At 70.9% G+C, this 57,671-nt stretch carries 44 protein-coding genes and 2 pseudogenes (2 of these 46 running past the window's edge); 24 read left to right on the forward strand and 22 right to left on the reverse strand.

The genetic code is table 11. The features are described 5' to 3' along the window. On the forward strand, window positions 1-162 hold the 3' end of the coding sequence (gene ligD, locus ACFVKT_RS16460) for a non-homologous end-joining DNA ligase (RefSeq protein WP_385731896.1). 726 nt of this gene lie to the left of the window's left edge; the window shows 162 of its 888 coding nt (coding positions 727-888); its start codon lies beyond the left edge, outside the window; its stop codon occupies window positions 160-162. 123 nt (window positions 163-285) lie between these two features. Here the strand turns inward: ligD and ACFVKT_RS16465 are convergent, their stop codons facing one another. After that, entirely contained in the window at window positions 286-1,089 is an 804-nt protein-coding gene (locus ACFVKT_RS16465) for a nuclease-related domain-containing protein (protein ID WP_385731898.1), read from the reverse strand. A 98-nt stretch (window positions 1,090-1,187) separates the two neighbouring features. On the opposite strand from ACFVKT_RS16465, the gene ACFVKT_RS16470 reads away from it, so the two are divergent. The 12 genes from ACFVKT_RS16470 to ACFVKT_RS16525 all read left to right on the forward strand — a co-directional run bounded on the left by ACFVKT_RS16470 (window position 1,188) and on the right by ACFVKT_RS16525 (window position 12,855). Next, window positions 1,188-1,697, forward strand: a complete 510-nt coding sequence (locus tag ACFVKT_RS16470; protein WP_385732137.1) for a dual specificity protein phosphatase family protein — start codon at window positions 1,188-1,190, stop codon at window positions 1,695-1,697. 154 nt (window positions 1,698-1,851) lie between these two features. Beyond that, a complete protein-coding gene (locus ACFVKT_RS16475) occupies window positions 1,852-2,607 on the forward strand; it encodes a hypothetical protein (RefSeq protein WP_385731900.1) in 756 nt (251 codons plus the stop codon). Then, window positions 2,604-4,163 carry an ATP-binding protein gene (locus tag ACFVKT_RS16480; protein WP_385731903.1) on the forward strand — a complete coding sequence of 520 codons (1,560 nt, stop codon included), beginning with the start codon at window positions 2,604-2,606 and terminating at the stop codon, window positions 4,161-4,163. Before ACFVKT_RS16475 ends, ACFVKT_RS16480 begins: the two co-directional genes overlap by 4 nt. 128 nt (window positions 4,164-4,291) lie before the next feature. After that, the gene (locus ACFVKT_RS16485; RefSeq protein WP_385731905.1) at window positions 4,292-4,786 is read left to right on the forward strand and encodes an SH3 domain-containing protein; all 495 of its coding nucleotides are present in this window, start codon (window positions 4,292-4,294) and stop codon (window positions 4,784-4,786) included. A gap of 125 nt (window positions 4,787-4,911) precedes the next feature. Then, entirely contained in the window at window positions 4,912-6,288 is a 1,377-nt protein-coding gene (locus ACFVKT_RS16490; RefSeq protein WP_385731907.1) for an FtsW/RodA/SpoVE family cell cycle protein, read from the forward strand. A 22-nt stretch (window positions 6,289-6,310) separates the two neighbouring features. Further along, window positions 6,311-7,768 (forward strand): penicillin-binding transpeptidase domain-containing protein, encoded by a 1,458-nt coding sequence (locus ACFVKT_RS16495; RefSeq protein ID WP_385731909.1) that lies wholly within the window; start codon window positions 6,311-6,313, stop codon window positions 7,766-7,768. Between the two features lie 232 nt (window positions 7,769-8,000). Further along, on the forward strand, window positions 8,001-8,459 hold the full coding sequence (locus tag ACFVKT_RS16500) for a DUF3291 domain-containing protein (RefSeq protein ID WP_385731911.1): 459 nt from the start codon (window positions 8,001-8,003) through the stop codon (window positions 8,457-8,459). Between the two features lie 220 nt (window positions 8,460-8,679). Then, window positions 8,680-9,099: a hypothetical protein gene (locus ACFVKT_RS16505; protein WP_385731913.1), complete on the forward strand. Its 420-nt coding sequence runs from the start codon at window positions 8,680-8,682 to the stop codon at window positions 9,097-9,099. A 212-nt stretch (window positions 9,100-9,311) separates the two neighbouring features. Beyond that, window positions 9,312-10,238 carry a diiron oxygenase gene (locus ACFVKT_RS16510; RefSeq protein ID WP_385731915.1) on the forward strand — a complete coding sequence of 309 codons (927 nt, stop codon included), beginning with the start codon at window positions 9,312-9,314 and terminating at the stop codon, window positions 10,236-10,238. Between the two features lie 327 nt (window positions 10,239-10,565). After that, a complete protein-coding gene (locus ACFVKT_RS16515) occupies window positions 10,566-11,291 on the forward strand; it encodes a TetR/AcrR family transcriptional regulator (protein WP_385731917.1) in 726 nt (241 codons plus the stop codon). After that, entirely contained in the window at window positions 11,272-11,613 is a 342-nt protein-coding gene (locus ACFVKT_RS16520; RefSeq protein ID WP_385731919.1) for a hypothetical protein, read from the forward strand. The genes ACFVKT_RS16515 and ACFVKT_RS16520 overlap by 20 nt, the downstream gene beginning before the upstream one ends. Window positions 11,614-11,715: 102 nt before the next feature. Beyond that, window positions 11,716-12,855, forward strand: a complete 1,140-nt coding sequence (locus ACFVKT_RS16525) for an NlpC/P60 family protein (protein WP_385731921.1) — start codon at window positions 11,716-11,718, stop codon at window positions 12,853-12,855. 77 nt (window positions 12,856-12,932) lie between these two features. On the opposite strand, the gene ACFVKT_RS16530 is transcribed toward ACFVKT_RS16525, so the two are convergent. The 5 genes from ACFVKT_RS16530 to ACFVKT_RS16550 all read right to left on the reverse strand — a co-directional run bounded on the left by ACFVKT_RS16530 (window position 12,933) and on the right by ACFVKT_RS16550 (window position 18,633). Beyond that, window positions 12,933-14,186, reverse strand: coding sequence for a styrene monooxygenase/indole monooxygenase family protein (locus ACFVKT_RS16530; RefSeq protein ID WP_385731923.1), 1,254 nt, complete (start codon window positions 14,184-14,186; stop codon window positions 12,933-12,935). 83 nt (window positions 14,187-14,269) lie between these two features. After that, window positions 14,270-14,947 (reverse strand): ATP/GTP-binding protein, encoded by a 678-nt coding sequence (locus tag ACFVKT_RS16535; RefSeq protein WP_385731925.1) that lies wholly within the window; start codon window positions 14,945-14,947, stop codon window positions 14,270-14,272. Next, the gene (locus tag ACFVKT_RS16540) at window positions 14,928-15,344 is read right to left on the reverse strand and encodes a DUF742 domain-containing protein (RefSeq protein WP_385731927.1); all 417 of its coding nucleotides are present in this window, start codon (window positions 15,342-15,344) and stop codon (window positions 14,928-14,930) included. Before ACFVKT_RS16540 ends, ACFVKT_RS16535 begins: the two co-directional genes overlap by 20 nt. Next, the gene (locus ACFVKT_RS16545; RefSeq protein WP_385731929.1) at window positions 15,341-15,880 is read right to left on the reverse strand and encodes a roadblock/LC7 domain-containing protein; all 540 of its coding nucleotides are present in this window, start codon (window positions 15,878-15,880) and stop codon (window positions 15,341-15,343) included. Before ACFVKT_RS16545 ends, ACFVKT_RS16540 begins: the two co-directional genes overlap by 4 nt. After that, window positions 15,877-18,633 (reverse strand): nitrate- and nitrite sensing domain-containing protein, encoded by a 2,757-nt coding sequence (locus tag ACFVKT_RS16550; protein ID WP_385731931.1) that lies wholly within the window; start codon window positions 18,631-18,633, stop codon window positions 15,877-15,879. The genes ACFVKT_RS16545 and ACFVKT_RS16550 overlap by 4 nt, the downstream gene beginning before the upstream one ends. A gap of 406 nt (window positions 18,634-19,039) precedes the next feature. Here ACFVKT_RS16550 and ACFVKT_RS16555 point away from each other — a divergent pair, with 406 nt between their 5' ends. Continuing rightward, on the forward strand, window positions 19,040-19,828 hold the full coding sequence (locus ACFVKT_RS16555) for a protein phosphatase 2C domain-containing protein (protein ID WP_385731933.1): 789 nt from the start codon (window positions 19,040-19,042) through the stop codon (window positions 19,826-19,828). A 39-nt stretch (window positions 19,829-19,867) separates the two neighbouring features. On the opposite strand, the gene ACFVKT_RS16560 is transcribed toward ACFVKT_RS16555, so the two are convergent. Then, on the reverse strand, window positions 19,868-20,359 hold the full coding sequence (locus tag ACFVKT_RS16560) for a MarR family winged helix-turn-helix transcriptional regulator (protein ID WP_385731935.1): 492 nt from the start codon (window positions 20,357-20,359) through the stop codon (window positions 19,868-19,870). 322 nt (window positions 20,360-20,681) lie between these two features. Between ACFVKT_RS16560 and ACFVKT_RS16565 the strand changes: the two genes are divergently transcribed. Then, window positions 20,682-21,518 carry a lysozyme gene (locus tag ACFVKT_RS16565; protein WP_385731937.1) on the forward strand — a complete coding sequence of 279 codons (837 nt, stop codon included), beginning with the start codon at window positions 20,682-20,684 and terminating at the stop codon, window positions 21,516-21,518. Window positions 21,519-21,592: 74 nt separating this feature from the next. On the opposite strand, the gene lon is transcribed toward ACFVKT_RS16565, so the two are convergent. After that, window positions 21,593-24,013, reverse strand: a complete 2,421-nt coding sequence (lon, locus tag ACFVKT_RS16570) for an endopeptidase La (RefSeq protein ID WP_385731940.1) — start codon at window positions 24,011-24,013, stop codon at window positions 21,593-21,595. Between the two features lie 122 nt (window positions 24,014-24,135). Between lon and ACFVKT_RS16575 the strand changes: the two genes are divergently transcribed. The 7 genes and pseudogenes from ACFVKT_RS16575 to ACFVKT_RS16605 all read left to right on the forward strand — a co-directional run bounded on the left by ACFVKT_RS16575 (window position 24,136) and on the right by ACFVKT_RS16605 (window position 33,028). Next, the gene (locus tag ACFVKT_RS16575; protein ID WP_385731942.1) at window positions 24,136-24,411 is read left to right on the forward strand and encodes a hypothetical protein; all 276 of its coding nucleotides are present in this window, start codon (window positions 24,136-24,138) and stop codon (window positions 24,409-24,411) included. An 82-nt stretch (window positions 24,412-24,493) separates the two neighbouring features. Further along, window positions 24,494-25,306 carry a GNAT family N-acetyltransferase gene (locus tag ACFVKT_RS16580; protein WP_385731945.1) on the forward strand — a complete coding sequence of 271 codons (813 nt, stop codon included), beginning with the start codon at window positions 24,494-24,496 and terminating at the stop codon, window positions 25,304-25,306. 47 nt (window positions 25,307-25,353) lie between these two features. Next, window positions 25,354-26,001, forward strand: coding sequence for a GNAT family N-acetyltransferase (locus ACFVKT_RS16585; RefSeq protein WP_385731947.1), 648 nt, complete (start codon window positions 25,354-25,356; stop codon window positions 25,999-26,001). 131 nt (window positions 26,002-26,132) lie between these two features. Further along, window positions 26,133-26,809 (forward strand): annotated as a pseudogene (locus tag ACFVKT_RS16590) (spermidine synthase). A 113-nt stretch (window positions 26,810-26,922) separates the two neighbouring features. Beyond that, the gene (locus ACFVKT_RS16595) at window positions 26,923-27,660 is read left to right on the forward strand and encodes a response regulator transcription factor (RefSeq protein ID WP_266832490.1); all 738 of its coding nucleotides are present in this window, start codon (window positions 26,923-26,925) and stop codon (window positions 27,658-27,660) included. Between the two features lie 40 nt (window positions 27,661-27,700). Beyond that, window positions 27,701-28,909, forward strand: a complete 1,209-nt coding sequence (locus tag ACFVKT_RS16600; protein ID WP_385731950.1) for an ATP-binding protein — start codon at window positions 27,701-27,703, stop codon at window positions 28,907-28,909. A 294-nt stretch (window positions 28,910-29,203) separates the two neighbouring features. After that, window positions 29,204-33,028 (forward strand): multifunctional oxoglutarate decarboxylase/oxoglutarate dehydrogenase thiamine pyrophosphate-binding subunit/dihydrolipoyllysine-residue succinyltransferase subunit, encoded by a 3,825-nt coding sequence (locus tag ACFVKT_RS16605; protein ID WP_385731952.1) that lies wholly within the window; start codon window positions 29,204-29,206, stop codon window positions 33,026-33,028. Window positions 33,029-33,133: 105 nt separating this feature from the next. Here ACFVKT_RS16605 and fxsT (ACFVKT_RS16610) read toward each other — a convergent pair whose 3' ends face one another. The 13 genes and pseudogenes from fxsT (ACFVKT_RS16610) to ACFVKT_RS16670 form a co-directional block, all read right to left on the reverse strand. Then, complete coding sequence (fxsT, locus tag ACFVKT_RS16610) at window positions 33,134-36,043, reverse strand: FxSxx-COOH system tetratricopeptide repeat protein (RefSeq protein ID WP_385732139.1); 2,910 nt, start codon at window positions 36,041-36,043, stop codon at window positions 33,134-33,136. Between the two features lie 545 nt (window positions 36,044-36,588). Next, a complete protein-coding gene (locus ACFVKT_RS16615) occupies window positions 36,589-37,887 on the reverse strand; it encodes a CHAT domain-containing protein (protein ID WP_385731954.1) in 1,299 nt (432 codons plus the stop codon). Next, complete coding sequence (locus ACFVKT_RS16620) at window positions 37,877-39,655, reverse strand: magnesium chelatase (protein WP_385731956.1); 1,779 nt, start codon at window positions 39,653-39,655, stop codon at window positions 37,877-37,879. The genes ACFVKT_RS16615 and ACFVKT_RS16620 overlap by 11 nt, the downstream gene beginning before the upstream one ends. A 9-nt stretch (window positions 39,656-39,664) precedes the next feature. Next, window positions 39,665-40,609 carry an AAA family ATPase gene (locus tag ACFVKT_RS16625; protein ID WP_385731958.1) on the reverse strand — a complete coding sequence of 315 codons (945 nt, stop codon included), beginning with the start codon at window positions 40,607-40,609 and terminating at the stop codon, window positions 39,665-39,667. Continuing rightward, window positions 40,606-41,010, reverse strand: a complete 405-nt coding sequence (locus ACFVKT_RS16630; protein WP_385731960.1) for a CU044_2847 family protein — start codon at window positions 41,008-41,010, stop codon at window positions 40,606-40,608. The genes ACFVKT_RS16625 and ACFVKT_RS16630 overlap by 4 nt, the downstream gene beginning before the upstream one ends. A 107-nt stretch (window positions 41,011-41,117) precedes the next feature. Further along, window positions 41,118-44,129 (reverse strand): FxSxx-COOH system tetratricopeptide repeat protein, encoded by a 3,012-nt coding sequence (gene fxsT / locus ACFVKT_RS16635; protein WP_385731962.1) that lies wholly within the window; start codon window positions 44,127-44,129, stop codon window positions 41,118-41,120. Between the two features lie 213 nt (window positions 44,130-44,342). Further along, entirely contained in the window at window positions 44,343-45,917 is a 1,575-nt protein-coding gene (locus ACFVKT_RS16640) for an aKG-HExxH-type peptide beta-hydroxylase (protein ID WP_385732141.1), read from the reverse strand. Continuing rightward, on the reverse strand, window positions 45,917-47,107 hold the full coding sequence (locus ACFVKT_RS16645; RefSeq protein WP_385732143.1) for an FxsB family cyclophane-forming radical SAM/SPASM peptide maturase: 1,191 nt from the start codon (window positions 47,105-47,107) through the stop codon (window positions 45,917-45,919). The genes ACFVKT_RS16640 and ACFVKT_RS16645 overlap by 1 nt, the downstream gene beginning before the upstream one ends. A 400-nt stretch (window positions 47,108-47,507) precedes the next feature. Then, window positions 47,508-47,684, reverse strand: a complete 177-nt coding sequence (gene fxsA, locus ACFVKT_RS16650; protein ID WP_385731965.1) for an FxSxx-COOH cyclophane-containing RiPP peptide — start codon at window positions 47,682-47,684, stop codon at window positions 47,508-47,510. A gap of 137 nt (window positions 47,685-47,821) precedes the next feature. Beyond that, window positions 47,822-51,163, reverse strand: a complete 3,342-nt coding sequence (locus tag ACFVKT_RS16655) for an SAV_2336 N-terminal domain-related protein (RefSeq protein ID WP_385731967.1) — start codon at window positions 51,161-51,163, stop codon at window positions 47,822-47,824. A gap of 196 nt (window positions 51,164-51,359) precedes the next feature. Continuing rightward, complete coding sequence (locus ACFVKT_RS16660; protein ID WP_385731969.1) at window positions 51,360-52,403, reverse strand: AAA family ATPase; 1,044 nt, start codon at window positions 52,401-52,403, stop codon at window positions 51,360-51,362. Between the two features lie 335 nt (window positions 52,404-52,738). Further along, window positions 52,739-54,862, reverse strand: a complete 2,124-nt coding sequence (locus ACFVKT_RS16665; RefSeq protein WP_385731972.1) for a trypsin-like peptidase domain-containing protein — start codon at window positions 54,860-54,862, stop codon at window positions 52,739-52,741. 449 nt (window positions 54,863-55,311) lie between these two features. Next, window positions 55,312-55,827 (reverse strand): annotated as a pseudogene (locus ACFVKT_RS16670) (CU044_2847 family protein); the annotation flags it as partial. Between the two features lie 184 nt (window positions 55,828-56,011). Here ACFVKT_RS16670 and ACFVKT_RS16675 point away from each other — a divergent pair. Beyond that, on the forward strand, window positions 56,012-56,197 hold the full coding sequence (locus ACFVKT_RS16675) for a DUF6104 family protein (RefSeq protein WP_010061466.1): 186 nt from the start codon (window positions 56,012-56,014) through the stop codon (window positions 56,195-56,197). Between the two features lie 114 nt (window positions 56,198-56,311). Here ACFVKT_RS16675 and ACFVKT_RS16680 read toward each other — a convergent pair whose 3' ends face one another. Continuing rightward, window positions 56,312-57,157: a hypothetical protein gene (locus ACFVKT_RS16680; protein ID WP_385731974.1), complete on the reverse strand. Its 846-nt coding sequence runs from the start codon at window positions 57,155-57,157 to the stop codon at window positions 56,312-56,314. Window positions 57,158-57,369: 212 nt separating this feature from the next. On the opposite strand from ACFVKT_RS16680, the gene ACFVKT_RS16685 reads away from it, so the two are divergent. Continuing rightward, window positions 57,370-57,671, forward strand: partial view of a DUF4097 domain-containing protein gene (locus ACFVKT_RS16685; RefSeq protein WP_385731976.1) — the beginning only. 730 nt of this gene lie beyond the right edge of the window; only the first 302 of its 1,032 coding nucleotides appear in the window; its start codon is at window positions 57,370-57,372; the stop codon falls past the right edge of the window.

Consider the following 57,671-nt stretch of genomic DNA (forward strand, 5'->3'; position numbering starts at 1 on the left):
ACGGTGTCGGCGCCGGTTACGTGGGGGGAGGTCTCGGCGTGCCGATCCGCTTCCCAACTGGCGTTTCTGGCGGCGGATGTCGCTGCGCGGGTGGAGGAGTACGGGGATCTGTTGGGGCCGCTGCTTGATCTCGGTCAGGCCAGTGCGCTGCCGGCGGTGTGAGTGGAGTGCGTTTTTTCGCCCCCTCCGCCCCTACCCGTCCCGTACCTGGGGGCTGCGCCCCCAGACCCCCCTTCGGCCTGGACGGCCTCGTCCTCAAACGCCGGACGGGCTATCAGGGAATGTTCATACCCTTGTCCACGTATGCCGGTCCCTCGCCATCGCGTGCAGCGCCTCCACGTCTGCCGGTTTCAGGACTCCGCCGTGGCGGGACAAGGTCGCGAGGTCTGTGTCCTGGAGGATTCGGAGGTTGCGGAGTGGGGCGGTGATGTTCAGGGTGGCCGGGCCTGCCAGGGCGAGGACGGGGTGGACCTCGGCTGTGAGGGCGTACGAGGCTCGGTCGGCGTCGGCGCGGACGCGGCGGAGCAGGGGGTGCGGCTCGCGGCGGCCGACGGTGACCATCGGGTCGGCCACCAGGACGCGCTGTTTACGGGCGTACAGGGCCCGTACGGAGAAGAGGCCGCCGGGGCCGATGACCAGGTGGTGGAGGCGGTCGCCGCCCGGGAGCGGGAGGGAGTGCAGGGTGTGCCAGCCCGCGCCCTCCAGGTGGTCGAGGGCCTCCCCCACGGCCTGCTCGGCGGCGAGCGCGCGGCGCCGCGGGTCGGGGCGGAGGCGGCGGGCCGGGCCCGGGTCGCGGTCGAGGGCGATCACCAGCGCCTCGCCGGGGCGGTTCGGGGCCAGGTCGTCGTCCGGGTGGAGGGTGAGGCGGGCCAGCTCCGCGGGGGTCGGGACCGGTGGCGGCCCCACCGTCACCGGGCCGGTCAGGAACGGGCCGAGCGCGTCGAGCACGTCCTCTCTGCGGTCCTCGCTGAGCAGGTTGACCCTGGCCGACTCCCTGTCGTACCAGGCGACGTTCCTCCCGTCGGTCAGACAGACGTACAGCCGCTCCTGGCCGTGCCGCCAGGTCGGTATGACGCGCAGTCCGTTCATGCACCATCACCCCATGACCATGGGAACAGGCGGGGTGCTCCAGGGGCAAGAACCCGGTTACCTTTGTGAGCAGTTGGGGGAGTTGGTGGGAGGCGCCGTTGCGGACCCGCAGAAGACCATCGGATGTGCCGGCCCCGGACAGCCCGTGGAACGAGATCGTGCCCGGCCTGTGGATGGGCGGGCACGCGTTCGCTGGGCGGTCCGGGGACCCGGAGTTCGCCGTCGTACACGATGAGTTCGACCTGGTCCTGACCCTGCTGCGGCTTCCCGGGCACGGGCCGGACCCGGGCGTCGAGCACCATGTGTGGCCGGTCCCGGACGGGCCCCTCGACGGTACGCAGCTCGCGGGCGTCATACGTCTCGCGCAGGCCGCCGACGACGCGCTGGAGGACGGGCGCCGGGTCCTGGTCCGCTGTTTTCACGGCTACAACCGCTCCGGGCTGGTGGTCGGGCACGCACTCATGCGCGCCGGACACACCGCGGACGAGGCGATACGGCTGATACGGAGCCGGCGCTCGCCGTGGGCGCTGCACAACGAACTGTTCGTGGAGTACCTGCGGGCCGGGCTCAGCACGGCCCGGCTTCTTGAGGAGCTCGCGGAGCCCTGAGAAGCCCGACGGGGCCCGGCGTCCCAGTGCCGGTGGGCAAGAGGACTGAGCAAAGGGATGAACAAACAGGACTTCCCTGCCAATAAAAGGACTTCCCTACGAATAAGGTGTGCGGGGCGAGCCTCTCGCCTCCCCTCCCCTTCGCAGGAGCGCAGTGACCCACGACCGCCGCGCAGTCACGGCCCGCCGCGTACCCAGGGCTTTCGCCCTGCTCGCCGCGGTCCCGCTGCTCGCGCTGGCAGGCTGCGGGGACCAGGGTGAGCTGCGCGGAGCGGGCGCGACACCCACCGCCGTGGGCCCGTCCCGGCTGTGGCCCACGCTGACGCCCGCCACAACGCCCGCGCTCGACTACGGCGAGGCGGACACCGAGGTCGTCAAGGGCATCGAGGCCGCGCACGACGACATCCGCGAGGTGGACCCGGTCGCGGTGCTCAAGGCTCAGGTCGCCGCCCATGCTGACGAGTACACCGGCAAGACGGCGCTGTACCCGGAGACCGCCGAGCGGCTCGGGGACTGCACAGGCCCGTCCGGCGCGCGGGGCAAGGGCTGCCCGGTACTCCAGGCGTACTACCGCGATCTCACCGGCGACGGGAAGGACGACCTGGTCCTTGCCTTCACGCTGCCCGAGGACCAGTTGACCGTGCGGGTCTACACCTTCGAGAGGCACCAGCTGGTCCAGGTCATGAACACCACGGACTCCGTGATCGGCGTCGAGTTCGCGGGCCGCGACCTGATCGTCCGGGCGGCGTCCACCCTGCCCGGCTACGAGTACCGCACGGTCTGGTCCTGGGACACCCACCAGCACGCGATGCTGGCGACGCGCGACGAGATCCTGCGGGTCGGCGACCCCACCCCCACCTCCGCCCCGTCCCCCACCTCGACGCCGAGCGCCTCCCCGAGTGCCTCATGAGACGCCCCCTTCAGCAGCTGCTCCAGCGCCTTCCCCAGTGGACCGCCACCCTGACCTGGAAGGCCGCCGCCTTCATCACGGTGATGTGCTGCGGTCTCGCCGCCCTCCTCGGCATCCTCGTGCACGTCTCGGTGTCCGACCAGACCGTGGGTGAGGCGCGCGACCGCGCGCTCGACCGGCTCACCGAGGCGACGACGGCGTACGAGGCGGGGGACCGGCTGCCGCCGAGCGCGGGCGTCGATCTCCCCGGGCTGCCCGAGCAGTTGCGCGAGCTGGCGGCGGACGGGCGGCGCGGCACGATGGTCAGCGACGACCAGGACCGGCGCCCCACGATGTGGGCGGCCGGGCCGGCCGACGGCGGGCGGGCGCTCGCCGTCCAGTTCGACTACTCGCAGGGCGCCCACGCCATCGAGGCGCTGGACCGCGCGATCGTCTGGTCCTCGGCGCTGGCGATCGGCGCGACGCTGCTGGTGGGAGCGTTCGCGATGACCCGGGTGACACGGCGGCTGCACGCGACGGCGCAGGTGGCGCGGCGGATCAGCGCGGGTGACCTGGACGCGCGCGTCAACGATCCTCGTACGGTCGTGGATCCTCGTACGGTCGTGGATCCCCGTGCGGTCATGGATCCCCGTGCGGTCGCGGATGCTCGTGCGGTCGTGGATGCTCGTACGGTCGTGGACCCTCGCGGTGTCCTGGAACTGGACCCTCGTGGTGTCGACGGCCCTCGCGCCGTCGACACCGGCCGCCGTACGGACACCCCGCGCGCTCGGCCCCCCGCCCGCCGCCAGGACGAGGTGGCCGCCGTCGCCGCGGCCCTCGACTCCATGGCGGCGTCGTTGCAGGGCAAGCTGTTGAGCGAGCAGCGGTTCACCGCGGATGTGGCGCACGAGCTGCGGACCCCGCTGACCGGGCTGCACGCGGCGGCCGAACTGCTGCCGCCGGGGCGCCCGACCGAGCTGGTCCGCGACCGGGTCGCCGCGCTGCGCACCCTCACCGAGGATCTGCTGGAGATCTCCCGCCTCGACGCGCGCAGCGAGCGCCTCGACCTGGACTGGGAGCCGCTGGTTCCGCTGGCCGAGCGGGTGGTGCGCGCGTCGGGTGCCCCTACCGAGGTACGGGTCGTACGGGATACGCGCGTGGAGACCGACCGGCGCCGGCTCGAGCGGGTGCTCGGGAACCTGGTGGCCAATGCGCACAAGCACGGTCGGGGGCCCGTGGTGCTGACGGTCGACGGCCCGGTCGTCACCGTGCGGGACCACGGTGACGGCTATCCGGAGTACCTCGTGGAGCACGGGCCGCAGCGGTTCCGTACGGAAGGCGGTGCGAGGGGGCATGGACTCGGGCTGACGATCGCGCTCGGCCAGGCGGAGGTGCTGGGTGCGCGGCTGGCGTTCGCCAACGCTCCCGACGGCGGCGCGGTGGCGACCCTGACGCTTCCTCAGACCCCCCAGGCCCATCATGCTCCTCAGACCCATCAGACCCATCAGACCCATCAGGCTCCTCAAGCCCCTCAGTCCCGTCGGCCCCCACGGCCTCCTCACCCTGATGGCCTCTAAGGCGCCCCGAGAGCCGAGAGGCTCCGCGCTCCCCCGAAGCCCCGATGGCGCATCGTGAACTGCGCGCATCCCGACCCCCTCCTAATGTGGCGATTAGTCAGTTTCGCCCCCCTCCTGGAGGAGTCCCCATGTCCCCCAAGCCACTGCGGTCGACGTACACCCGCCTCGCCATAACTCTCGCCGCCGGCAGCCTCATCGCGCTCGCCGGCGCCACCCCCGCCCTCGCCGACGAAGACTGGGACCCCGGGAGCGGCGACAGCCGCGAGTGGGACAACGGGGACTCCGGACGGGATGACGACGACGGCCGGGACTGGGAGGACGGCGGCAGGGACGACGACGGCCGCGACTGGGAGAACGGCCGGGACGACGGCCGCGACAACAACCCCCGCCGCTACAAGGGCCGCATCTCCGCGCGCGGCGGGCTGGCCCTGCGTACCGCGCCGAACCGTGGCAGCCGGGTGCTGCGCGTCGCGAGGTACGGCGAGGTCGTGCACATCTTCTGCAAGACCTCCGGCCAGTCCGTCGACGGCAACCGCCTCTGGTACCAGCTCACCGACGGCACCTGGGCGTGGGGCGCCGCGCGCTACATCGACAACATCGGGCCGGCTCCTCGCTGGTGCTGAGCCCGCACCAGGTGCTCAAGGTACTCAAGGCGTGTACGACGCGTGAGGCGCGCAACGTACACCGGAACAGCCCGTTTATCACTATATGACGGGACATCAGGATCGCCGCTTGCTACGTTCCGGACATGATCCAGCCCGGAATGTCCGGAACGACCGTGGCGGCGGACCCGCCCGCCCCCGCTGTACGCCTGCCCAGGCGCCGTGGCATCGAGTTCACCCTCATCGTCCTCGCCGTCCTGCTCAGCGTGTACGGCTACTGCGCAGTCGGTCTCGCGAAGAACGGCACCGTCCCGCCCGGCGCCGCCGGTTACGGCGCCGGGCTCGGCGTGCTCGCGCTCCTCGCGCATTTCGCGGTGCGCTTCCGGGCGCCGTACGCCGATCCGCTGCTGCTCCCCATCGCCGTACTCCTCAACGGCCTGGGCCTGGTGCTGATCTACCGGCTCGACCTGGAGACCCCGCGCGACCAGGCGGCCCCCGCCCAGCTCATCTGGTCGACGCTCGGCGTCGCGCTCTTCACCGCGGTCGTGCTCTTCCTGCGCGACCACCGAGTCCTGCAGCGCTACACGTACGTCTCCGTCGTCACCGCGCTCGTCCTGCTGACCCTGCCGATCTTCTTCCCCGCCGTGAACGGCGCCCGCATCTGGATCCGGATCGCCGGATTCTCCATCCAGCCGGGCGAGTTCGCGAAGGTACTGCTCGCGCTCTTCTTCGCCGGCTACCTCGCCGCCAACCGCAACGCGCTCGCGTACACCGGCCGCCAGATCTGGCGGTTCAAGCGGCTCCAGCTCCCCACCGGGCGCGTCCTCGGACCGATCGTCGCGATCTGGCTGCTGAGTGTGGGCGTCCTGGTGCTGGAGCGGGACCTGGGTACGTCACTGCTGTTCTTCGGCCTGTTCGTGATCCTGCTGTACGTCGCCACCGGCCGCACCGGCTGGATCGCGGTGGGCCTGCTGCTCGCCTGCGTGGGCGCGGTGGCCGTCGGCTGGCTCGAACCGCACGTCCACAGCCGGGTGGAGGACTGGCTGAACCCCTTCGCCTCGATCGAGGCGGGCGAGGGCCCCAACCAGCTCGCCCAGTCCCTCTTCGCGTTCGCCGCCGGCGGGATGCTCGGCACGGGCCTCGGGCTCGGCCACTCCATCCTCATCGGCTTCGCCGCCAAGTCGGACTTCATCCTGGCGACGGCGGGCGAGGAACTGGGCCTGATCGGCCTGTCCGCGATCTTTCTGCTGTACGCCCTTCTCGTCGAGCGCGGCTACCGGGCCGGCCTCTCCCTGCGCGACCCCTTCGGACGGCTCCTCGCGATCGGGCTCGCCTCGATCGTGGCGCTCCAGGTCTTCGTCATCGCGGGCGGGGTGACCGGGCTGATCCCCCTCACCGGCATGGCGATGCCGTTCCTCGCCCAGGGCGGCTCCTCCGTCGTCACCAACTGGATCATCGTGGCGCTGCTGATCCGGATCAGTGACTCGGCGCGAGGGCAGTACGACGGGACGGGGGCGCCGTGAGCCATCGGGAGGTCGTTGCGTTGTGACGCGCTACATCCGTAGAGCTGCCGCCCTGTGCGCGGTGCTGCTTGTCGCTCTGCTCGTCAACGCCACCCGCGTCCAGGTCTTCCAGGCCCGGTCGTACGACGACAATCCCGCCAACCGCCGCCATCCGATCGCCCGTTACGGGCAGCCGCGCGGTGACGTGCTGGTCGGCGGCAGGCCCGTCACCGGCTCCAAGGACAGCGGCGAGCAGCTCCGCTATGAACGGACGTACAAGAACGGGCCGTTGTACGCGCCCGTCACCGGCTTCGCCTCGCAGGTGTACGGGACCGCGTTCCTGGAGGGCGCCGAGGACGGCATCCTGTCCGGCAGTGACCCGATGCTCGCCCCGTTCCCCCTTTGGAACGACTTCACGCGCTCCCAGAACCCCGGCGGCAAGGTCCTCACCACCCTCGACCCGGCCGCACAGCAGGCGGCGTACGAAGGGCTCGGCTCGCGGCGGGGCGCGGTGGCCGCGATCGAGCCGTCCACCGGGAAGATCCTCGCGCTGGTGTCGACGCCGTCCTACGACCCCGAGGTGCTGTCCGGGACGGGCCCGGCGGTGGAGGAGGCCTGGGCGCGGCTCAACGGGGACGAGAGCAAGCCGATGCTCAACCGGGCGATCCGGCAGACGTATCCGCCGGGGTCGACCTTCAAGGTCGTCACGGCCGCGGCGGCGCTGGACGCGGGTGTGGTGACAGATGTCGACATGCCGACCGACTCACCGAACCCGTACACCCTGCCGGGTACGACTACGACGCTCACGAACGAGATCGAGGGCTGCGAGAACGCTTCGCTGCGGTATGCCTTCGAGTGGTCCTGCAACACCGTCTTCGCGAAACTGGGCGTGGATGTGGGGCTGGAGAACATGACGCGCACGGCGGCGAACTTCGGCTTCAACGACCGGAAGTTGAGGATTCCGTTCGCTGTCGCGCCGTCCAACTTCGATATGCGGTTGGACCGTGCCCAGCTTGCGCTGTCCTCCATCGGGCAGTTCGACACCCGGGCCACGCCTCTTCAGATGGCGATGATCTCGGCGGCCGTCGCGGGTGGCGGCGCCGTCAAGTCGCCCTATCTGGTGGCGAAGACGACCACTCGCGGTGGCGCCACGGTGTCCACCAACGGGCCCAGGACTCTGCATCAGGCGATGAATCCCTCCACCGCGCTGCGGTTGCGTGAGCTGATGACGGATGTGGTGACGGAGGGCACCGGCACGAACGCCGCCATCCCCGGCGCCGCCGTGGGCGGCAAGACCGGCACCGCCCAGCACGGCATCGGCAACGCCGGTACGCCGTATGCCTGGTTCATCTCCTGGGCCGAGGCCGACGACTCCATGGGGGCGTCGGTGGCCGTCGCGGTCGTCGTCGAGGATGCGGCGGCGGAGCGGGGGAACATCAGCGGGGGTGGGGATGCGGCACCTATCGCCAAAGCGGTGATGGAGGCGGTGCTTGGGCTGTGATGGAGGTGGGCTTGGGCGTCATGGAGGCGGTGCTTGGGCTGTCGTGGAGGCGGTGCTTGGGATGTCGTGGAGGCGGTGCTTCGGCTGTCGTGGAGGAGGTGCTTCGGCTGTCGTGGAGGCGGTGCTTGGGATGTCGTGGAGGCGGTGCTTCGGCTGGGAGCGGTTGGGGGTGGCGTTCGGATCGTGAGAATGGGGGTGCGGTGTTCTTTTGGGCCGACCTATCGTTCGGTTCATGACTGACATCGCGTACGAACTCGCCCAGGTCAACATCGCCCGGCTCAAAGCCCCTTTGGATTCCCCGCAGTTGAAGGACTTCGTCGAAGCACTCGACCCCGTGAACGCCGACGCCGACGCGGCGGACGGGTTCGTCTGGCGGTTACAGAGCGACTCCGGCAACGCGACGGACGTGGCCGTCTTCGGCGACGAGTGGCTGATCCTGAACATGTCCACGTGGCGGGACTCGAACGCCCTGACGGCCTTCATGTACCAGGGGCAGCACCGCGAGATGCTGGCCCGGCGGCGTGACTGGTTCGAGCGGGTGGAGGAGGCGATGTCGGTCATGTGGTGGGTTCCGGCCGGCCACCGTCCCACGGCGGCGGAGGCCGAGGAGCGGATACTTCACCTGCGTGAGCACGGGCCGACCGCATACGCGTTCACCTTGCGGAAATCGTTTCCCGCCGAGGGCGCCTAGGTGGTGCTTGCGGGAACGGGTTGCCGGGCGGGGGCTTCGACGGGCCTGGTGCTCTAGCGGTCCCTACAGGGCTGTATTGCCGATTTCTCGGTGGCATAGGGGTGAATCGGGGGCAAACGTGCGAGGCGGCCAGGTCTGCGCACCCGGTGGGGCGCAAAGACTGCGGCGTCCGCCCATCGGGGTGGCAGGCCAGACCACCGTTCAACGCGAGGCAGGACCCATGAAGTTGACCTACCGTTTCGCAGCCGTGTGTGTACTCACGCTCGGATCCCTCGGACTCGGCGGCGAGGCAGGGGCCGCGCCGCACGACGTCGGTCCCGTGTCGACCTTCTGCAACAACCCCGTCAACCTGAGCCTCGTCGCCACGCCCGGCGGGAGTGGGCTCCTCGGAGAGGTCCTCGGGAGTCTGGGACTCGGTGGGGCGGGCGGCGAGACCGGCGCCGGCGGCACCGGGACCAGCACTCCTTCCGAGGACGGCACCGCCACGGGTGGCGAGGGCGGCTCGGCCACGACCTCCAGCGACCAGGAAGCGAACAACAACCGTTGCGGCAAGAGCGTGGACATCGACCAGTCGCGCAGTGTCGACAGCGGCACCGACGGTGGTGGTGAGCAGGTCGTCGACGGCAGTCGGCGCGCTTGATGATCTGAATTACCCGGCCGGCTCGTGGTGCTTCCTTCCACGGGCCGGCCTTGCCGTGTCCGCTCCGGGGCCTCAGAGCACCGGTTCATCCGGGTAGACGTGTCGTCAACAAGTCGCGTGAGAGGTATTGACGGGCTTGCTGACACGCAGTCTCATAAGTTGTGCCCGCCGGTAACTCATGGCGATCCGGTACGACTTGGATGGGGACAGCAATGGCCGAAGGCGGAATCGGTGGTCTGCGCGACGCGCTCGGGCTGCTCAAGGACCGGGAGCAGGTGGCCGAGCGGCTGCTCGACTCCTCCGCCAAGCACTCCTTCGACCCGGACAAGGAGCTCGACTGGGACGCGCCGTTCGAGGACGGCAAGTGGTTCTGGCCGCCGGAGCTGGTTTCGCTGTACGACACCCCGCTGTGGCGGCGGATGGGCGAGGAGCAGCGGATGGCTCTGTCGCAGCATGAGGCCGCGGCGCTGGCGGCGCTGGGGATCTGGTTCGAGATCATTCTGATGCAGCTGCTGGTGCGGCACATCTACGACAAGGCCGCGACCAGTGCACATGTGCGGTACGCGCTGACCGAGATCGAGGACGAGTGCCGGCATTCAAAGATGTTCGCTCGGCTGATCACCCGGGGCGGGACGCCGTACTACCCGGTGAGTCGTCTGCACTCGAATCTTGGACGCCTGTTCAAGACCGTTTCCACTACTCCGGGCTCCTTCACCGCGACGCTGCTCGGTGAGGAGATCCTTGACTGGATGCAGCGGTTGACGTTCCCGGACGAGCGGGTGCAGACGCTCGTACGAGGGGTGACGCGTATCCACGTCGTGGAGGAGGCGCGGCATGTGCGGTATGCCCGGGAGGAACTGCGGCGGCAGATGGTGACGGCGCCTCGGTGGTCGCAGGAGTTCACCCGGGTGACCTCGGGTGAATTCGCCCGCGTCTTCTCCGTCGCGTTCGTCAATCCCTCGGTCTATACGAATGTCGGGCTCGACAGGCGTGAGGCGGTGGCTCAGGTTCGGGCGAGTGGGCATCGGCGGGACGTGATGCAGACCGGGGCGAAGCGGTTGACCGAGTTCCTGGATGACATCGGGGTGCTGCGGGGGGCGGGGCGGCGGTTGTGGAAGGCGTCGGGGCTGCTGGCCTGAGTCCGAGTCCAGTCCGGTCCGGTCCGGGCGGTGGTGCCTGCCGCCGGGGGGTGGGTCGGGGGCGCGCCGGTACATCCGCCCGCATCCGGACGGATCGACTGTCGGGATGCAAGGTGCCGTTGGGATGGGATCCGTCCGGATGCGGGCATTTGATGTACCGACACGGCCCCTTCCGTGCTTCGGCGGCTGCGGGTGCGTGGGGGACGGCGCCCCCATCGTCGGCGCTCCGTCCCGCCGCCGCGCCGCCTTTGGCTTCGGCTTCGGCTTTCGGTAGTGGGTGGGGGCAGTGTGGGCTCGTTCTTGGGTGGGGCGGTTACGCTGCCCGGCATGACCTCCGCGGCTCCCACCCCCGCTTACCGTCGGCTCAGTGTCGAGGAGCGGCGTAGTCAGTTGCTTGAGGCGGCGTTGTCGCTCTTTGCTCAGCGGGCGCCCGAGGAGGTGTCGCTCGATGATGTGGCGGAGGCGGCGGGGGTGTCGCGGCCGCTCGTGTACCGGTACTTTCCGGGCGGGAAGCAGCAGTTGTACGAGGCTGCGCTGAGGTCTGCGGCGGAGGAGCTGGAGCACTGTTTCGCGGAGCCTCCGGAGGGGGCGCTGACGGAGCGGCTGTCGCGGGCGCTCGACCGGTATCTGGCGTTCGTCGATCAGCATGACGCCGGGTTCAGTGCCCTGTTGCAGGGCGGCAGTGTCGTGGAGACGTCTCGGACCACGGCCATCGTGGACGGGGTTCGGCGGGCCGCCGCCCAGCACATTCTTGATCATCTGGCTGTGCGGGACCCGGGGCTGAGGCTGCGGATGACCGTACGGATGTGGATCACCGCCGTGGAGGCCGCTTCCCTCATCTGGCTCGACGAGGGGAAGGAACCGCCGCTGGACGAGTTGCGGGACTGGCTGGTCGAGCAGTTCGTGGTCGCGGTTGTGGCCACTGCCGGGCGGGATCCGCAGACCGCTGCCGTGGTGAAGAGCGCGCTCGCCGGGGAGACGGGGGGCGGGGTCGTGGGTTCGTTGGCGCGGCGGGTGCTCCCCGTGATCGGCGATGCCGCGCGGCTGTTGTGACGATTGTTTTTGTGACACTGGTGCGGTGAAGAGCGAAGACACTCCCTTTGTCGGTGGGCCGCTGGACGGGCGGGTGCTGCCTGTGCTGCTCGGGGTCACCGGGCATCCGCCCAAGGTTTATCGGGTTCCGGTTCCGGATGCGGGTGGCGGGCCGCCCAACGTGCTCGTGTACCGGCGCGTACCGGCGAGGACGAATGGGCGGCTCGGGCTGCTGCATCAGGGGTGGCGGTATGAGTACGACCCTGAAGGGAACGTGCGGCGCGGGGGCAGGTGGCCGTGGTCCAAGTCCGGCGGCACGCCGGGTGTCAACGCTGACGAGTGACCTTCTTCGGCCGAACCGACCACCCGGCGCGCGCCCGGGATGCGCGCGCTCGATCCTTCCGGTGAGAGGTGGACGGACCACCCCCGCACCGGAGGTGATGACGTGTCAGGAAGGCTTCTGCGTCTGGTCTGTACGGCGGCCGTTACGGGCGTGACCGCCGGCGCGCTGGTGGCGTTCTCGCCGGCTGCTTCCGCTGTTCCCGCTCCCCCGGAGCCTGGCTCGCGGTCTGTCGCCTCGTTGCTGACGGATCTTCAGCGGCTTTATCGGGACGCCGAACGCGCCACCGAGACGTACAACGCGACCGAGGAGAAACTGAAGAAGCAGCGGGCCGAGGTCGTCCGGCTGGACGGGAACCTGGCCAAGGCCCGCCTCTCGCTGCACGACAGCCGCGACGCCGCGGGACGGCTCGCGCGGCAGCAGTACCAGGGCAGGACCGAGATCTCCTCGTACGTACAACTCCTGCTCGCCCGTGATCCGCAGCACGCGCTCGACCAGGGTCATGTGATCCGGCAGCTCTCTCTTGAGCGGGCCGAGACCGTGGAGCGGGTGGTGGGGAACGAGAAGCGCTTCGACGGTCTTGCGCGCGAGGCTCGCAAGGCTCTGGACGGTCAGCTCACCCTTGCCGAGCGGCAGAAGAAGGCCCGGGATGATGTGCGCGGTCGGCTGGAGGATGTCGAGGAGCTGCTTGCTTCGCTGACCGTCGATCAGCTTGCGGAGCTGGCCGAGTTCGAGAAGTCGGGGGAGGCCGCGGCGCAGAAGAAGTTCATGGCCTCTGGTGCGCTCAGCAGCGGTGTGCGGCGGCCCTCACGGGAGGGTGAGGAGGCCCTGCGGTACGCCGTCGGGCAGATCGGGAAGCCGTATGAATGGGGTGCGGAGGGGCCTACGTCCTACGACTGCTCGGGGCTGACCTCGCAGGCCTGGGAGAATGCCGGGCGGCCCATCCCCCGGACCAGCCAGGAGCAGTGGGCCAAGCTGCCGCACATTCCGCTGAGCGACCTGCGGCCGGGCGACCTGGTGATCTACTTCCCTGAGGCCACCCACGTCGCCCTCTACCTGGGCGACGGGGTGGTGGTGCAGGCTCCGCGGCCCGGGACGAAGATCAAGGTCTCGCCCATTGCCGCCAACCCGGTGCTGGGTGCCGTACGCCCCGATCCGGGAACCAACTCCCAGGAGCAGTACACGCCGCCCAGGCTTCCGGAGGGTGCCATGGAGGGGTCGGACACCGGGTACAGCGCCTCATAGGACCTCATGGCACCTCATAAGGGGCGCGGGGAACTGCGCGCCCAGCCACAGGCCGCCCGCACCCGGGGGGAAATCGCTCAGGCCCCTGCGACCGAGGCGAGGTACGCCTCCGTCTTCTCCGGCTCGTAGAAGAAGTTCTCGAAGTCGGCCGGGTCGTTGAACCCGTTCGCGAAGCGGTCGGCCACCGGCGGGAGTTGGCCTGCGGCTCCGATGAGGTTCAGGACGTGCTCCGGCGGGGCGCCCAGCATGGCGTTCGTCCACTTCGTCACGTGCTGGGCCGTGTCCCAGTAGCGGTCGAACGTCGCCCGCATCCAGGTCTCGTCGAACTCCTTCTCCCCGTGCTCGACGATCGAGGCGAGGTACGCCGCGGCGCACTTGGAGGCGGAGTTGGAACCCTGGCCGGTGATCGGGTCGTTGGCGACGACGACGTCCGCGACGCCCAGGACCAGACCGCCGCCGGGGAGGCGGCCGATCGGGTTGCGGACGGTGGGGGCGTAGCGGCCGGACAACGTGGCCTGGGCGTCGGTCAGTTCGGTCTTGGTGGCCCGCGCGTACTCCCACGGCGTGAACCGCTCCATGAGTTCCAGGGTCAGGGAGAGGTGTTCGTCCGGGTCCTTGACGCCGCGGAAGACGTCCAGCGGGCCGCCGGGTATGCCCTCCCAGAAGAGGATGTCGGCGTGGCCGGAGGTGGTGAGGGTCGGCATGATGAAGAGTTCACCGACACCGGGGACCAGGTTGCAGCGGACCGCCTCGTACTCCGGGTGCTCCGGGCGCGGGCCCAGACCGTGGACGTACGACACCGCGAGCGCGCGCTGCGGCTCCTGGTACGGGGAACGGGAGGCGTCCCGGCCGAACATGGACACCAGCTCGCCCTTGCCCGCGGACACCATCACCAGGTCGTACGTACGGGCGAAGTAGTCGAGGTCGGAGACCGCCGCGCCATGGATGACGAGCTGGCCGCCGCGCTGGGCGAACGTCTCCATCCAGCCGGCCATCTTCACGCGCTGGTCCACCGACTGCGCGTACCCGTCGAGCTGGCCCACCCAGTCGATCGCACGCTGCGAGGGGCCCGGGTCGAAGGAGCCGGGGGCCGCCACCGAGACGCCGAGTCCTTCGATCTTCGGGGCCTGGGACTCCCAGAAGTTCAGCTGGAGATCGCGCTCGTGCTGGAGTGCCGTGTCGAACATGCACTGCGTCGACATGACGCGGCCGGTGCGGATCTCGTCCGCCGTCCGGTTCGACATCAGGGTGACCTCGTACCCGTGCGACTGGAGGCCGAGGGCGAGCTGGAGTCCGGACTGGCCGGCTCCGACGACGAGTATCTTCCGCATACGGGTGGTGTCTCCTACGGCTTGGGCGTCCCTGAGCCGCCCCGAATCGGGGCTGAGCTTCGCTGATTCGGGGCTGGGCTTCTCTATTCGGGCGTGACTGCGAGCGCGTGGCCCACCAGGGCCAGCAGGGTCTCGACGGCCGAGATCCGGCGGCGCGCGTCCATGATCATGACAGGTATGTGCGGGGGGATCGTGAGGGCCTCGCGCACGTCCTCGGGCTCGTACCGCTGGCTGCCGTCGAAGTGGTTGACCGCGACGACGTACGGCAGTCCGCAGCTCTCGAAGTAGTCGAGCGCCGGGAAGCAGTCCGTGAGGCGGCGGGTGTCGGCGAGGACGACCGCGCCGATCGCGCCGCGCACCAGGTCGTCCCACATGAACCAGAAGCGCTGCTGGCCCGGCGTGCCGAAGAGGTACAGGACCAGGTCGTCGTCGAGCGTGATGCGGCCGAAGTCCATGGCCACGGTGGTGGTCAGCTTCTCGGGCGTCGCGCTGAGGTCGTCGGTGTCCTCGCTGGCCTGGGTCATCAGCGCCTCCGTCTGGAGAGGCGTGATCTCGGAGACCGCGGTGACGAGCGTGGTCTTGCCCACGCCGAAACCGCCCGCCACCACGATCTTCGTCGCGATCGGGGCGCGGGTGCGGTCGGTCTGCCAGGCCTGGAGGTTCTCATCGGCATCGGGGAGCCGCGGAGTTACCGGGTCAGGCTCGTCAACTGCCTTGGGGAAGGCGGTTCTTGGCGCGCCCTCAGAGACGACGGAGTCCATTCAGCACCCTTTCCAGCAGAGCGCGGTCCGGCTGTCCCGTGCCGTGACCGGTTCCGTACACACGGATCTTTCCCTGGTCCGCCAGGTCGCTCAGAAGCACCCGGACCACGCCGAGCGGCATCTTGAGGAGAGCTGCGACCTCGGCCACCGTTCGCATCCGGCGGCAGAGTTCGACGATGGCCCGCATCTCGGGCATCACCCGGGTCTCCAGCGAGCCATTGGGCAACTCCCGGCGTTCTTCCGGGGCTTCGAGCGCCGCGACGAACGTCTCCACGAGCAGGACGTGACCGAAGCGGGTGCGTCCCCCGGTGAGCGAGTACGGGCGTACGCGGGCCGGTTTGCGGTCGCTGCCTCGGACGGGGAGCTTGGGTGAACGACTGCCGCTGCCACTACTCATCGGGCGCTCCCCGTCGACTCGATCTCCGGTTCAGGCTGGGTCTCGGTCTCGCTCTCGGTCTCCAGGGACTTTCTGAGTTCGATGCGGAGTTCGGGGGTCAGCACATGGCCGGCGCGTCCCACGAAAAGCGCCATGTGGTACGCCACCACGCTCATGTCGCAGTCCGGGGAGCCGTGCACACCCAGCAGCGAGCCGTCGCTGATCGACATGACGAAGAGGCTGCCCTCGTCCATCGCGACCATCGTCTGCTTGACGGCGCCGCCGTCCATCAGCTTGGCGGCACCGATGGTGAGGCTGCCGATGCCGGAGACGATGGTGGCCAGGTCGGCTGCGGATCCCTTGGGGCCCGTACGGTGCGCCTCTCTCGACTCCCGTGCCTCCTCGTTTCTTCCGGGGTCGGAGGAAATCAGCAGCAAGCCGTCGGAGGAGACGACCGCGACCGAGAGAAGGCCGGGCACCTCCTCGACGAGGTTCGTCAACAGCCAGTGCAGGTTACGGGCTTCACTGCTCAGGCCGAAGGTACTGGGCGCGGTCAACTGCTTGCCTCCTCGACTGTGCCCCCCGATGGTTCTACGTCCTGTGCGTGCAACCCCGCGCCATGTGCGGGCGCGTTCTGGTCGGCGATCTCCGCCTCCACCTCGCGGCGGCCCTCCTCCGCACCCCGGTGGAAGCCACCGAGCCTGCGGCGCAGGGCCTCGGCGTCCACCCCGCCCGTGCGTGGCCGCGGGGCCGCCACGGGTTCGGTGATCTTCGGCGTCCGCTTGGGCAGGCCCTTGTCGGTGACCCGGCCGGGCTCGTCCAGGTCCGCGGTCCGCTCATGGGCGTCGGGGCCGATGGCGTAGGGGTCTTCGGTGGGGGTGGCGGGGGTGGATGTGGACTGGGTGGGGAGGGTTGCCCTCGGTGCTTCGGCCGGGTCGGGCCCGGGCACCGGGACCAGGAGCTCCATCGTGGTCTCGGGGGTCGGCTCGGGTTCGTCGGCCGCCGGGGGCTCCTCCGGTGCCGGAGTCGCCTCTGCGGCGGCCGCCTCCCTCGCCGTCCGTTCCGCCGCCGCGATCAGCGGGTCCACGTCCGCGGCCGGGGGCCGCGCCGTGAGCGTCGAACGGCCGCGCAGGACGTTGGAGTTGGCCTCGGCGTCCGCGCCGGGAAGGGTGAGGGAGGGGGCACCGGCCGTGGCCGGCGCGGCGGAGGGTACGGCCGTGGAGGGGGAGGCGGCCAGGAGGCTCTTCGGGAGGACCGCGACGGCCGCGATACCGCCCTGCTTCTGCTCGCGCAGCTGCACGCGTACCCCGTGCCGGTGGGCGAGCCGGGCCACCACGTACAGGCCGAGCCCGAGTCCCTCGCCGCCCTCCTGGTCGTAGGCGTCGTCGGGATCGAACTCCGCGAGCCGGGTGTTGAGCAGGCTCATCCGCTCGGCGGTCATGCCGATGCCCTCGTCCTGCACGGAGAGCATCACCTCGCCGTTTTCCAGGAGCCAGCCGGAGACCTCCACGGCCATGTCGGGCGGCGAGAACGACGCGGCGTTCTCCAGGAGTTCGGACACCAGGTGCGAGATGTCGTCCGCGGCGAAGCCGGCCAGGTGTGCGTGCGGCGGCAGCGCGGTGATGCGGACCCGCTCGTACCGCTCTATCTCGCTGACCGCGGCGCGTACGACATCGACGAGCGGGACGGGACCGGCGTGCTGCTGGCCGTGGTCGGCGCCCGCGAGGACGAGCAGGTTCTCGCTGTGGCGCCGCATGACCGTCGCGAAGTGGTCCAGCTTGAAGAGGGTGGAGAGGCGGTCGGGGTCCTGCTCGCGCTCCTCCAGGCCCTCGATGATGCCGAGTTGGCGTTCGACGAGGCCGAGGGTGCGCAGTGCCAGGTTGACGAAGGTGCCGTGGATGGTGCCGCGCACCTGCTCCAAGTGGGCGGCGGCCGCGGCGAGTTCGGTGCGCAGCTTGTCGCGTTCGTCGGCCATCAGCTGGCGCTGGCCGATGAGGTGCTTGCGGTCGCCTTCGAGGGTGGTGATCCGCTCGTGGAGCTCGGCGGCGTGCGCGTGCAGTGCGTTCACCGAGCGGACGACCTGGGCGAACTCGTCGTTGCGGCCGGTGAACTTGACCGGCTCCTCCGTGCCCGGGTCGGCGGCGAGACGGGCGGAGCCGCGCCGCAGGACGGACAGCGGGCGGGTGAGACTGCGGGCCATGGCCATCGAGACGCCGACGGCGACGAGCAGCAGCGTGCCGATGGCCGCGACGCGGATCTCCAGCGCGGTGACGTCGTCGTCCCGCAGCGCTTCGAGGTCCTTGATACGGCGGCTGTTGAGGGACGCCTCGGCGCCGCGCATCAGCTCGACGCGGGCGGAGAGCGCCGTGTCCAGCTTGTCGGTGCTGGTGTCGAGTTCGTCGTCGGAGAGCGTCGGCTGGTCGGTGAGGTCCGTGAGGTACTCGTCGGCGTCGGTGACGTCGGGACCGGTGACCGTGGAGTCGTACGAGGTCTTGTCGGCCTTGGGCGCCGTCTCGCGGAACTCGGCGAGGGCCGCGTCCGAGCGGAGGCGGGCCTGCTGGGCGGCGGCGCTGAGCGCGTCGCGCTGCTTGGTGTCCGCCTCCGACGAGGTGCTGGTGGTGCTCGTCAGGCCCGTGTAGGGGTCGGTGGTGGTCTCGGTGGTGATCGGGACGCTGAGGGCCGCGAGGAGCAGTCCACGGGCGGCGGCGGACTGCTGGACGGCGGAGTCCAGCTCGGCGAGGGAGTGCGCGCCGGAGCCCGCGCGGGGCGGCACCTGCTCGGCCAGTTCCTCGGCGAGGGCGTGGAGTTCGGTGATGGCACCCGAGTACGACTGGTGCGCTTCGAGTGCTGTGCTCGCGCCGGTGAGTGCCGCTCGGCGCAGCGAGGCGATGGCGTCGAGGTCCGTGAGGAGGGACGCCGGGGCGTCCTCGTCCGCCCGCAGCTCCTCGACCTGCCGGTCGACCCGGGCGCCGCGCTGCTCCGAGGGCACCTTGTCCTTCGGGCGGCCCGCGGCGATGTACGAGGTGACCTCGTCGCGCTCGTCGGCCAGCGAGTGCGCGAGGGTCAGCGCCTGCTGGGTGCGCTGCGCGAGCGTCACCAGGTTCTGGGAGTCGTTCAACTGACCCGAGGCGGTCAGGATCGTGGGTGCCCCTGCGCCGGCGATGGCGGCCGCGACGACCGCAACGGCGACAATCAGCCGATTGCGTACGTGGGCGGTTCGGCCCCTGCCCGCCGAGTCGGCGGCGGCGCCAGCGGCGCCCTCCGTGGAGGCCGTCTGCTTGCCTGTGCGCCTCGGCCGCGTCTTCTGCACCGGTGCTCGCATTCCTGACTCGTGTACCCATGTGCCCGGGTGACGTTCCGTCAACTGGGGTGTTCGCTCTCCCCCGAGCTTTCGACTCGCTCAAGCAGGGGGCGCCCCCACCGGTTCCCGACCCTCCCAGTGCCGGTGGACAGTGGTCCCGCATCATCCGGCCCGCCACCCGAAGGAGTGAACATCGGACGGGAGTTGGCGGGCAAGTCCCTCTGAGGCCTGCGGTTCGCCTGCGCGGCGGGCTGGTTGGACGTGAGCGACGGGCTTTGGCAGTATTCGCCGCCACGCTTCGCCGGAGTCGATCATTCCATGCCAAACCCGGCTCCTGATCTGCTGATCCGCGCCCATTCGGCAACCGATGCCGACCTCTCGTGGATCTTGTGAAGGGCTCGTGCAGACTGGCCGGATGCGTACTGAACTCGTCTCGGAGCCCGGCGACCCGGCCCGCCCCAATGAGGACTTCGCATCGGTCGGACTTCCCGCCTCGGGACAAGGGGGCGCGCTGGTCGTCCTGGACGGTGTGACACCCCCCGCGGGTGACGACGGCTGCCTGCACTCCGTCGCCTGGTTCTCCTCCCGCCTGGGCGGCGCGCTGACCGAACTGTCCCTTACCTGCCGGGATCTGACGCTGGCTGAGATCCTTTCCCGCTCGATCGCGCGTACGGCCGAGGCCCACGCCGAGACCTGTGACCTTTCTCACCCCCGCACACCTCAGGCAACCGTCGTCCTCGCCCGCTGGTCCGCCGCGGAGGTCGAGTACCTCGTCCTGTCGGACTCCGCGCTGCTGCTGGAGTCCCCCGAAGGCGCCGTCACCGCGCTCCTCGACGACCGCCTCTCCCGCGTCCCCCGGGAGACCCTCACCTCCGCCGCCCGCACCGACGCGACCCTGCGCAACCAGGAGGGCGGCTTCTTCACGGCCGCCGCGGATCCCTCGGTGGCCTCGCGCGCGGTGACGGGGACGGTGCCCCGGTCCTCCGTCCGGGCGCTGGCCGCCCTGACGGACGGTGCCACGCGGTGGGTGGAGAAGTTCCGGGAGGGGGACTGGACGGGCCTGTTCACCTTCGTACGGAAGGAGGGGGCGCAGGCCCTCGTCACCCGCGTACGGGCGCTGGAGTCCGCGGACGCGGAGACGCGGGCGCGGCTGGGGCGGAGCAAGACCCACGACGACGCGACGGTGGTGTTCGTGGAGTGGTGAGTCACCGAGGCGTGCCGCGCCGCTTCCGCGCGTGGCCGGCTACTTCTCGATCCCGGTGTTCAGCTGGTGCAGCAGCCGGGCCAGTTCGGCCACCTCCCGCGGGTCCCAGCCGCTGAGCTGCCGGACGTACCGCGCCCGCCGCGCCTCGCGCACCGCGCGGAAGCGCACCCGGCCCTCCTCCGTGAGGTGGACGAGCCAGGCGCGGCCGTCGGCGGGGTCCGGCTCGCGGGCGACGAGGCCGAGGTCTTCCAGGGCGCGGAGCTGGCGGGACATGGTGGCCTTGCCGACGCCGATGTAGGCGGCGAGCTCCGTGGCGCGCTGGCGGCCGCACTCGTCCAGCCGGATGAGGAGCCCGTACGCGGAGGACTCCAGGTCGGGATGGACCGCCCGGGCCATCTCGCCCGAGGAGGCCCGGGCCCGCCGCAGGAACACCGTCAACTCGCGTTCCAGCGAGGGGAATTCCTGGTCCACACCACTTCCTGACGCCGTGGGTTCGCCGCGATGCCCGTCGCCGTTCGCGTCCTCGTGCACGTCAGCACCCCTGACTCGGTTTCCCGATCCTGAAAGTTTCTGCCAAAAATCGCCGTCGCCGCAGCTCCGCCAGTATTTCGCAGGCGTAGACCATCGGCAGCGTCCGGGCCCTCTTCCCACGCCGTCTTCCAAGTGCGTAGCGTCAAGGGCAGGCAAACTGTGGCATGCCCACAGCAGGAATTTGCCCGGCATGGCATGTGACCCCTGCGCCACGCAAACAACAAGTCGACGATGACTTGACCCCCCACCGCGGCAGGCGCATGCCGCCGGCGCTCCCCCACCGAGCACCACCGTGCACCACCGATCTCCTCGGAGGCACGACATGCCCGCGCACCGATACAGATCCCGCACGCTCCTCCGCTCGCACACCCCGAAGCGCCTTCCCGCGTTCGGGATCCTGCTCGCCGCCTTCTCCCTCCTTCTCGCCGTACCGGCCCAGGCAGCCGACGTCCCCGCCCGCGGCTCGGCCCACCTGGGTATGGGCGTAGTCGCCCACGACGGCCAGGGCGGCACCCCGGCCGACAGCAGGGCCACGCAGACGGAAGGCGTGGACGTCAGCAGCCACCAGGGCAACGTCGCCTGGTCCACCCTGTGGAGCAGCGGGGTCAAATGGGCGTACGCCAAGGCGACGGAAGGGACGTACTACACGAACCCCTACTTCGCCCAGCAGTACAACGGCTCCTACAACGTCGGCATGATCCGCGGCGCGTACCACTTCGCGACCCCCGACACGACGACCGGCGCCACCCAGGCCAACTACTTCGTCGACCACGGAGGCGGCTGGTCGAAGGACGGCAGGACGCTGCCCGGCGTACTCGACATCGAGTGGAACCCGTACGGCGCCTCCTGCTACGGCAAGACGCAGAGCGCCATGGTCAGCTGGATCAGCAGCTTCCTCACCCAGTACAAGGCGCGCACCGGGCGGGACGCCGTGATCTACACGGCGACCACCTGGTGGACGGAGTGCACCGGCAACTACGCCGGTTTCGCCACCGCCAACCCGCTGTGGGTCGCCCGCTACGCCACCGCCGTGGGCACGCTGCCCGCCGGCTGGGGCTACTACACGATGTGGCAGTACACGTCGTCGGGTCCGACGGTCGGGGACCACAACAAGTTCAACGGCGCGCTGGACCGGGTGGTGGCACTCGCCAACGGGTGACACCGGCCGGCATCGAGCATGGGAAGGCCCGGGTCCCTCGCGGGGCCCGGGCCTTCCTCAACCGATGGCGTCCGTCACGCCGCCACCGGAACCTCCGCGGTGGCGCCGTTCGTCGCCGGAGCGAGTGCCAGCTCCAGCACCTGGCGGACATCCGTCACCGCGTGGACGTCGAGCTTGTCCAGGACCTCGGCCGGGACGTCGTCCAGGTCGGCTTCGTTGCGCTTCGGGATGATCACCGTCGTGACCCCGGCCCGGTGTGCGGCGAGCAGCTTCTGCTTGACGCCGCCGATGGGCAGGACACGGCCGGTGAGCGAGACCTCGCCGGTCATGGCGACGTCGGTGCGGACCAGCCGGCCGCTGAGCAGCGACGCGAGGGCGGTCGTCATGGTGACGCCCGCGCTCGGACCGTCCTTGGGGACGGCCCCGGCCGGGAAGTGGATGTGCACGCCCCGGTCCTTCAGGTCGCCGACCGGCAGTTCCAGTTCGGCTCCGTGCGAGCGCAGGAAGCTCAGCGCGATCTGCGCCGACTCCTTCATCACGTCACCGAGCTGACCGGTGAGGGTCAGACCGGCCGCGCCCGTCTCGGGGTCGGCGAGCGACGCCTCCACGAAGAGGACGTCACCTCCCGCACCCGTGACGGCGAGTCCCGTCGCGACACCAGGGACCGCCGTACGGCGCTCGGCCGGGTCCTGGGCGGACTCGGGCACGTGGTGCGGACGCCCGATGAGCCCGCGCAGATCGTCCTCGGTCACCGTGAACGGCAGCTTCCGCTCACCGAGTTCGTGCTGAGCGGCGACCTTGCGGAGCAGCCGGGCAATGCCGCGCTCCAGGTTCCGTACGCCCGCCTCCCGGGTGTACTCCCCCGCGAGCCTGCGCAGCGCGCTCTCGTCGAGCGTGACCTCGTCCTTCTCCAGACCGGCCCGCTCCAGCTGGCGCGGCAGCAGGTGGTCGCGTGCGATGACGACCTTCTCGTCCTCGGTGTAGCCGTCGAGGCGGACCAGCTCCATACGGTCGAGCAGGGCCTCCGGGATGGCTTCCAGGACGTTGGCGGTCGCCAGGAAGACGACGTCGCTGAGGTCGAGTTCAACCTCCAGGTAGTGGTCGCGGAAGGTGTGGTTCTGGGCGGGGTCGAGCACTTCGAGGAGGGCTGCGGCGGGGTCGCCTCGGTAGTCGGAGCCGACCTTGTCGATCTCGTCCAGGAGCACGACCGGGTTCATCGACCCGGCCTCCTTGATGGCGCGGACGACCCGGCCGGGCAGCGCGCCGACGTACGTACGCCGGTGTCCGCGGATCTCGGCCTCGTCGCGTACGCCGCCCAGGGCGACCCGGACGAACTTGCGGCCCATGGCGTGCGCGACGGACTCGCCGAGCGAGGTCTTGCCGACGCCGGGAGGTCCGACGAGCGCGAGCACGGCGCCGCCGCGACGGCCGCCGACCACGCCGAGCCCACGCTCGGCACGCCGCTTGCGCACGGCGAGGTATTCGGTGATCCGCTCCTTCACGTCCTCCAGGCCCGCGTGCTCGGCGTCGAGGATCGCCTTGGCGCCCTGGATGTCGTACTCGTCCTCGGTGCGTTCGTTCCACGGCAGTTCCAGGACGGTGTCGAGCCAGGTCCGGATCCAGGAGCCCTCGGGCGACTGGTCGCTCGCGCGCTCCAGCTTCTCGACCTCCTTGAGAGCGGCCTCGCGGACGTTCTCCGGAAGGTCGGCGGCCTCGACGCGGGAGCGGTAGTCGTCGCTCTCGTCCTCCCCGCCCTCCCCCTTGAGGTCACGGAGCTCCTTGCGCACGGCATCGAGCTGGCGCCGCAGCAGGAACTCGCGCTGCTGCTTGTCGACACCTTCCTGTACGTCCTTGGCGATGGACTCGGCGACATCCTGCTCGGCGAGGTGCTCGCGGAGCTGCTCGGTGGCGAGCTTCAGGCGAGCGATCGGATCCGCGGTCTCCAGCAGTTCCACCTTCTGTTCGGTGGAGAGGAAAGGTGAGTAGCCGGAATTGTCGGCAAGGGCGGACACGTCGTCGATCGCCGTGACGCGGTCCACGACCTGCCAGGCGCCGCGCTTGCGCAGCCAGCTGGTGGCCAGGGCCTTGTATTCCTTGATCAGTTCGGTGACGTGGCCGGGCAGCGGCTCGGGCACGGTCTCACCGACGCGCGTCCCCTCCACCCACAGCGCGGCACCGGGACCGGTGGTCCCCGCGCCGATCTTCACGCGCCCGCGGCCGCGGATCAGCGCGCCCGGGTCGCCGTCGGCAAGGCGGCCGACCTGTTCAATCGTCCCGAGCACACCCGTGCCCGCGTACGTCCCGTCGATCCGCGGCACCAGCAGCACCTGCGGCTTCCCCGGTGTCGAGCGGGCGGCGGCCTGAGCGGCCTCCACCGCGGCCCGCACATCGGTGTCGTTCAGGTCCAGCGGAACCACCATTCCGGGCAGCACGACCTCGTCGTCGAGCGGCAGCACGGGCAGGTTGAGCGGTGCGGACGTCGTATCGGCAGCCATGATCTTCCTCTCGACAAGCAAGTTGAGCTATGTGGACTCAATGCTTGTGAGCGCTCTGGTGTTCCCCGGGGGTGTTCGCTGTCAGCGATCGGGCGCCTTGATAGCTTCCGCAGGTGCAATTCATGGTGATCACCCAGCGCTACAGCGACCGGTTCAGCGACGAGGACTTCGCGGCCGTCCTGCCTCAGGAGACCGAGACGGTCCGAGGGCTCTACGCCGACGGAGCACTTCGCCAGATCTGGTTGCGCGACGACACGCGAGGCGCGTGCTTCCTCCTCGAAGCCGAGTCACTCGCCGCCGCCGAAGCAGCGGTGGCAGCCCTTCCCCTGGCGCAGAAGCAGATGTCGGACTTCCAGATCATCCCTCTGCGACCGTACGGCGGTTTCGGCCCCCGCTGACCGCCTGACCCAGCCCCGCCCGGGACGCCGCTCGCATATTAATTCGGTTGCCCCGGCCGGCACGGTCCGTACCGTCTTCCGGGTGACAGACACCCACCCCCTCCTCTCCGCCTACGACGACCAGATGCGCGGCGCCCCTCCCACCCCTCCGACAGGGGTCACGTACGAACAGGACGGGCCGCTGCTGCGGATCGTCGGGCAGTTCCGCGGGCTGGTCAGCGGTCCGCGTGATCTCGGGGTGGGCGGGGCGGAACTCGACCGTCTGATCGCCCGGCAGCGGGAGTACTTTGCCGGGCGCGGTGAGGCGGTGGAGTGGAAGACGCGGGGGCACGACCGCCCCGCCGGCCTCACCGAGCGGCTGCGCGCCGCGGGCTTCGTGCCCGAGGAGCAGGAGACGGTGGTCGTCGGACTCGCGGAAGAAATGGCGGCCGTACGGCGGCCGGTCGTGCCGCCGGGTGTCGTCCTGCGGCGGGTCACGGCGGACGTGGACATGCACCGGATCGCCGCGATGGAGTCGGCGGTGTGGGAGGCCGACTGGAGCTGGCTCGCCGACGACCTGATCGGCCGGGTCGAGGCCGCCCCCGACGAGATCGCCGTCTTCGTCGCCGAGGCGGACGGTGAAGTGGTCTCCGCGGCCTGGCTTGTCTTCCGCGAGGACACCGAGTTCGCGAGCCTGTGGGGCGGCTCGACGCTCCCCGGATGGCGGAGCCGGGGCATCTACCGCGCCCTCGTCGCCACCCGCGCCGCCCTCGCCGCGGCCCGCGGCGTCCGATTCCTGCACGTGGACGCCTCCGACGACAGCGCCCCGATCCTGCGCCGCCTGGGATTCCACGCCATCACCACGACCACCCCCTATGTGTGGTCGCCGCCACAGGCCAGCCCGCCGACTCCGTAGCTAAAGTAAGACTCCTTCAGCGCATGCAGTCATTACAAGGGGTTCTGGTGGACGAGATCGTACGGGCCTGGGTCGACGGCTGGGTCCTCTCGCGTGGGGCGGCTCCGCCGGTGGTCGAGGCTTGGGGTTGCTCGGTCGATGTGGGGCAGGCGGAGCACGTCACCCGGCATGTTCTCGGGGCGACGAACGGGGCTGTCGAGGAGGCCGTGGTCCGGAAGGTCGCCGACTCGGTGACCGGAGCGGGGGTGTGGCTCAAGGTGTTCGCCGAGGCGTCGACCGTCGGACCCTGGCTCGGTCAGGGCTGGTGGATCGACCCCCAGCCCGGGTACCTGATGTCGGCCCCTCTCACCGCCGTCCCGTCCGTGGCCACTCCCGACGGCTACCGTCTGCGCACCTGGGCGCACGGCGGCGTCACCCGCGCCCTGGTCACCGCTCCGGACGGCTCCTGGGCCGCGCGCGCCCAGATCGCGGCCACCGGCGCGACGGCGGTCGTCGACCAGGTCGAGACGGCGCCGGAGCACCGCAGGCGCGGTCTCGGCCGACTGGTCATGGGCACGGTGACGCGCGCGGCGGTCGCACAGGGCGCCAGGACCGGCGTACTGGGCGGAACACCGGACGGGCGGGCGCTGTACGAGTCCCTCGGCTGGCGCGTGGAGGCACCGCTGACGAGCGCGAAGTTCACCGGGGTCGGCTGAACCTCCGCGGGCAGCCGCCTTCCGTGGCCGAGGCCACGTCGCCTTCCTCACGTCGGCGAAGGTGTCGGCTCCGCCCCCTGGAACGGGGGTAATTCGACCGCCTGGCATCCCGGAGCTGCCAGGATGGGCCGATGGTCACCTCGTACGACACCCCCGCAGTGATCGATCGTCGCGAGGGCCCGTACGGCGAGGTCGTGCTGCGGCGTCATGGCGCGCTGCTGCAGATCATCGCCAACGGGTGCTTCCTGATGGACACCTCCGACGGCCGTTCGGAGCGGCTGCTCGTCGACGCCGCCTACGGCGCGCTGGACGGGCGGGCGGAGCCGAGGCTGCTGATCGGCGGCCTCGGCGTCGGGTTCTCACTCGCGCACGCGGCCTCGGATCCGCGCTGGGGGGTATCACCGTCGTGGAGCGCGAGCCGGCGGTGATCGACTGGCACCTCGGCGGGCCGCTGGCCCCGTTGTCGGCCGAGGCGCTCGCCGACCCGCGCACGGAGATCGTCGAAGCGGATCTGCTCGCCTACGTCAATGAGATCTGCGACACATACGACGCGCTGTGCCTGGACATCGACAACGGACCCGGCTGGACGGTCACGGAGGGCAACGAAAGCCTCTACTCGGAGGCCGGACTCACAGGCTGCGCAAGGGTGTTGAGGCCCGGCGGGGTACTCGCGGTGTGGTCGGCGCGACCCTCTCCGGAATTTGAAGGAACCCTCCGGAATGCCGGGTTCAAGGGGGTGCGTACCGAAGAGATCCCCGTTGCCCGGGGCGTTCCGGACGTCGTCCATCTCGCGGTAAGACCTGGATAGCCGAGCCGCGGCGACTGCCCGTACTCTGCTTGCCTGACGCGGATCATTCAAGCGTCAAGCGCAGTCATGGGATCACCCCACGGATTCCGGAAAGCACACTTCAGGGGCGGGCGATGGAGCAGACACACACCTCCCACAACGGCGCGGCGGCGACGCCCGGCGCTCAACGACGGGTCCTGGTCGTCGAGGACGACCCGACGATCGTCGACGCCATCGCGGCACGTCTGCGCGCCGAGGGATTCCTGGTGCAAACCGCGGGCGACGGCCCGGCCGCCGTCGACACCGCCGAGGCATGGCAGCCCGATCTGCTGATCCTCGACATCATGCTGCCCGGCTTCGACGGTCTTGAGGTCTGCCGCCGTGTGCAGGCCCAGCGCCCGGTGCCGGTGCTGATGCTCACAGCGCGCGACGACGAGACCGACATGCTGGTCGGTCTGGGCGTCGGCGCCGACGACTACATGACGAAACCGTTCTCCATGCGCGAGCTGGCCGCCCGCGTGCACGTCCTGCTGCGCCGGGTGGAGCGTGCCGTCGTGGCCGCCTCGACGCCGCGCAGCGGGATCCTCAGACTCGGCGAGCTGGAGATCGACCACGCGCAGCGCCGGGTTCGGGTGCGCTCGGAGGACGTGCACCTCACGCCCACCGAGTTCGACCTGCTCGTATGCCTCGCGAACACCCCGCGGGCCGTACTCTCGCGTGAGCAGCTGCTCGCCGAGGTCTGGGACTGGGCGGACGCCTCCGGTACGCGGACCGTGGACAGCCACATCAAGGCGCTGCGCCGGAAGATCGGCGCCGAGCGGATCCGTACGGTCCACGGCGTGGGCTACGCCCTGGAGACCCCGACTCCCTGAGCCGGACCTCGGCCGGGGCATTCTTGAGGGGGCTGATGTGATGAGCGGGTTCGGGGACCGCAAGGGCGCGAGACCCGGGTTCGGGGAGCGCGGGAGCACCGGCTCAGGACGCCGTGAGCGCGAACACGCGGGCTCCGGTTTCGCCGGTTCCAAGAGTCTCGACGGGTCCAAGGGCGAGAGCCCCTGGGGTGGCGTACGGCCCTTCTCGATCAAGACCAAGCTCGGCACCCTGGTCGTCGTCTCGGTCTTCATCACCACGGGTCTGTCCATCATCGCGGCGCGCACGCAGACCGAGCTGCGCTTCATCACGGTCTTCTCGATGATCGCCACACTGCTGATAACGCAGTTCGTGGCGCATTCGCTCACGGCCCCGCTCGACGAGATGAACGCCGTCGCGCGGTCCATCTCGCACGGCGACTACACCCGCCGCGTGCGCGACGACCGCCGGGACGAGCTGGGCGACCTCGCCCAGACGATCAACCTGATGGCCGACGAACTGGAGGCCCAGGACCGCCAGCGCAAGGAGCTCGTGGCGAACGTCTCCCACGAGCTGCGGACCCCCATCGCGGGGCTGCGCGCGGTCCTGGAGAACGTCGTGGACGGCGTCTCCGCCGCCGACCCCGAGACCATGCGTACGGCGCTGAAGCAGACGGAGCGTCTCGGCCGTCTCGTGGAGACGCTGCTCGACCTGTCCAGGCTGGACAACGGCGTCGTACCGCTGCGTCAGCGCCGCTTCGAGGTGTGGCCGTACCTGTCGGGCGTCCTGAAGGAGGCCAACATGGTCTCCTCGGCGCGTGCGGGCATCGCCTCGGGCTCCGGCAGCCACACGCGCACCGACGTCCATCTGCACCTCGACGTGTCACCGCCCGAGCTGACCGCGCACGCGGACCCGGAGCGGATCCACCAGGTCGTCGCCAACCTCATCGACAACGCCGTCAAGCACAGTCCCCCACACGGCCGGGTGACCGTCAGGGCCAGACGCGGCGACTACCCGGAGTCCCTCGCGCTGGAGATCCTGGACGAGGGTCCCGGCATTCCGAGGTCGGAGTGGCACCGCGTCTTCGAGCGGTTCAACCGCGGCGGGGTCCCCGCGCCGCACGGTCCCGGCAGCGACGGCGGTACGGGTCTGGGGCTTGCCATCGCCCGTTGGGCGGTCGATCTGCACGGCGGGCGCATCGGCGTGGCCGAATCCGAGCGGGGTTGCCGGATCCAGGTCATCCTTCCAGGGCTTCCCTCTTTGCCAAGTTGACGTAAAGTTCGAACCGGAGCCAGAAGATCCATCGACGTTCGTCGCTGACGGGCACGTGTGATCAGGCAGAGGGCCACGTGAGTCGTGCCGCGGCCTCGGATCGGCGCACTTCGCCATGCCCACTCCAGGCCGGAACCCCGCTTGTTTCCCGCCATTTCCACCCCCGAAACACACTTTCCGATGTGACTTACACGACGATGGGCAGGCCCGGCCTGACCTTCCCGGCCAGGGAGGCGTAGCCTTAATTCCCGCTGTCCATCACCTTGTGAGAAGCGGAAGAGGGCGGTTGCCGCCGTGTCGCCACAGTCCCCCAGTAACTCGAGCATCTCGACCGAAGAGCAGGCCTCCGGGAAGAACCCGGCTGCCGCGTTCGGACCCAATGAGTGGCTCGTCGATGAGATCTATCAGCAGTACCTCCAGGACCCGAATTCGGTAGACCGAGCCTGGTGGGACTTCTTCGCCGATTACAAGCCGGGCGCAGCTGCCGCCTCGGCTCCGGCGGGTACTGCGGCCGCGGGGGCCGCAGCGACCACCACAGCAGCTCCGGCCGCTCCCGCAGCGCCGGCGGCTCCCGCCCAGGCGGCTCCGCAGGCTCAGGCCGCACCGGCGGCTGCTCCGGCTCCCGCTCCGGCGCCGGCTCAGGCTCCGGCACCGGTGAAGCCCGCCGCCGCTGCTCCGGCTCCTGCGAAGGCCGCTCCGGCCGCCGCCAAGCCTGCCGAGGCCAAGGCCGCACCCGCGACCGAGGCTCCGGCCGGTCCCGAGTACGTGACGCTGCGCGGCCCCGCCGCCGCGGTCGCGAAGAACATGAACGCCTCGGTGGAGGTGCCCACGGCCACGTCCGTGCGCGCGGTCCCGGTGAAGCTGCTCTTCGACAACCGCATCGTCATCAACAACCACCTGAAGCGCGCCCGGGGCGGGAAGATCTCCTTCACCCACCTCATCGGCTACGCGATGGTGCAGGCCATCAAGGCCATGCCGTCGATGAACTACTCCTTCACGGAGAAGGACGGCAAGCCGACCCTGGTCAAGCCGGAGCACGTCAACTTCGGCCTCGCCATCGACCTGGTGAAGCCCAACGGCGACCGCCAGCTGGTCGTCGCGGGCATCAAGAAGGCCGAGACGCTGAACTTCTTCGAGTTCTGGCAGGCCTACGAGGACATCGTCCGCCGCGCCCGTGACGGCAAGCTGACGATGGACGACTTCACCGGTGTCACGGTCTCGCTGACCAACCCCGGCGGCCTCGGCACCGTCCACTCGGTCCCGCGTCTGATGCCCGGTCAGTCGGTCATCATGGGCGTCGGTTCGATGGACTACCCGGCGGAGTTCCAGGGCACCTCCCAGGACACCCTGAACAAGCTCGGCATCTCGAAGGTCATGACGCTCACGTCGACCTACGACCACCGGGTCATCCAGGGCGCCGCCTCCGGCGAGTTCCTGCGGATCGTCGCGAACCTCCTCCTCGGCGAGAACGGCTTCTTCGACGAGGTCTTCGAGGCCCTGCGCATCCCCTACGAGCCGGTCCGCTGGCTCAAGGACATCGACGCCTCGCACGACGACGACGTCACCAAGGCCGCCCGCGTCTTCGAGCTGATCCACTCCTACCGGGTCCGCGGCCACGTCATGGCCGACACCGACCCGCTGGAGTACCGCCAGCGCAAGCACCCCGACCTGGACATCACCGAGCACGGGCTCACCCTGTGGGACCTGGAGCGCGAGTTCGCGGTCGGCGGCTTCGCCGGCAAGTCCCTCATGAAGCTGCGCGACATCCTCGGCGTGCTGCGTGACTCGTACTGCCGCACCACCGGCGTCGAGTTCATGCACATCCAGGACCCGAAGCAGCGCAAGTGGATCCAGGACCGCATCGAGCGCTCGCACTCCAAGCCGGAGCGCGAGGAGCAGCTGCGCATCCTGCGCCGGCTGAACGCTGCGGAGGCCTTCGAGACCTTCCTGCAGACGAAGTACGTCGGCCAGAAGCGCTTCTCCCTGGAGGGCGGCGAGTCGGTCATCCCGCTGCTCGACGCCGTCCTGGACAGCGCCGCCGAGTCGCGCCTGGACGAGGTCGTCATCGGTATGGCCCACCGCGGCCGGCTGAACGTGCTTGCGAACATCGTCGGCAAGTCGTACGCGCAGATCTTCCGTGAGTTCGAGGGCAACCTCGACCCGAAGTCGATGCACGGCTCCGGCGACGTGAAGTACCACCTGGGCGCCAACGGCACCTTCACGGGCCTGGACGGCGAGCAGATCAAGGTCTCGCTTGCCGCGAACCCGTCCCACCTGGAGACGGTCGACCCGATCATCGAGGGCATCGCCCGCGCCAAGCAGGACATCATCAACAAGGGCGGCACGGACTTCACGGTCCTGCCCGTCGCCCTGCACGGTGACGCGGCCTTCGCCGGCCAGGGTGTGGTCGCCGAGACGCTCAACATGTCGCAGCTGCGCGGCTACCGCACGGGCGGTACGGTCCACATCGTCATCAACAACCAGGTCGGCTTCACCGCCGCCCCGGAGTCCTCGCGCTCCTCCATGTACGCCACCGACGTGGCCCGCATGATCGAGGCGCCGATCTTCCACGTGAACGGCGACGACCCCGAGGCCGTCGTCCGCGTCGCGCGGCTGGCCTTCGAGTTCCGCCAGGCGTTCAACAAGGACGTCGTCATCGACCTGATCTGCTACCGCCGTCGGGGCCACAACGAGTCCGACAACCCGGCGTTCACGCAGCCGCTGATGTACGACCTGATCGACAAGAAGCGCTCGGTGCGCAAGCTGTACACCGAGTCCCTGATCGGCCGCGGCGACATCACCCTTGAGGAAGCCGAACAAGCCCTCCAGGACTTCCAGGGCCAGCTGGAGAAGGTCTTCACCGAGGTCCGCGAGGCCATCTCGCAGGCTCCCGAGGCTCATGTCCCGGAGGTGCAGGCCGAGTTCCCGGTGGCCGTGGCGACCGCGATCTCCCAGGAGGTCGTCAAGCGCATCGCCGAGTCCCAGGTCAACATCCCCGACCACGTCACCGTCCACCCGCGGCTGCTTCCGCAGCTGCAGCGCCGGGCGGCGATGATCGAGGACGACACGATCGACTGGGGCATGGGCGAGACCCTCGCCATCGGCTCGCTGCTCCTCGAGGGCACCCCGGTCCGCCTCTCCGGCCAGGACTCCCGCCGCGGCACCTTCGGCCAGCGCCACGCGGTGCTGATCGACCGCCGCACGGGCGAGGACTTCACCCCGCTCCAGTACCTCTCGGACGACCAGGCGCGCTACAACGTCTACGACTCCCTGCTCTCCGAGTACGCGGTCATGGGCTTCGAGTACGGCTACTCGCTGGCCCGTCCCGAGTCCCTGGTGATGTGGGAGGCGCAGTTCGGCGACTTCGTCAACGGCGCGCAGACGGTCGTCGACGAGTACATCTCGGCGGCCGAGCAGAAGTGGGGCCAGACGTCCGGCGTCACCCTCCTGCTGCCCCACGGCTACGAGGGCCAGGGTCCGGACCACTCCTCGGCCCGTATCGAGCGCTTCCTCCAGCTGTGCGCCCAGAACAACATGACGGTCGCCCAGCCGACGCTCCCGTCGAACTACTTCCACCTCCTGCGGTGGCAGGTGCACAACCCGCACCACAAGCCGCTGGTGGTCTTCACCCCGAAGTCGATGCTGCGCCTCAAGGCCGCCGCGTCGAAGACGGAGGAGTTCACGTCGGGCGGCTTCCGCCCGGTCATCGGCGACGACAGCGTCGACGCCGCCGCGGTCCGCAAGGTCGTCTTCTGCGCGGGCAAGCTGTACTACGACCTCGAGGCCGAGCGTACGAAGCGCGGCAGCACGGACACGGCCATCATCCGCATCGAGCGTCTGTACCCCCTCGCGGGTGCCGAGCTCCAGGCGGAGATCGCCAAGTACCCGAACGCCGAGAAGTACCTGTGGGCCCAGGAGGAGCCGGCGAACCAGGGTGCGTGGCCCTTCATCGCCCTCAACCTGATCGACCACCTCGACCTGGCGGTCGGCGCGGACATCCCGCACGGCGAGCGCCTGCGGCGCATCTCCCGCCCGGCCGGCTCCTCGCCCGCCGTGGGCTCCGCCAAGCGCCACCAGGCGGAGCAGGAGCAGCTGGTGCGTGAGGTGTTCGAGGCGTAGGTCTCGCGACACGGTTTCGTACTCGGTTGTGTACGACGGTGGAGGCCCGGTTCCCTTTCGGGGGGCCGGGCCTTCGGCGTTTGCCGATCGGGCCGATCGGGCCGGTCAGGTGGTCAGGGGTTCGAAGTCCCAGTGGGGGCGGTGACGGTTGCGGGCGGCGCGGGTGCCGGGATGGTTGACGCCCCGGGTCGCCACCAGATCGCGTAGGGCGGCGTCCTCCGTCTTGTCGGCCCCTGGCCGGTCGCCCGAGGCCCGTAGATCGGCGGCGAGGGCGATGAGGGCGGACAGGCTCAGGGGGTGTCTGGGGCCGAGGACTTCGCGGGTCTTGGGAGCTGTGTCCCGGCTGATCGCGAGCGCCGCTTCATGGTCTCCGGTGAACGCGGCTGCGGACGAGGCGTTGAGGGCGCAGCCGAGTGTCCAGGGGTGTCTGGGCCCCACGGCCCGCGCCATGTCGTCGAAGGCCTGGTCCGCAAGAGCGCGGAACTCGTCCTGTTCGCCGACGGCACGCAGGATCAGGGCCTGGTTGGCGTGGGCTCCGGCGGTGTAGGGATGTGCGGGGCCCAGCATCCGCTCATAGTGGGCGGCCACGAACCCGCCGAGCCGCCGCGCCTCTTCGAGGTCGCCACGCTCCCGTGCGAAACAGCTTTGCGCGGCGGCGAACATCAGGCTCAGCGGATCGTCCTCGCCGACTGCCCTCTCGGCGCGCATCAGGATCGAGGTGAGCAGGGACTCGGCCTGCGTGAGGTCCCCGGCCTGGTAGTGACACAACGCCAGGTTGTGCTCCGCACGCAGGGTCTGCGGGTGGTCCGGACCCAGCTCAGCCTGATGGAGGGCCGCGCTGTGCAACTGGACCGAGACGGCCTCCCCCGTGCGGCCGAGCAGGCGCAGATCCGTCGCGTAGTGGATTTCGGAGAACAGAGTCCATGGGTGGCGAGGGCTCAGGACCCTGCGGCGGGCTGCCAAGGTGCTTCGGTCGGTGTCCCCTGCGCGCCGATAGTCACCGAGCAGGCGCAGCGACACCGCCAGGTTGTTCCGTGCCGTGAGGACGTCCGGGTGGTTCTCGTCACCCGCGAGTTCCTCGTACGCGTCACAGACCTCCTGCGACAGGCCGTACGCCTCCTCGTAGCGGCCCAGTGCCCGCAGGTCCGCGGCGAGGCTGCCGGCGGCGCGCAGGTACTCGCCGTCGCGATGGCCGCCGACCGCCCCGTGCCGCTCGGCGGCGGCACGGCTGACGGCCTCGCTGTGCCGGTAGTCGCCGACCGCGCGCAGCAGGTTGGCGTAGTGGTGGCCGAGGTCCCACAGCAGCGGGTGGTCGGGGTCCAGGAGTGACTGCCAGGCGGAGACGGCCAGTTCGGCGAGGTGGAGGCCGGTGCCGTACTCACCGGAGAGGTAGAGATAGCGCAAACAGTCGACGACCAGTTTCTGCACGGCCTGGTCGGTGTCGTGCATCGCGTCCGCGTACTCGAGGTGCGGGACGATCTCTGCGTACGCGGGCCACGCCTCCGGGTCGCCGGGCCTGCCGGGCACCGCGTCGACGAGCGCGCGGCGTACCGCGGCCGCGAACTCCTGGGCGTCGTCCCAGGGAATGTCCTGGCGGACGACCTGGTGAACCATGCGGTGCATGTAGAGGGCCGCCCCTTGTGACTCCAGACGGATCACCGAGTACTGGGACAAACGCTCCAGTGTCCTGTCCCACAACACCGGGTCGTGCATCAACCCGACCAGGGATTCGGGGCGTTCGACCGCCGGTATGCCCTTGAGGAGGCGTACGGGGATGGAGCCCGGGGAGAAGAACGCGCAGAGGCGCAGCAGGTCGAGGGATTCGGGGGCGGTGTCCCGCAACCTGGTCAGCAGGATCGCCCAGGCCGTCTCAAAGGCGAGCGGAAAGTCCGCGGAGACCGAGATGACGTCCTGGTCGGCGCCGTCCGCCAGCAGGGCGATGTATTCCTGGACGGACATGTCCGAGTCGCGCAGCCAGCCGGCGGTCTGATCCAGCAGAAGCGGCAAGTCCTCCAGAGCTTCAGCGAGTTGGTCGGCCTCGGCCTCGGTGAGGCGGGGGGCCCGGCGGCGGATGAAGGCGACGGATTCGCGGCGGTCGTAGAACGGGACTTCCAGCAGGGCGGCGCCGCGTTGTGCCCACTCGGAGTTGCGGGTCGTCAGCAGTACGTCGCCCGGGCCGGTGGGCAGCATGTCCCAGAGCAGGTCCGGCTCGTCCGCGCCGTCCGCGACGAGCAGCCAGCGGCCGAACGGTTCGCCTCGGTCGAGCGCCTGACGCACGGCACGGATGCGTTCGCCGTACTCGACGCCGGTGGAAAGCCTCAACCTCGGTGCCAGACCGGCTAGTTGTTGCCGGTAGGTGACCCGCTGCTCGGCGTTGATCCACCAAACCACGTCGTACTCGGAGCTGAACCGGTACACGTACTCCATGGCCAGTTGTGTCTTGCCGATACCCGACATGCCGTGCAGGGCGACCGCGGCGAAGTCCGTGTCCTGGAACAGGCGGCGCACCTCGGCGAGTTGTGTTTCCCGGCCGGTGAAGCGGACGTTGCGGCGTGGCACCCCGCCCCACACCTCGGGCTGTTCAAGGGGGAACCGTGGGCGGAAACGGCCGGAGTCGTCCGGCAGTGGCTCAGTCGGGAGGCCGACCCGGGCCAGCAGCCGCCGCCGGGCCTCGCCCGCGTCCACGTCACGCAGGTCGGCCGGTGCGAGGACCACGGCCGCGGACGGAACGGGCGTCGAGGTGATGCTGACGGCCGCGAAGCGGTCGGCGTTCGGGGCGACGACCTCGCGCAGGGCGGTGTTCCATTCGGCGTGGCTGCGCGGGCCCAGTTGGAAGTACCACTCGCTGAGGACCAGCAGTACCTGACCCGGAGCCAGCAGAAGCTCGTGCAGCGCGTTCGCCACAGGCTGGCCCTCGGGCAGGTCCCAGCGCTGCTGTGTGACGCTCAGGCCGCGCCGCTCCAGCAGGTCCGCGATCCATCCGGACCAGGCCCGGTTGAAGCCGGCGTAGCTGATGGTGACGGTCCGGCCGTCGTGCCGCTCGGGGACGGGCTCCGGCCGGGTGGTGACGACGGGGCGCGGTGCGCGCGGCGTCGGCCTGGGTGCGGTGGGCCGGGACGCCCGCGCCCGTACGACCTCCGCCAGTTGTGACGCCGGAGCCCGGCCCGGCCCCCGTTCCCGTATCACCGACCGGAGTTCGGCCTTGCGGACCGGCACCCCCCACTGGTTGCTGACCGTCAGCCACAGTGAGGCGGGCCCGGGGATGGAGCCTGTCGAGACCTGGAAGTCGGCCGGTCCGTAGGTGCCGCCGAACCGGTGCAGGACGACGCTGGGTTCGTCGAGTGCCGTGCAGACGAAGTGCGGGGAGCCGTCGAGGGCGATGGTGAAGGTGAACTCCTCGTCGGGGAAGGGCCATTCGGCATCGACAACGGCATCGGCGCCTGTCGCCTGGAGCGGCCCGTGCAGGTCGACGGTGACGAGGTAGTCGCAGTCCGTCTCGGCCTCGTGCGGCCAGGCGACGACGGGTTCGATGAGGAGGGGCTGCTGGTCTTCCGGAGTGGTCACCGCGCTTTCCCTTCCCGGGCCGTGAGTCGCAGCGTGGTCTGGGGGTGGCCGTAGTAGTGGAACATGAAGGCGTAGAGCAGCCGCAGGATCCGTTTCTGGCCCGTCTCGTCCACCTTGCCGTCGTCGTCGCGGATCGGCGGGATGGCGGACGGGGAGCCGAACCCCTCGGCGGCGCGGGCCCGGTAGGCCAGCAGGGTCCGGGTGACGGGGAGATGCGGGTGGCGGGCGACCTCTTCGACGAGGCCGCGTACCAGGGCTCGGGCTTCCTTGTCACCGACCTGGCCGGCCGTGACGATGCAGCCTCCGGCCCCTTTGCGCAGGAAGAGTTCGGCGAAGCCGCGCAGCGCGTGTTCTCCCTGGGCGCTGTTGAGCACCGCTCGCCCGGAGTGGCAGGCGTTCAGGCACACCAGGGAGCGGTCGACGCCCAGGGCCCCCATGGCCTGGCCCTCCAGTTCCGCCCAGGTGCGGTTGCCGAGGGTGAGGCGCGGGACGCTGTCGCCGTAGGTGCCGTGGCAGCCCATGTAGACGAGTCCGGTGGGTTCGCCGGGTGTGTCGAGGGTCTGGAGGAAGGGGGTCATCCTGACGTGCAGTTGGTGCGCGTAGGGCCTGAACACCCGTCCGTCGTCGGCCATTTCGTGGTGGAGGTAGCCGAGGACGCGGCCACGGCAGTCGGTGCGTTCGCGCGGCAGGTCGTGGCGGGTGTCGTGCACGGTCGTCCAGCGGGACAGCACGACCTGCGCCCCCAGCCAGGCTTCCGGCACACCGCGACCGGGGTCGGCGGGCAACAGGAAGAGTTCCCAGGGGAGTTCGTATCCCGTGTCGTCCCAGATGAGGAGGCGAAGCGCGGCGCCGTGCCGGGCGCGGATCCGGTTGAACCACTGGCCCAGTTCCGGCTGGTTCTGCGACCAGAGGTGGATGCCGCGCAGGATGTCCGCGGGGAACTCGCCGTCACCTCGTACGTTGCCGAGGCCGACTCCGGGGGCGCTCAGGCGCGGGGATTCGGCCGCGCTGCGGACGCTGAGTTCGCCGCACCAGCCGCTCACCCGGTAGGCGTCGCGCCCGTCGCTGTCGTGGGCGCGGACGACGTACAGCACGGCGTCGCCGTCCTGGAGGCGCTGGTACGGGTGGGAGACGCCCCCTCCGACGCCGGCCGCGGCCCGGTGCGGCTGCCGGAGACCGCGTACGGAGGCGGGGGCGCGGCGGGCCGCCTCCTTCAGGCCCGGGAGCGACGCCCGCCGCCCCATGGAACCGGTCCCGGACAGCCACCGCGGGCCGCGCTGCTCGTCAGTTCCCATCGCGGACCCGCCCCTCCACGACCGTGGCGCCGAGCTTCTCCGCCAGCGCGAACGGCAGGTCCCCGTAAGGACTTCGGGCAGCGTCGACGACCGCCACCCGCAGTCTGCTGCGGTCCATGGCGGAGATGGGGGCGGCGGCCGTGAGGCCGTCCTCGACGCCCGCGGCGGCGACGGGCCCGTGCAGCCGGCCGGTGTGGCTGGCCCGCAGCGGAACATTGCCGCGGCCGTCGGTCACCACCACCAGCCAGGCTTCCGCGAGGGCACTGCCCTGTCGGCGGAACGCCGCGCGCAGTACCTGCGCGGCCTGTTCGATCCCGTGGGCGAGGGGCGTGGCCCGCCCCTTCGCCCGGTACAGGGCGGCGAGGACACGCGGGTCGAGTACACCGCGCGCCGCGAACGACTCGGCGCGCAGTTCGTCGGCCGCGTCGGCGCCGCCGACCTCGATGACATGGGCGGCGGCCCGCGCGGTGTAGGCCCACTGGAGGAACGGGGTGAGCGCGTCCTGCCAGTCCCAGTCACCGCGGCAGGTGTGGTCGAGGAGAAGGGTCAGCAGCCGCTCGGGGGCGGGCGCGCGCAGGCGGCTGTGCAGGTCGACGGGCGCGACCGTGAACCGCGTGTTGCCCCGGATCCGCTGGTGCACGGCTGCTTCCCGCACGGTGCGTACGAGCGCCAGGTCCCGGAGATCGCGGGCACGCCGGGTGCCCACGACGGGGCCGCGCGTCGAAGCCGGACCCGAGCGGCGCTGCCAGGGATTGCGCAGCGGCATGAACTCACGCAGGGGCGCCGCCTCGTCCTCCGGGTAGGGCATGCCCAGCGTGGCAGCCGGCGTGGGGCCGACGCCTTCGGGCGCCCCGGGAGCCAGCAGCGGCTGCTCCTCGCCCGGGGTGCGCCGCTGCTCGCGCCGCCCACCGCGATGGCCGCCAACGGCACGAGGTGGCAGCGGAGGGAGCAGCGGCGCCGGGGCTTCGCCGTCCGCGCCGTCCTCGACCGGCGCCGAGTCCGTGAAGGGGAGCCCGATGAGCCGCGCCGCCTCCTCGCAGTGCCGGGCGGTGACCTCCGGCTGCCCGCCGAGGGTCGCGAGCGCCCGTGCGAGCCGGGCGAGCGCCAGGCTTCTGCGCGGTCCCGCTCCCGGCCCGAGGATCTCCGGTACGCGGTCGACGGCCTCGTCCGTGGCGGCAGCGAGGACGGTGGGGCGCGCCGGCTCGGGGGTCCACTCATCGGGTACGGCGCGCAGTCCTGGCACGGAGAGCCGTACCGCGAACCGGTCCAGCAGGTGCGGTGTGACCCGCCCCGCGTCCTCCGAACGGCACACCGCGAGCCACCGCGCCTGCGGCCTGATCGCCAGGCGCAGCCCCGGCTGTTCGACGCTGACGACCTCGGAGCCGATGAGCTGCACCGCCGCCCGCATACCGGCGACGCTGAGAGTCGTCAGGTCCGGCACCACGGCCAGCGGCGGCGGCCCCGAGTCGTCGAGCAGCGGGCCTGGGTCGATGGTGAACGCGACGCCGTCCAGGTGCCGTTCGAGCCGCGAACGGCTCCAGAGATCCTCCTCGCGGGTGGCCGCACCGAGCGGGATCCGAGGGACGGGCATGCCGTCCGGACCGCTGAGGATCGCGGCGAAAAGGCAGGAGACCGGTTCGACCAGACGGGGTTCCAGGTCGAAGAGGAGCACGCCGCCGAGGCCCGGATCGAGAGCGGCACAGCGGAACGCAAGTTCCAGCCGCCGCGCGTCGTCGGACGGTTCGGGTGACGGGGTCTCGGGAGTCATTGGGCGGGCTCAGCCGGCCTCGAAGAGGTCCTTGATCAGGGCATGGTCGTCGGGCCGCCAGTCGAAGGTCCCGCCGTGCGTCGCCTCGGGCCTTCGATGGCGCAGGGCGAGCGGGACGGCCCTCAGCAGGTGCCGCGGCTCGACCTCGGCGACACCGTCCAGAGCGGCGAGGGCACGAGCCGCCTGAATGGCGACGATCTCGCCGCGCTGCCCGACGGCGTCGAGCCGCCCGGCCGCCTCGGCGCACAGCCCCAGCACACCGTCCGGCACCTCCACGTGCGGGAGCCGCTGCCGCGCGGCTTCGAGACGGTCCAGGACGGTGGTGTTGTCCCGTATGGCCTCTGCCAGCCATTCGGACGGTCCCTGGGTCCGCTCCGCCTCGAAGTCGAGGACGGTACGGAGCATTTGGCGCCGGGCTCCGGTGTCCAGGTCCGCGGCGCTGACCATGAGCCCGAACCGGTCGAGCAACTGGGGCCGCAGCCCGCCCTCTTCGGGGTTCATGGTGCCGACGAGCCCGAAGGCCAGCTGCTTGGCACTGGCCAGCCCTTCGCGCTGCACGGACAGCACTCCGGTCGAGACGACATCGAGGATGATGTTGACGACGTGGTCCTCCAGGAGGTTCACCTCGTCGACGTAGAGCAGTCCCTTCTCGTGCGCCTCCTCCAGCAGCCCGGGCTGCTCGCGGGTCTCGCCGCGCATCAGGGCATCGAGCCACCAGCCACCGACGACCCGGTCCTCGGTCGCGTTGATGGGCAGGGTGACGGGCAGCTCGCCCCGCGTCATCAGGGCGAAGGACCGGACGATCGTGGACTTGGCGGTGCCGCGCTGCCCGGCGATGAGAACACCGCCGATGCGCGGCTGCACATGGTTGAGCTCCAGTGCCAGCTTCAGGTCGTCCTGGCCGACGACTCGGCTGTACGGGAGGATCCACACCCCTGGTGGTGTGCCGCTCACGAGGCGGCTCCGGGCGCGCTCCCCGCCGCGTCCGGACCACCGGAGGTCTGCCATCGGAAGGTGATCTGGAGCTGCGCCTCCGCGCCGCTCTTGACCAGCGCCGCGACACCCGCGTCGACCTTGATGGAGAGCTGCAGCTCGATCTCGTCGGGGCGCAGCTCCTCGCCGAGTTCCCCGAACCTCCGTACGGCCTGCGCGGCGCACCGGCGTGCCAGGTCGAGACCGTCGGTGTAGGCATCGCGGGCGACCTCGACGACGCGCTGGGCGGGGTTGCCCCTGGTCTCCTCGTCGCCGTAGACGAGATCGAGACCGTCGAGGGCGGTCGGGCCGAGGCCCGGGTCGACTTCGACGGGGATCGGTCCGTCCGCGCCCTCGGGGACAGGCCCCACTAAGATCACCACGCGTTCCCCCCGGTTCAACTCTCTTGTGCTGTGCGGCTCTTGAGAGAGAACTGGGTCATTCCCCGGTGCGCGGAGGGTTATGCGCACCGGGGACGCACCGTCCCGCGTCAGGTCGTCTGGGGCTCGAAGTCCCAGAAGGGCCGGTTGCGGGACCGGGCCGAGATGGTGTGGACGTGCTGGGGACCCAAGGTCTGCTCCAGGTCCGTAAGTGCCTCTCCCTCGATCTTCTCGGCCTGGCGGCGTTCCCTCAGTCCGCGCAGATCCGCGGCGTGGGCGATACGGGCCGACAGGGTCAGCGGGTGAGTGCGGCCCAGCGCCTCGATGGCCCGGGTGGCCGTGTCCCTGCTGAGCGTCGCCGCCGACTCGGTGTCGCCGACGAGGTTGCGCAGCGCAGCGGCGTTCACGGCGCAGCCGAGGGTCCAGGGATGGCTCTCGCCGACGGCCTCGGTCATTTCGGCCAGCGCCTGCTCGGTCAGTACGTGCGCGTGGTCCCGCTCGCCCACGTTTCGCAAAATGAGTGCCTGGTTGGCGCGGGCTCCGGCGATGAAGGGGTGTCCCTCGGTGAGCATCACCTCGTACCGGGCGACGACCGACTCACTGAGCTCCCGCGCCTGGTCGATGTCACCGTGCTCCCGCGCGAAACAGCTCTGGCCGGCGGCGAAGATCAGGGCAAACGGGTGCGTCTCGCCCAGTACGCGCTCACCACGCTCCAGCACCCGGGCGAAGAGCTCTCCTGCCCTCGCCCGCTCACCGCTGCGGTAGTGGCACAAAGCGAGATTGTGCTCGGCGACCAAGGTCTGCGGACTGTCGGGACCCATCACGAGCCGGTGCTCGCGCACGTTCTTCCCCTGGACCGACTCGGCCTCGGTGTAGCGCCCCAGGAGGCGCAGGTCGGTCGCGTAGGAGAGCTCGGAGTACAGCGTCCACGTATGCCGAGCCCGCAACAGCAGCCGACGCGCTTCCAGCGTCCGCCGGTCCATGTCCAGGGCCGCTTCGTAGCGCCCCAGATGCCGCAACGAGACGGCCAGGTTGTTCTGTGCATTGAGGGTGCGAGAGTCCTGCTCACCGAGGAGGTCACGGTAGGCCGCGAAGATCCACTCGGAGACCTCCAAGGCCTCGTCGTAACGCGCGAGCCCCCTCAGGTCGGCGGCCAGCCCGCCGACTGCGCGCAGGTGCTCCAGGTCCTCCGCACCGCGCTCCTCCCGGAGATGCTCCACAGCGGCGCGGCTGATGGCCTCCGTCTTGACGTAGTCGCCCACCGCTCGCAGCAGGTTGGTGTAGTGGTACGTGAGCTCCCACACCCGGGGATGCGTCTCCCCGAGAAGGTCGCGCCAGGCGTCCATGGCCCGCTCGCCGAACTTGATGCCCGCCGCGTACTCGCCGGAGAAGTACATGTAGCGCAGGCAGTTGAAGACCAGACGCTGAACTGCCGGATCGGTGCTCTCCAGTACGTCCGCGTATTTCAGGTGCGGGACGATCTCGGCGTATCCGCTCCACAGGTCGGGGTCCGTCGGCCGCTTGGGATCGGCCGCCGCCAGGGCGCGCCGTACGACGTCGGTGAATTCCTTGCGGTCCTGGTCCGGCATGTCCTTGTGCACGATCTGGTGAACCATCCGGTGCAGATAGAGGGACTCGCCGGAAGACACGGCCTCGTCGAGGGTCACCTCGTGTGACTCCAGGCGGACCACCGAGTACTGGCGCAGTTGGTTGACCGCCCTGTTCCACAGGAGCGGGTCGTTCAGGAGGCCGGCGATCTGTTCGGGCAGGTCGTCGTGCGGCATGTCCTTCAGGAGGCGTACGGGGATGAAGCCGGGCGCGAAGAAGGTGCACAGGCGGAGCAGGTCGACGGACTCCGGGACGGTGTCCTTGAGCTTGTTCAGCAGTATCGACCAGGCGGTCTGGAAGGCAACGGGGAAGTCCGCGGAGACCTTCACGACGTCCTGGTCGATGCCACCATCCAGCAGAGCGATGTACTCCCGTACGGACAGGTCCGAGTCATTGAGCCAGCCGGCCGTCTGGTCGAGGAGGAGGGGCAGGTCTTCCAGGGCGTCGGCCAGCAGGTCGGCCTCGGGCTCGGTGAGGCGGGGCGCGCGGCGGCGGATGAAGGCCACCGACTCGTACCGCTCGTAGACCGGCACCTCCAGCAGCTTGCTGTTGTGCTCGGTCCACTCCGGGTTCCGGGAGGTGATGAGGACGTGGCCGGGACCGGTCGGCAGCAGGTCCCAGATCTGGTCGGGCTCGTCCGCGCCGTCCAGGATCAGCAGCCACCGTCCGTAGGGGTCGCCGCGGCGCAGCGAGTCCCTTACGGCACGCAGCCGTTCGCCGTACTCGGCGCCCGTGGTGAGCCCCAACTGCGGTGCCAGTTCCGCGAGTCGGCGGCGGTAGGTGACCCGCTTCTCGGCGTTGACCCACCACACCACGTCGTACTCGGAGCCGAAGCGGTACACGTACTCGGCCGCCAGCTGGGTCTTGCCCACGCCCGACATGCCGTGCAGGGTGACCACGCCTGCGCCCGGCTCGGCGTTCTGAAGGAGGTGGTAGGCGTCGTTGAGGAGCGGCTCACGGCCTGTGAAACGGGTGTTGCGGCGCGGGACGCCACCCCACACCTCGGGCATGGCCGCCGGGAACCGCGGGCCCTGGCGGGCGCTCTCCGCGGAGCCGGGGAGGGGATCGGCCGGTAGGTCCAGGCGGTCCAGGACACGGCGCTCGGCTTCTTCGGCGCCCATATTGTTCAGCTCGACCGCGCCGAGCACGGTGGCGGCGGACGGCAGCTGGCTCGTGGTGACCGAGACGGCCGCGAACCGCGTCGGGTCAGGCACGACGATCTCCCGCAGTGCCGTGTTCCACTCGTCATGGGTACGCGGGCCGAGCTGGAAATACCACTCACTGACGACGATCAGGATCCGGCCCTTGGCGAGCGTGAGGTCGCGCAGCAGATCCACGAGGGGTACCTCGGCCGGGGAGTCCCAGCGCTGGTACACGACGCGCTGGCCACGCCGCTCCAGACGGTCCCCGATCCAGGCAGCCCAGGCCCGGTTGAAACCGGCGAAGCTGATCGTGACGGTCTGCTTCTCGGCCTCCCTTTCGGTCGGCCCGACCGGCGTACGAGCTCCAGACATGCAGCGGCCTCCCCGCACGGCTACCCGCGCGTGATTGTAGAACGTCGGCGCGGCCCGGCGATAGGCACTGACGGACTTTCACTCGCACCGCGATCCCTCTCCAAGGGACGATCTTGGCGTAAAGATCGCCCGCCGTCCGGGACCTTGGACAAGAGATGGGTTCACAGGTGCGTGGATTGGTTCACTGAGACAATTGGGTGGGTTCATCGACCTTCATTCGGCGGGTGCATGACGTTGTGTCCACAGGGCACGCGCCGCCTTAACGTAAGCCTCCGCCCTGGCGGCCTGGCCACGGGGCGCGGGATGCTCGGCGAGCCGTTCGTACACCGCGACCATCTGATCGACGAACTGGCGTCCCTGTGCGGTGAGATCGTCCGATCCGACGAGTGTCGGCAGTACGGCCCCGACTTGTTCCTGGTAGCGAGCGTGCTGGGCCCACGCGGCGTCCCGGTGAGCCGGGTGCGCGATGGCGAGGGCGCGGCGCTGGAAGAAGTCCGCCAGCGCCAGGTGGGAGTAGGCTCCCTGGAGCAGACCGTCGTACGGGCGCGGGTCGGCGCGCCAAGGAGCGAAGTAGCGTGTCTGCGGGCCGGCACGATGAAGCGTCAGCATGTCGCAGAGCGCAGAAAGTTTCGCGTGAGCCAGTTCGTGCACCAGCGTGGCCGCGAAGGTCGTCGCCGTGGGCGGGGTGGTGCTGAGCACCGCGCCGAAGGCCTCACGCCGGGTGCCGCTGCAACTGCCGCCCGGGCGACCGCCGGGCTCCGATCCGGGCGGTGCGGACAGCGGGACCAGACACCGCAGCAGGGCCACCGCCTCCTCAAGGCGGTACTCGCCCCCGAGCGCGAGGGCCGACGCGGTGCCCGACCAAGTGTGCAGCCAGCGCTTGCGTTCGGCGTCGTCGAGGGTGACCGGGCCGCTCAGCGCGTGGTGACGGGGGCCGTCGCGCACCGTGCGGTACGGGTCGAGATCGTCCAGCGGTATGGGCGCGGTATCGGGGAGCAGGCTCGGCAGCGCGTACGCCGGGGCCCACGCGGCGGCGCCGGACCATGCGCCGATGCCGCTCTGGAGTTGTACGACGACGTCCGCCTCGCCGCCTTGGCGGAACGTCAGCCTGTGGTTGCGGTGAACGACCTCGACCGGTGCGTCCCCGGGGGCGTTCGTCCGCAGCGCCCCGAGTGACGGCAGGGTCAGTACCCCGTCGCGCGAGGTCAGCCGCACGGTGAAGGAGACCCCGGCCCGGGCGGCTGACACGGCGGCCAGCGCGCCGAAGTAGCCGAGATCCCGGCTCAGTTCACGTGCGTCCCGCTCGGTGCGCCGCCCGGCCACCGGGCCGAGCCCGCGCAGGCAGTGGCGTGCCCAGGGGCCGAGGAAGGGGTGCAGGAGGCGGGCGCGGAAGGGGGAGAGGGCGGGTTCAGGCGGTTCTTCCGGGGCCGCCGATCGTACGGGGGGCCTTGGCTGACTCCGGGTGTGCGGCCCTGATTGACCAACCTGGGGCCCCGCCTGACTCCCCGCCTGCGAGCCAATACTCGTACCGTTGAAAGCGGTTGACGGCCCGGCACCCCCGTACGACCTCCCCTCCGCCTCCTCCAGCAACGCCCAGTCCTCGCGCAGTCGCCCTCGCGCGCCCGGCGAGCACACCTCCGCGTCCGCCGCCTCCGCCGCGTCGAGTACCGCGCGGAGCAGCAGCAGGCGGCGCGTGTACTGATCGCGTACAAGGAACCGCAGAGTCTCGGGGCCGCCTTCGGTGCGGCCCAGTTCCAGCAGGGCCCGTTCGGGGACCGCAGGCAGGATCACGGAGCGCCTCCTTCGGAAGCGGCGGGGACGAAGACCGGTGCGGGGACGGGTGCGGGCACCGGTGCGGGGACAGACAGGGCCCCCGTGAGCCGCCCCGCCACATGACGGATGAAGCGTTGCAGGTCCGCGCAGTAGACCGAGGGGTTGGCGAAGCCATGTCCGGCGCGGTAGCGATGCGCGTAGTTGCCGCCGCCGCAGACGGAGAGCAGCGGACAGGCACGGCAGCCCGCGGCCAGCGAGGCGGCACCCGCCTGCCGGGCCACCACGCCCGGGTGGCGCAGCGCGGCGTCGAAGGTGTGCCGGAAAACGTCGAGGCCGGTCCGCGCGGCACCCTCGTACGCGGACTTGAGCGAGTCGACCTGCTCGATCGACCCGTCGGTCTCCACGACGACGGCGTCGAAGGGCGCGAGGCCCAGCGACTCGGTGGCGGCCGGCATGCCGAGCAGCAGCGCGACGCACTCCTCGAAGAGGCGCACGCGGGTCTCCCGGCGGCCGGCATCCCACCAGCGGTCGAAGACGGCGCACAGCCAGTCCCCGTAGACAGAACCCGAGGAATCCCAACTCGGCGGCGGCGCCGACCAGTTCCCGTGCGGCAGCAGCAGATCGAGGGCGGGTGGCCGCAGGCCGAGCAGTGATTCGTACAGCTCGACCGGGTCGGTACGGGGGTCCACGACCGTCAGGATTCCGGCGTACGTCCCCGGATGGCGGTCGGCGATCAGGCGCGTGCCGCGCGCGGCGGCGGGCCAGGAGGGGCGTCCGGCGTGGTCGGGGCGTCGTGTGTTGTGCTCGGGCAGGCCGCCGTCGAGGCTGATGCCGACACGGATGCCGTGCCGGGCGAGGACGTCGAGCCGCTCGTCGGTGAGGAGGGTGGCGTTGGTCTGGACGGTGGCGTGGACCGTGCAGGAGACGGGGACCTCGGCACGGACGAGATCGGCGAAGCGGCCGAGCGTGTCCGCACCCGCGAGCAGGGGCTCGCCGCCGTGCAGCACGAGCGACACCGCCGTCAGCCCATGAGCCCGCGCGTGCTCGCCGATCCGGGAGGCGGTGCGGGACAGGACGCCGGGCGGGGCCGCGGCGGGGCGGGTTCGCCAGGTGTGGTCGGGGCCCTCGTAGAGGTAGCAGTAGGTGCAGGCGAGGTTGCAGCGGCCGTGCACCTTGACGATGAACTGCCGGAAGGGGAACGACAGTTCCGGTTCCCGGGCAGAGGAAGTGACAGAGGCAGCGGAAGGGACAGGCGTCACGGAATCTTCCGAGGCCGTCGGCAACGGCGTCACCACCGACCCCGCCGGACCCACCCGCCCCACCGATCCCGCCGAAGGGGCGCACGCCGAACCCGAGGCCCCAGGAGTCACCTCTTCAGACACTCCGGCCACCCCCATGATGTACGGCCCGTGCTCCACGTACGGTCCGCGCTACGGCCCCCTGCCCGCACAGAGCCGCATTCCCTCGTGGAGACCGGACGCAAACTCCGCGCGATGGAACTTGTCCTGTTCGGCCACCGGCCGGACCGGAACTACCGCCCCGCGAAAGCGAATTGCCCGATTCACCATTCCGGTGACACCGCGCCTCCACGCACCCGGCGGCGCTTCAGAAGGCGTTGTTGAAGCCCCAGAGCATCTCACTCGGCTGTCCGGCCCGTTCCCTCAGCTCGGCCAGCACCTCGGCCAGCACCGGATGTTGCACGGTCCGCAGCGCCGCCAGATCCAGCTCCAGCAGATCCGGCAGGTCCTCCCCCGAACCCGGCGACTCACCCTGCACTCCCATGTCCTCCCCCTCTTCTGCCACTCCGCCACTCGTCACGGATTACTTGTCACGCGTCACTGATTACTTGCCACTCGTCACTGATCACTCGTCATTCGTCACCTGTCATTCGTCTTGCGTCTTTCGTCACTCGTCACTCGTCACTCCAGCTCAGCGAGTCGCTGTGCCGTCTGCTGGGCGGTCGGCTCACCCGTGGCCACCGCGCCGTCGGGCAGCCTGGACCACTCGGCCCGGGCCGACCGGTACGCCTCGCGTGCGGCACGCGGACGCGCCGCCGCCTCGTAGGACATACCCCGCCAGTGGTGCGCCTGCGCACCGGACTCCACGGCCTCCTGACGCCGACGGTCGGTCTCGGCCTCCTCCTCGGCGGCACGCGCCGACTCCGCCGCGCTGCGGAAGGCGTCGACGGCCTCGTCGAGGCGGGCGGCCCGGCCCAGGCTCCGGTACGCCTCGAAGTGGGCCTGCCCGAGCTCCAGCCAGCAGCGCGCGGCCATCAGCGGTTCGCCCGCCTCCACCGCCGCGAGGCCGAAGAGGTGCTCGGCCTCGCGAAGATCGACGCGATCGCCCCGGTCGCGGTGCCGCAACATCAGCGCCCTGCCGAGCAGCAGCAGGCGGTACGCCAACTCCCCACTGCCCGAAGGGGTTTCCGTACGGCAGTCCCGCAGTACACGGATGGCCCGAGACAGTGACTCCCGCGCTCCGGGGCCGTGGTCCAGAGCCGCGTGGCGCAGCAGTACGTCGCCCCACTCGGCGAGGACGTCCGCGTGGGCCGGCGCGTCCCGGGGTACGCCTCGGGCGGCCTCCTCGAACCGTTCGGCGGCCGCCCGCAGTTCGGCCGGGTCGCCCGACTCGGCGTACCGCGCCGCCCTGATCCGTCCGGCGCGCACCAACAGCAAGGCACGCAGGCCCTGTTCACGGGTCAGCCCGAGTGCCTCGTCGACGCGTGCCTGCGCGTCGTCCAGGGCGTCGCCGGATCTGAGGAGCGCGTCGATGAGGTCGAGGAGGGCGCGGACACGGGCGCGGGAGGGTTCGCCCTCGACGGGGGGCACGCGGTCGGGGCCGGGTTCGAGGGCGTCGTGCAGGGAGCGCGCGCCCTGTTCCGCGTACAGCCGGGCCTGCTCGTCGTCGGCGGTGTCGCTGGACAGGCGCAGCAGGAGGCGGCCGTGGGCCAGCAGGAGTACGGGCGGGCGTTCGCCCGGGTCGGGAAAGGCGTCCGCGAACGCCTCCAGCATGCCGACCGCGCCCTGCAGCAGCGCGCTGTCGCCGCCGAGCCGCCACTGCTCCTCCAGCGCGCGCACCCGCTCCAGGGTGAGCCCCAGCGCTTCCTCCGTCAGCAGTTCGGGCGCCGCGCAGGCCACCGCGTACTCACGGTCGGCGCGTTGCAGGAGGTCGAGCGCGCCGCGCCTGTCGCCGCGCCGCCTGCGGTCGATGGCGGCGGCGTGCAACACCCTTGCCAGTGCCGCCCGTTCGCGCAGTGCCCGGGGGTGTGCGACGGCCCGCTCGGCCGCCGTCTCCGCCTCCCGGAGCAACTCCGGGCCGCCCTGTACCTCCCACAACCGCAGCACGCAGGTGGCGTACTCGGCCCACAGCTCCGGGTCGGCCCCCGCGGGCCGTTCGTGTTCCGTGGCGCCGCGCAGGAGCTGTACGGCGTCGATGAGGTCCTGCACCATGCCGTCCGTGTCGAACTGTCCGACGAGGGAGCGGGCACGGATCACCGCGGTATGGGTCGGCCGGTCGTCGACGACGCCCGTCCGCCCCCGGCCGCTGTAGAGCGCGAAGTGTTCCGGCAGCGGCATGAAGCGCTCCAATACCCGTGCGGCGACCTCGGCGAAGGGCTGCGGTACGAGGGTGGCGCCGCCGTTGTCGCCGTTCTCGCCGGGGTATCCGCCACCGGGCGCGTACGGCCGGCCGGAACCGCCATCGCCGAGCTGCGCGAGCGCCAGGGCGGGGAAGTTCGGGCCGCCCTTGCCGAAGCGGTTCTCGATGTACTCGGAACAGTGCTTGAGCACGAGCATGGCCTCGTCCCGGCCCAGCGGGGACAGCAGGGCCTCCTGCACGCCGGGCGCGAACTCGTACCACTGGGCGCCGTCCGCGCCGTACTCCTCCTCCTTGGCACGCGAGAGCAGACCGCTGAGCAGCACCTCGGCCAGTTCGGAGGGCCCGGAGTCGGGCAGCATGGTCCGCTGGACGAGTTGCATCACGGGCAGGCTGAGCGGCGCCGCCGCCAGATAGCCGGCCAGCCGGCCCGCCGTCTGGGAGGCGGTCGAGCGGAATCGGCTGACCAGTTCGAGGCCCGACAGCGTGCGTCCGGGCCTGGCTGCCCGGGCGGGTGCGTGGTCCGCGCGCACCCAGCCGACCGCTCCGGCCACCGGGCCGGCCCCGGCTCCGGACAGCAGCCGCGCCCAGGCCCCGAGCGCGGCGGGTTCCGGCGGCAGCACGGGCACCGGAAGCGCACCGGCACGCGCCTCGGGCGGGGCACCCGCCGGCAGCCGTACCTTCAGGGTGGCCGCGCCGGCGAGCGCCTCGCCGCGCGTCAACTCACCGTAGGAGACGGACAGTCGGGTGCGGCTCCACATGCGCTGCGGCAGGGGCTGGAGTACGGCGGCGGGGCCCTGCCGGGACAGGTGATGGAGCAGCCGGTGGGCGTGGCCGCTGTGCCACAGCGGGCCCGCGCAGTCGCTTACCAGGAGGGTGATCCGGCGGCCCGTGGGGTCGCTCAGCCGGTCCGCGGAGTGCAGCGGAGCCGCGTGCGCCTCCGGACTGCGGCTGACGGCGGGCGCGCCGCCGGGGCCGGCGTGCAGATGACTCACCTGGATGTCCCAGAAAGCTCCCAACTGGCTGAAGACCTGCTCCAGTTCGGCGAACATCCGGTCCCAGACCCGCATGGACGACGAGGCGTCCATCACCAGTTGGAGAGCGGCGTCGGCCCGGGTCACCCCGCGGAACACCGGCAGGACGAGACCGCCGGCCCGCGCGCTCAGCTCCGCGGTCGCCGTCTCGTCGAGGGTCCTGCGCAGCGGCGGTGCGGCGGTCCGGTAGCCCTGCAACGGCCTTAACGCGCGCTGGAGTTCGAGTGGGGAAGGGAACGCGTGCGCGGCTGGGACCCCGACCGGCAGCGCCGTGGCCCGGCCGTGCCCCCGGGTCGGCGACACCCCTTCCCGCGGTACGGCGTACAGCGCGACGCGGCGGTCCGCTCTCCCGCTCTGCTCCGGTTCCTGCCCGGTCGCCGGTTCCGGCTCCGGCAGGTCGCCGGGCGGGACGGCGGAGGTGTCGCGGAGGCCCGCGCGGCCGCCGCCCCCTTCGCGACCTGTGGGCAGGTCGCCGGAAGGCACGACCGTCCCCTCCTCCCTGTCGCCGGCTTGCGCCGGACGGGCCCAGCGGGCCAGCCAGAGGGTGTCGCACAGCTGCTCGGCATCCGGGTCGAGCCCGATCTGCCGCAGGCGGGCGACGAGTTCGGCGATCGGATCACCGTCGGAGGGCACGCCTGCGCCACCACTCGGAGGCGTAGGAGGTGTGGGTGGCGCAGGAGGTGCGGGTGGTGTCGGAGCCGTGGGTGGTTTCGGACGCATGGGTGGCGCAGGAGGTGTGGGTGGTGTCGGAGCCGTGAGTGGCCTCGGACGCGTGGGTGGCGTCGGTGGTACGGGTCCGTGGCGTGCCGCTGCGTCTGGCATCAGCGCGTCACCTCGGGCGGTCGAGCCGCTGGATGAGCAGGTCCGCGAGACGGTCGCGGCTGGGCGGGGCGGCCGCGTCGGTGAGATAGATGGCGTTCAACAGCTGGTCGGCGGCGACGAGTTCACTGCGCGAGCGTTCCAGGAAATGGGTGATGAGGTCGTCTCCGGCGCGCGCGGCCTCGTCGCCGAGGTGGGCGCGTACGAAGGTGGCGAGACGCTGGTGGTCGGGCCGGCCGAGCTCCAGGTGGATGCAGCGGCGCATCAGCGGCGCCGGGAAGTCACGCTCGCCGTTGCTGGTGAGCACCACGAACGGGAAGGCACGGCAGCGCACCCGGCCGTCCCGCACCGACGCCTTGGTGCCGTCCGCGGTGAGCACCTGCGCCTCGCCGCCGGGCAGCCGGTCGGCGACCCGCTCCAGCTCGGGGATCGCGAACTCGCCTTCCTCCAGCACGTTGAGAAGATCATTGGGCAGGTCGATGTCGCTCTTGTCCAGCTCGTCGATGAGCAGCACGCGCGGGGTGTCGGACGGCAGCAGCGCGGTGCCGAGGGGACCGAGGCGGATGTAGCTGCCGATGCCCTCGACGGAGCCGGGGGCCCCGGGAGCCGCGGGATCGGCGCCCTGGGGCGCGGCGATCTGCACGTCCTGGAGCCGGGCGATCGCGTCGTAGTGGTAGAGGCCGTCCTGGAGAGTGGAGCGGCTGACGATCGGCCACCGGAGCACATTGCCCAGGCCCAGTTCGTACGCCACGGAATGCGCGAGTGTGCTCTTGCCCGCGCCGGGGCTGCCGGTGACGAGGAGGGGTCGGCGCAGATAGAGCGCCGCGTTGATCATCTCGAGTTCCTCGGCTCCCGGACGGTGCAGTTCGGCCAGGTGCCGGTGCGCGCCCAGCCTGCGGTCCTGGGAACCGTCGCCGTTCGTCAGCCGCTCGGCCGCGGCGGCGGCGTCACGGCTCGCGAAGTCGCGCCACGGAGGCGGGGCCGGGAGGCGGTCTATGCCCTCGTGAGGTTCACCGGCGCCCCGGTAGATGAGCCACTCGCTGGATTCGGTCATTGCCCAGTCCTCGTCGTCACTCGTCCACCACGGCAGCCGTCGAACGTGCATCACGGTATCGACCCTCGGGAGGCCTCGATAGTGCCAAGTGCCGAGTCATGGCGGGCCGGTTGGGCGCGTACGGGCCCAGCTCAGCCACCTGGTGGGGGCGGTCGGAGTCACCCTGTTCGGCCACCCGATCGGGACAGTCGCAGTCACCCTCTTCGACCACCCGATCGGGACAGTCGCAGTCACCCTCTTCGACCACCCGATCGGGGCTGTCGGAGTCACCCCGTTCAGCCCGGTCGTGACGGTCACCCTCCCGGCTCGGTGCGACCCGGTGCCGGATGCTCCGGTCATGGCGCCTCCAACAGGTCCCCGGTACCGGGCAGCGGCCGGCGCGGATCGTCGTAGAACAGGGCGATTCCGTCGGCCCAGTAGGTCTCCAGTCTTCCCTCGCGCAGCCCCGCCCGCAGTTCGTGGACGAGTCCGGGGAGCCGCTCCGCGCTGCCCGCGCGCGCGACGGTGTCGTCCGCGCCACGGTGGAACTCACCGCAAACAGCGTCGGTTTGACCGCGCCAACGCCGCCACAGCGCGACCCCGAAGCCGCCGTGCACGATCCGTACGAGCGCCACCTGATCGTCCTCGAAGCGTCGGTCTCCATAGCGGCAGAGCACCGGCACCGTCCTGGGCGGCAGGTCGCGCAGCGACCGCGCGAGTGGCACGGGTACCCGCAATCCGTCCTCGCAGTCCAGGACTTCGGCCTTCGCGCCCTGCGCGTGGATGGTGTGCCAGCGGGCGTCGCGTCCGTCGTACTCCTCACGGGCGGGGAGCTTCTCACTCCCGGATTCGACGGGATCGTCCAGGTCGGGCAACTGCTCCCGGTCGGCGCAGCGCACGACCACCGGCCGGTGGGCACCGAGCGGCGGCTCGCCCGGTCCGAACTGCCAGGTGTCGACGTCCAGTCCGAGCAGCGGGTGGGGCAGCGCGACCTGGAGGACGGCGGGCCGTCCCGGTTCGTCGCACTGCCTGAAGGCCTCGGCGAGCGGTGCCCCGAGGGGGCCGGGCAGGCCGGACAGCAGGGCGCGCTCACCGTCGCGGACGCGCACCACTTCACCGGTCGGCCGGGCGACGGAGACCCGCCAGTCGCAGCGGTCCGGCTCCCAGCCCCGCTGGACCAGTTCGAGGAGGGCGAAGGTGTGCGGCGCGAGGTCGGGGGCGTGCGCCGCGTCGTGCGCCGGCTGTGCGTCCGGCAATGACGCCTCGCGCCGCGGTGCCTGGAGCCACTCGATCCGCTGCCGGCCGAGCCGGCGGCGGTAGTCGGGTCCCGCCCGGCCTTCCGAGGTCTGCCGCACCCAGGCCCACAGTGCGCGCTCCGCGCTCTGGGTGCCGGGCGTGACGAAGGGACGCTCGGCGGACAGGACCCGCATCGCGTAGTCCAGGACGAGTTCCAGGGCGCCGTCCTGGCGGGGGCTCTCGTACAGCGCCCCGAGTCCGTCGCGCCAGGCGCGCGGGGCCGGGTGCGGGATCGCGGCCCGGCCGCCGAGGAGGGATTCGAGGATGTCCAGCAGGGCCGGGGTGCTGACCGGCGGCGGCAGGTCGGCGAGCCGGCCGAGCAACTGGGTCCGCTCGTCCGGGTCGAGGGCACGGCCCGGCCGTGCGCCGAGCTGGTTCTGTACGTCCGCCCAGGTGCCGCGGTCGTTGTCGGGATGGCGCTGCCGGTCCCGGTGATAGCGGTCATGGGCGTGGAAGACGGCCTGGTAGGGATCGTCGTGCTCGGCCCGCGCCCTCTCCGGTGGCACGGGAAGGGAACGCAACTGCTCCACGCCCGTGGACGTGCCGCCCAGCCCCCGGTCCGCCTGCGACTTCAGTACGCCGACGACCGCACCGCTCACGGGGTCGACGACCGGCCCGCCGGAGACGCCGGGCGGCAGCACATCGCCGCCCAGCCGTGTCTGCTCGTCCGAGGACCAGCCGCCGAGGGTGCCCTGCACGGTGCAGGTTCCGTTCAGCCGGCGCAGTTCCCCGCCCACCACGGACCATCCGGAGTAGAAGACGATCGCCTCCCCGTAGTAGGCGGCCGGGCGCTCGGTGACATAGACGCAGTCGTGGTCGACGGGCTCGCGCAGCCGCACGAGTGCGAGGTCGGGAGCCGGCCAACTGCCGCGCACGGCACGCCGGACGTGTTCCGGGAGGGCTGACGCCGTCTCACCGGCGACGGCGGAGGTACCGCGTCCCGGTCCGGTCTCGTACACCACGGTCACCTCGCCCCCCTCTCCGCTCAGCGCCACATGCGCGCAGGTGAGAACCCAGTTGGGAGCTATGAAGAACCCGCTCCCGAGGAACGTGCCTGGTTCGTCCAGTTCATACCCGGCCCCCGCCCGATGGATGCGGACCGTCGCCGCCATCACGAGATCACGCAGCGCACGGTGAGCGTTCCCGAGCCCTCCTGACGCGCCCGGGGCGTGCCCGTCCGTCATGCTCCGCCCCCGGCGGAACCGTCCGCGCCGCCACCGTGCGCCGGGGCGCCGGGAGACGCGCCCCCCGGACCAGGAACCGGGGGGCCTCCGGTGCCGCTTACCGAGGCGGGGCCGACCGGTCCGCGGGTACCGCCCACCGGGGTCGGGTCGGTGAGTCCACCGGGCCCGCCCGCCGGGACCGGGGCCGCCGACCCGCTCGTCCCGCCCACCGGGGCGGGGTCGGCCGACCCGCCGGTGCCGCCCACCGGGGTCGAGCCAGTCAGCCCACCAGCGCCACCCACCCGGGCGGAGCCCGCCAACCCACTCGCCCCGCCCACCGGCGCGGGGTCAGCCAACCCGCCGGTCCTGCCCACCGGCGTGGGATCGGCCCGCCCACCGGTCCCACCCACCAGGGTCGAGCCAGTCAGCCCACCAGCGCCACCCACCCGGGCGGAGCCCGCCAACCCACTCGCCCCGCCCACCGAGGCGGGGTCAGCCGATCCACCGGTCCCGCCCGCCGAGGTCGGGCCGGTCAGCCCACTGGGGCCACGCGCAGGGGCAGGGTCAGCCGGTCCACCGGCGCCACCAACGGGGGCAGGGTCAGCCGACCCGCTCGTGCCATCGGCGAGGTCGAGATCCGGTGGGCCGCCGTTCCAGGTGAGGGTGACCGTGAGGGCGGCCTTGGCCTCGCCGTCCGCGAGGAGGCCGATCACCTTGCCCGCCTTGGCCGTCAGCTCGATCCCGAATTCGACGCTGACCTCATCGGGCCGGACGGCACGCAGCGGCGCGGCCAGCGAGCGCGCGACGCCGGTGATCACGGACTGCAGGCTCTCGACCTGCGCCTCGATCCGCTCACCGAAACCCGTGTCCGTGTACGACAGCCCGCCCGAGGGTTCCTCCAACTCTTCGGTGCCGGAAATCCTCGCCCACACCGGTGTCCCGTCGGGCAGTTCGATCCGTGCGATACGGGTCACTCCATCACCCATGACATCCCCCGATCCCCCGTTCCCCCACGCCCCCGTGGTCCCGCCGGCCCGTTGCGGCAGGCTAGCGGCAGGCCGACAGCCGCGCGAGAGGACCTCCAGGCGTCACCCGCCCCCGCCTATCCTTTTCCCAGCCTTCCCGCACGGGAAGACTCCCGCCCGCCACTTCACTCACGGAGCACCATCCATGTATTTCACCGACCGCGGCATCGAGGAACTGGAGAAGCGGCGCGGCGAGGAAGAGGTCACCTTCGAGTGGCTCGCCGAGCAGCTCCGTACGTTTGTCGATCTCAACCCGGACTTCGAGGTTCCGGTGGAGCGGCTGGCGACCTGGCTGGCACGGCTGGACGACGAGGACGACGAGGACGAGTAGGTGCGGCTCGCGTAGTCCCACGCGGGCGTCGGCTCACGCGGGCGTCGGCTCACGCGGGCGTGGGCTCACGTGGGCGTCGGCTCACGTGGGCGTCGGCCAACCCTGCCGTTGGTGTCAGCCGAAGGCCCGCACCCGCAGCCGGTCGTACGCGAGCCCGAGCGCGCCGTGGATCACCAGCAGGGCCCCCGCGGCGGTCCAGCCGCCACTGCTCCGCCGTACACCCCAGGCGGTGAGCGGAAGACCGGCGGCCAGCTGGGCCACGGCCAGGGCGCGGGCCTTCGGACCACGCAGCCAGGGTCCCAGACTGCCGCCCTCCACGACGTCGAGCTCCGCACGGACCGCGGCGGCCCACCCCGTCCACTCGATCTGCTCGGCACCGGGCTGGACCCGGGCCACCTCACGGAGCTTTCCAATGGGCTCCCCCGGGTTGAGCCCGGGCGGAAGTGCCACCCCCGCGCGCGTGAGGACGGCGAGCAGCCCGCGCATCCGCGCGCGGGCGTCCGCGGCGGAGTCGGGTGCGGCCAGCCGCTCCAGGGACTGCATGTCCAGCACGGGATCGAGAGCAAGGCGGGTAGCGAAGGTGCGCATCGCCTCGTCCTCGCCGACCGGGATACCGTTCGCCAGCCACTCGTAGCCGACGGTGCGGCGGAATCCCGAGGCGAGGGTGTAACCACTGTGGTCGGCGTCCCACCAGAGAGCCAGTACGGGCCAGGGGGCGCCGACGGCGAGCGCGGTGGCCCAGCCGGTGAGCACCCGGTCGACGGGTTCGGCACCGTGCAGCCAGGGCCTGCCCTCCGGAACCAGCACACTCCACTCGGCACCGGCCCCGGTGAGCAGCATCGGCTCGCGCAGCAGCTGGGCGGCGGACCCGACGGCCTCGGGCCGCGCCCGGCAGAGGAGCAGGGCGCCTGGGGTCCGGCCGGAGGACCGGCCAGAGGGCTCGCCGGACGTCGAGGACATGTTCACACCGTAGGCGCACCCACGAGCGACTTGCCCCTTTTGCCCACGGGAGGGCCGCCCGCAGACCACCACGAGACCACCCGGAAACCACCGGAGACCACCAGAACGGGATCAGAACGGGTGTCTTGACTTTCCATATCCGCGATATATCGTGTTACTTGGAAGACGCGATATGGCGCGTCCCATCCCGATCCTGTCGAGGAGGTCGCACCATGTCCGAGTGGTCCGTCGCAGAGCCCGGCAAGCTCACCTTCGACGCCCCCGTGACGGCCCTGCATGTGCGCGTGGTCAACGGAACAGTGAACGTCGTAGGCACCGATGAGGGTTCCGCCCGGCTCGAAGTCTCCGAGCTGGAGGGTCCCCCACTCCTGGTGACCCAGGAGGACGGCACGCTGACGGTGGCGTACGAGGACCTGCCCTGGAAGGGCTTCCTCAAGTGGCTCGACCGCAAGGGCTGGCGCCGCAGCGCAGTGGTCTCACTGGCCGTCCCGGCGGACACCCGCGTCGAGCTGGG

The organism is Streptomyces sp. NPDC127595, assembly GCF_042671685.1.
Taxonomy (GTDB): Bacteria; Actinomycetota; Actinomycetes; order Streptomycetales; family Streptomycetaceae; genus Streptomyces.

Coding starts and splice junctions, on each gene's coding strand:
- ACFVKT_RS16505 (WP_385731913.1), top strand. CDS start 8,680: ATGAAGTTGACCTACCGTTTCGCAGCCGTGTGTGTACTCACGCTCGGA.
- ACFVKT_RS16680 (WP_385731974.1), bottom strand. CDS start 57,157: ATGTCCTCGACGTCCGGCGAGCCCTCTGGCCGGTCCTCCGGCCGGACC.
- ACFVKT_RS16600 (WP_385731950.1), top strand. CDS start 27,701: ATGAGCGGGTTCGGGGACCGCAAGGGCGCGAGACCCGGGTTCGGGGAG.
- ACFVKT_RS16665 (WP_385731972.1), bottom strand. CDS start 54,862: ATGACGGACGGGCACGCCCCGGGCGCGTCAGGAGGGCTCGGGAACGCT.
- fxsA (WP_385731965.1), bottom strand. CDS start 47,684: ATGGGAGTGCAGGGTGAGTCGCCGGGTTCGGGGGAGGACCTGCCGGAT.
- ACFVKT_RS16555 (WP_385731933.1), top strand. CDS start 19,040: ATGCGTACTGAACTCGTCTCGGAGCCCGGCGACCCGGCCCGCCCCAAT.
- ACFVKT_RS16620 (WP_385731956.1), bottom strand. CDS start 39,655: ATGACTCCCGAGACCCCGTCACCCGAACCGTCCGACGACGCGCGGCGG.
- ACFVKT_RS16615 (WP_385731954.1), bottom strand. CDS start 37,887: ATGGGAACTGACGAGCAGCGCGGCCCGCGGTGGCTGTCCGGGACCGGT.
- ACFVKT_RS16575 (WP_385731942.1), top strand. CDS start 24,136: ATGGTGATCACCCAGCGCTACAGCGACCGGTTCAGCGACGAGGACTTC.
- ACFVKT_RS16535 (WP_385731925.1), bottom strand. CDS start 14,947: ATGGACTCCGTCGTCTCTGAGGGCGCGCCAAGAACCGCCTTCCCCAAG.
- ACFVKT_RS16520 (WP_385731919.1), top strand. CDS start 11,272: ATGCCGCGCGGCTGTTGTGACGATTGTTTTTGTGACACTGGTGCGGTG.
- ACFVKT_RS16595 (WP_266832490.1), top strand. CDS start 26,923: ATGGAGCAGACACACACCTCCCACAACGGCGCGGCGGCGACGCCCGGC.
- lon (WP_385731940.1), bottom strand. CDS start 24,013: ATGGCTGCCGATACGACGTCCGCACCGCTCAACCTGCCCGTGCTGCCG.
- ACFVKT_RS16510 (WP_385731915.1), top strand. CDS start 9,312: ATGGCCGAAGGCGGAATCGGTGGTCTGCGCGACGCGCTCGGGCTGCTC.
- ACFVKT_RS16485 (WP_385731905.1), top strand. CDS start 4,292: ATGTCCCCCAAGCCACTGCGGTCGACGTACACCCGCCTCGCCATAACT.
- ACFVKT_RS16500 (WP_385731911.1), top strand. CDS start 8,001: ATGACTGACATCGCGTACGAACTCGCCCAGGTCAACATCGCCCGGCTC.
- ACFVKT_RS16530 (WP_385731923.1), bottom strand. CDS start 14,186: ATGCGGAAGATACTCGTCGTCGGAGCCGGCCAGTCCGGACTCCAGCTC.
- fxsT (WP_385731962.1), bottom strand. CDS start 44,129: ATGTCTGGAGCTCGTACGCCGGTCGGGCCGACCGAAAGGGAGGCCGAG.
- ACFVKT_RS16675 (WP_010061466.1), top strand. CDS start 56,012: ATGTATTTCACCGACCGCGGCATCGAGGAACTGGAGAAGCGGCGCGGC.
- ACFVKT_RS16540 (WP_385731927.1), bottom strand. CDS start 15,344: ATGAGTAGTGGCAGCGGCAGTCGTTCACCCAAGCTCCCCGTCCGAGGC.
- ACFVKT_RS16515 (WP_385731917.1), top strand. CDS start 10,566: ATGACCTCCGCGGCTCCCACCCCCGCTTACCGTCGGCTCAGTGTCGAG.
- ACFVKT_RS16660 (WP_385731969.1), bottom strand. CDS start 52,403: ATGACCGAATCCAGCGAGTGGCTCATCTACCGGGGCGCCGGTGAACCT.
- ACFVKT_RS16465 (WP_385731898.1), bottom strand. CDS start 1,089: ATGAACGGACTGCGCGTCATACCGACCTGGCGGCACGGCCAGGAGCGG.
- ACFVKT_RS16565 (WP_385731937.1), top strand. CDS start 20,682: ATGCCCGCGCACCGATACAGATCCCGCACGCTCCTCCGCTCGCACACC.
- ACFVKT_RS16480 (WP_385731903.1), top strand. CDS start 2,604: ATGAGACGCCCCCTTCAGCAGCTGCTCCAGCGCCTTCCCCAGTGGACC.
- ACFVKT_RS16490 (WP_385731907.1), top strand. CDS start 4,912: ATGATCCAGCCCGGAATGTCCGGAACGACCGTGGCGGCGGACCCGCCC.